The organism is Peribacillus sp. NPDC096540, from assembly GCF_050278525.1.
GTDB lineage: Bacteria > Bacillota > Bacilli > Bacillales > DSM-1321 > Peribacillus.
Genome location: NZ_JBNNTG010000011.1, coordinates 43,472 through 101,142 on the forward strand (window position 1 = coordinate 43,472; position 57,671 = coordinate 101,142).

The 57,671-nt window shown below is 37.2% G+C and carries 44 protein-coding genes and 8 pseudogenes; 14 read left to right on the plus strand and 38 right to left on the minus strand.

Annotated features, from left to right (window positions below; genetic code table 11):
- On the minus strand, positions 1-1,519 hold a 1,519-nt coding region (locus tag ACQKMR_RS11915; protein ID WP_427697491.1), incomplete at its 3' end, for a glycosyltransferase family 4 protein.
- A gap of 6 nt (positions 1,520-1,525) precedes the next feature.
- Positions 1,526-2,614 (minus strand): CotS family spore coat protein, encoded by a 1,089-nt coding sequence (locus ACQKMR_RS11920; protein WP_427697492.1) that lies wholly within the window; start codon positions 2,612-2,614, stop codon positions 1,526-1,528.
- A 219-nt stretch (positions 2,615-2,833) separates the two neighbouring features.
- On the opposite strand from ACQKMR_RS11920, the gene ACQKMR_RS11925 reads away from it, so the two are divergent.
- Positions 2,834-3,022: a hypothetical protein gene (locus ACQKMR_RS11925; RefSeq protein ID WP_427697493.1), complete on the plus strand. Its 189-nt coding sequence runs from the start codon at positions 2,834-2,836 to the stop codon at positions 3,020-3,022.
- A gap of 523 nt (positions 3,023-3,545) precedes the next feature.
- On the opposite strand, the pseudogene ACQKMR_RS11930 reads toward ACQKMR_RS11925, so the two are convergent.
- From ACQKMR_RS11930 to ACQKMR_RS11970, 9 genes and pseudogenes are all read right to left on the minus strand, one after another.
- A pseudogene (locus ACQKMR_RS11930) lies at positions 3,546-4,288 on the minus strand (amidohydrolase family protein).
- A 261-nt stretch (positions 4,289-4,549) separates the two neighbouring features.
- Positions 4,550-5,275, minus strand: a complete 726-nt coding sequence (locus ACQKMR_RS11935) for a YjjG family noncanonical pyrimidine nucleotidase (protein ID WP_427697494.1) — start codon at positions 5,273-5,275, stop codon at positions 4,550-4,552.
- Positions 5,276-5,615: 340 nt separating this feature from the next.
- Positions 5,616-5,873 (minus strand): DUF2533 family protein, encoded by a 258-nt coding sequence (locus tag ACQKMR_RS11940; protein ID WP_427697495.1) that lies wholly within the window; start codon positions 5,871-5,873, stop codon positions 5,616-5,618.
- 900 nt (positions 5,874-6,773) lie between these two features.
- On the minus strand, positions 6,774-7,199 hold the full coding sequence (locus ACQKMR_RS11945; protein ID WP_427697496.1) for an OsmC family protein: 426 nt from the start codon (positions 7,197-7,199) through the stop codon (positions 6,774-6,776).
- A gap of 278 nt (positions 7,200-7,477) precedes the next feature.
- Positions 7,478-7,629, minus strand: a pseudogene (locus tag ACQKMR_RS11950) (FMN-dependent NADH-azoreductase); the annotation flags it as partial.
- A 2-nt stretch (positions 7,630-7,631) separates the two neighbouring features.
- Positions 7,632-7,813 (minus strand): annotated as a pseudogene (locus ACQKMR_RS11955) (twin-arginine translocase TatA/TatE family subunit).
- A gap of 310 nt (positions 7,814-8,123) precedes the next feature.
- Positions 8,124-9,419 (minus strand): MFS transporter, encoded by a 1,296-nt coding sequence (locus ACQKMR_RS11960; RefSeq protein WP_427697497.1) that lies wholly within the window; start codon positions 9,417-9,419, stop codon positions 8,124-8,126.
- Positions 9,420-9,902: 483 nt separating this feature from the next.
- Positions 9,903-10,784 carry a mechanosensitive ion channel family protein gene (locus tag ACQKMR_RS11965; RefSeq protein ID WP_427697498.1) on the minus strand — a complete coding sequence of 294 codons (882 nt, stop codon included), beginning with the start codon at positions 10,782-10,784 and terminating at the stop codon, positions 9,903-9,905.
- 22 nt (positions 10,785-10,806) lie between these two features.
- Positions 10,807-11,199 carry a sporulation protein gene (locus tag ACQKMR_RS11970; protein WP_427697499.1) on the minus strand — a complete coding sequence of 131 codons (393 nt, stop codon included), beginning with the start codon at positions 11,197-11,199 and terminating at the stop codon, positions 10,807-10,809.
- Positions 11,200-11,850: 651 nt separating this feature from the next.
- Here ACQKMR_RS11970 and ACQKMR_RS11975 point away from each other — a divergent pair.
- The gene (locus tag ACQKMR_RS11975; RefSeq protein ID WP_427697500.1) at positions 11,851-12,183 is read left to right on the plus strand and encodes a YmaF family protein; all 333 of its coding nucleotides are present in this window, start codon (positions 11,851-11,853) and stop codon (positions 12,181-12,183) included.
- A 311-nt stretch (positions 12,184-12,494) separates the two neighbouring features.
- On the opposite strand, the gene ACQKMR_RS11980 is transcribed toward ACQKMR_RS11975, so the two are convergent.
- Complete coding sequence (locus tag ACQKMR_RS11980; RefSeq protein WP_098176179.1) at positions 12,495-12,644, minus strand: hypothetical protein; 150 nt, start codon at positions 12,642-12,644, stop codon at positions 12,495-12,497.
- Positions 12,645-14,048: 1,404 nt separating this feature from the next.
- On the opposite strand from ACQKMR_RS11980, the gene ACQKMR_RS11985 reads away from it, so the two are divergent.
- Positions 14,049-15,440, plus strand: coding sequence for a DUF4910 domain-containing protein (locus ACQKMR_RS11985; RefSeq protein WP_427697501.1), 1,392 nt, complete (start codon positions 14,049-14,051; stop codon positions 15,438-15,440).
- A gap of 151 nt (positions 15,441-15,591) precedes the next feature.
- Here ACQKMR_RS11985 and ACQKMR_RS11990 read toward each other — a convergent pair.
- Both ACQKMR_RS11990 and ACQKMR_RS11995 read right to left on the minus strand, forming a co-directional pair.
- Positions 15,592-15,739: pseudogene (locus ACQKMR_RS11990) on the minus strand (ferritin family protein); the annotation flags it as partial.
- A gap of 96 nt (positions 15,740-15,835) precedes the next feature.
- Positions 15,836-16,311, minus strand: a pseudogene (locus ACQKMR_RS11995) (2OG-Fe(II) oxygenase); the annotation flags it as partial.
- A 473-nt stretch (positions 16,312-16,784) separates the two neighbouring features.
- Between ACQKMR_RS11995 and ACQKMR_RS12000 the strand changes: the two are divergent.
- Positions 16,785-16,952: a hypothetical protein gene (locus tag ACQKMR_RS12000; RefSeq protein WP_427697502.1), complete on the plus strand. Its 168-nt coding sequence runs from the start codon at positions 16,785-16,787 to the stop codon at positions 16,950-16,952.
- 408 nt (positions 16,953-17,360) lie between these two features.
- Here the strand turns inward: ACQKMR_RS12000 and ACQKMR_RS12005 are convergent, their stop codons facing one another.
- The 3 genes from ACQKMR_RS12005 to ACQKMR_RS12015 all read right to left on the minus strand — a co-directional run bounded on the left by ACQKMR_RS12005 (position 17,361) and on the right by ACQKMR_RS12015 (position 21,347).
- Positions 17,361-18,953, minus strand: a complete 1,593-nt coding sequence (locus tag ACQKMR_RS12005; RefSeq protein ID WP_427697503.1) for a phosphodiester glycosidase family protein — start codon at positions 18,951-18,953, stop codon at positions 17,361-17,363.
- Between the two features lie 1,227 nt (positions 18,954-20,180).
- Positions 20,181-20,387, minus strand: coding sequence for a hypothetical protein (locus tag ACQKMR_RS12010; RefSeq protein ID WP_427697504.1), 207 nt, complete (start codon positions 20,385-20,387; stop codon positions 20,181-20,183).
- A gap of 81 nt (positions 20,388-20,468) precedes the next feature.
- Positions 20,469-21,347 (minus strand): LysR substrate-binding domain-containing protein, encoded by an 879-nt coding sequence (locus ACQKMR_RS12015; RefSeq protein WP_427697505.1) that lies wholly within the window; start codon positions 21,345-21,347, stop codon positions 20,469-20,471.
- A gap of 257 nt (positions 21,348-21,604) precedes the next feature.
- Here ACQKMR_RS12015 and ACQKMR_RS12020 point away from each other — a divergent pair, with 257 nt between their 5' ends.
- The 3 genes from ACQKMR_RS12020 to ACQKMR_RS12030 all read left to right on the plus strand — a co-directional run bounded on the left by ACQKMR_RS12020 (position 21,605) and on the right by ACQKMR_RS12030 (position 23,280).
- A complete protein-coding gene (locus ACQKMR_RS12020) occupies positions 21,605-22,234 on the plus strand; it encodes a chromate transporter (RefSeq protein ID WP_427697506.1) in 630 nt (209 codons plus the stop codon).
- An 86-nt stretch (positions 22,235-22,320) separates the two neighbouring features.
- Positions 22,321-22,863 carry a chromate transporter gene (locus tag ACQKMR_RS12025; RefSeq protein WP_427697562.1) on the plus strand — a complete coding sequence of 181 codons (543 nt, stop codon included), beginning with the start codon at positions 22,321-22,323 and terminating at the stop codon, positions 22,861-22,863.
- 306 nt (positions 22,864-23,169) lie between these two features.
- Positions 23,170-23,280, plus strand: a complete 111-nt coding sequence (locus tag ACQKMR_RS12030) for a transposase (protein ID WP_427697563.1) — start codon at positions 23,170-23,172, stop codon at positions 23,278-23,280.
- Positions 23,281-24,861: 1,581 nt separating this feature from the next.
- Here the strand turns inward: ACQKMR_RS12030 and ACQKMR_RS12035 are convergent.
- The 4 genes from ACQKMR_RS12035 to ACQKMR_RS12050 form a co-directional block, all read right to left on the minus strand.
- The gene (locus tag ACQKMR_RS12035; RefSeq protein ID WP_427697507.1) at positions 24,862-26,046 is read right to left on the minus strand and encodes a serine hydrolase domain-containing protein; all 1,185 of its coding nucleotides are present in this window, start codon (positions 26,044-26,046) and stop codon (positions 24,862-24,864) included.
- Positions 26,047-26,073: 27 nt separating this feature from the next.
- On the minus strand, positions 26,074-27,309 hold the full coding sequence (locus ACQKMR_RS12040) for an MFS transporter (protein ID WP_427697508.1): 1,236 nt from the start codon (positions 27,307-27,309) through the stop codon (positions 26,074-26,076).
- 185 nt (positions 27,310-27,494) lie between these two features.
- A complete protein-coding gene (locus tag ACQKMR_RS12045) occupies positions 27,495-29,072 on the minus strand; it encodes a class I adenylate-forming enzyme family protein (RefSeq protein ID WP_427697509.1) in 1,578 nt (525 codons plus the stop codon).
- Positions 29,073-29,181: 109 nt separating this feature from the next.
- A complete protein-coding gene (locus ACQKMR_RS12050; protein ID WP_427697510.1) occupies positions 29,182-30,360 on the minus strand; it encodes an acyl-CoA dehydrogenase family protein in 1,179 nt (392 codons plus the stop codon).
- Positions 30,361-30,527: 167 nt separating this feature from the next.
- Between ACQKMR_RS12050 and ACQKMR_RS12055 the strand changes: the two genes are divergently transcribed.
- From ACQKMR_RS12055 to ACQKMR_RS12065, 3 genes and pseudogenes are all read left to right on the plus strand, one after another.
- On the plus strand, positions 30,528-31,436 hold the full coding sequence (locus ACQKMR_RS12055; protein ID WP_427697511.1) for a LysR family transcriptional regulator: 909 nt from the start codon (positions 30,528-30,530) through the stop codon (positions 31,434-31,436).
- Positions 31,437-31,540: 104 nt separating this feature from the next.
- A pseudogene (locus ACQKMR_RS12060) lies at positions 31,541-31,765 on the plus strand (IS3 family transposase); the annotation flags it as partial.
- Positions 31,729-31,911, plus strand: coding sequence for an aspartyl-phosphate phosphatase Spo0E family protein (locus ACQKMR_RS12065; RefSeq protein ID WP_427697512.1), 183 nt, complete (start codon positions 31,729-31,731; stop codon positions 31,909-31,911). The pseudogene ACQKMR_RS12060 and the gene ACQKMR_RS12065, both read left to right, overlap by 37 nt.
- 203 nt (positions 31,912-32,114) lie before the next feature.
- Here ACQKMR_RS12065 and ACQKMR_RS12070 read toward each other — a convergent pair whose 3' ends face one another.
- The 4 genes from ACQKMR_RS12070 to ACQKMR_RS12085 form a co-directional block, all read right to left on the minus strand.
- Positions 32,115-33,698: a bifunctional metallophosphatase/5'-nucleotidase gene (locus ACQKMR_RS12070; RefSeq protein WP_427697513.1), complete on the minus strand. Its 1,584-nt coding sequence runs from the start codon at positions 33,696-33,698 to the stop codon at positions 32,115-32,117.
- Positions 33,699-34,378: 680 nt separating this feature from the next.
- Positions 34,379-35,305, minus strand: a complete 927-nt coding sequence (locus ACQKMR_RS12075; protein ID WP_427697514.1) for a DMT family transporter — start codon at positions 35,303-35,305, stop codon at positions 34,379-34,381.
- A 340-nt stretch (positions 35,306-35,645) separates the two neighbouring features.
- The gene (locus ACQKMR_RS12080; protein WP_427697515.1) at positions 35,646-35,825 is read right to left on the minus strand and encodes a twin-arginine translocase TatA/TatE family subunit; all 180 of its coding nucleotides are present in this window, start codon (positions 35,823-35,825) and stop codon (positions 35,646-35,648) included.
- Positions 35,826-35,900: 75 nt separating this feature from the next.
- Entirely contained in the window at positions 35,901-37,625 is a 1,725-nt protein-coding gene (locus ACQKMR_RS12085) for a metallophosphoesterase family protein (RefSeq protein ID WP_427697516.1), read from the minus strand.
- 584 nt (positions 37,626-38,209) lie between these two features.
- Between ACQKMR_RS12085 and ACQKMR_RS12090 the strand changes: the two are divergent.
- A pseudogene (locus tag ACQKMR_RS12090) lies at positions 38,210-38,660 on the plus strand (IS6 family transposase); the annotation flags it as partial.
- Between the two features lie 232 nt (positions 38,661-38,892).
- Here ACQKMR_RS12090 and ACQKMR_RS12095 read toward each other — a convergent pair.
- The 9 genes and pseudogenes from ACQKMR_RS12095 to ACQKMR_RS12135 form a co-directional block, all read right to left on the minus strand.
- On the minus strand, positions 38,893-39,195 hold the full coding sequence (locus tag ACQKMR_RS12095; RefSeq protein ID WP_427697517.1) for a reverse transcriptase domain-containing protein: 303 nt from the start codon (positions 39,193-39,195) through the stop codon (positions 38,893-38,895).
- A gap of 360 nt (positions 39,196-39,555) precedes the next feature.
- Complete coding sequence (locus tag ACQKMR_RS12100; RefSeq protein ID WP_427697518.1) at positions 39,556-41,046, minus strand: sodium:solute symporter family protein; 1,491 nt, start codon at positions 41,044-41,046, stop codon at positions 39,556-39,558.
- On the minus strand, positions 41,043-41,243 hold the full coding sequence (locus ACQKMR_RS12105) for a DUF3311 domain-containing protein (RefSeq protein ID WP_427697519.1): 201 nt from the start codon (positions 41,241-41,243) through the stop codon (positions 41,043-41,045). Before ACQKMR_RS12105 ends, ACQKMR_RS12100 begins: the two co-directional genes overlap by 4 nt.
- Positions 41,244-41,373: 130 nt before the next feature.
- Positions 41,374-42,999 carry an amidohydrolase gene (locus tag ACQKMR_RS12110; protein ID WP_427697520.1) on the minus strand — a complete coding sequence of 542 codons (1,626 nt, stop codon included), beginning with the start codon at positions 42,997-42,999 and terminating at the stop codon, positions 41,374-41,376.
- Positions 43,000-43,042: 43 nt separating this feature from the next.
- A pseudogene (locus ACQKMR_RS12115) lies at positions 43,043-43,381 on the minus strand (amidohydrolase family protein); the annotation flags it as partial.
- 183 nt (positions 43,382-43,564) lie between these two features.
- Positions 43,565-43,846: a cupin domain-containing protein gene (locus ACQKMR_RS12120; RefSeq protein ID WP_427697521.1), complete on the minus strand. Its 282-nt coding sequence runs from the start codon at positions 43,844-43,846 to the stop codon at positions 43,565-43,567.
- Positions 43,847-43,891: 45 nt separating this feature from the next.
- Positions 43,892-45,310, minus strand: coding sequence for an MATE family efflux transporter (locus tag ACQKMR_RS12125; RefSeq protein ID WP_427697522.1), 1,419 nt, complete (start codon positions 45,308-45,310; stop codon positions 43,892-43,894).
- A 45-nt stretch (positions 45,311-45,355) separates the two neighbouring features.
- Positions 45,356-46,828 carry an aldehyde dehydrogenase family protein gene (locus ACQKMR_RS12130; protein WP_427697523.1) on the minus strand — a complete coding sequence of 491 codons (1,473 nt, stop codon included), beginning with the start codon at positions 46,826-46,828 and terminating at the stop codon, positions 45,356-45,358.
- A 13-nt stretch (positions 46,829-46,841) separates the two neighbouring features.
- A complete protein-coding gene (locus tag ACQKMR_RS12135; RefSeq protein ID WP_427697524.1) occupies positions 46,842-48,128 on the minus strand; it encodes an NAD(P)/FAD-dependent oxidoreductase in 1,287 nt (428 codons plus the stop codon).
- A 186-nt stretch (positions 48,129-48,314) separates the two neighbouring features.
- On the opposite strand from ACQKMR_RS12135, the gene ACQKMR_RS12140 reads away from it, so the two are divergent.
- Complete coding sequence (locus ACQKMR_RS12140; RefSeq protein ID WP_427697525.1) at positions 48,315-49,547, plus strand: MerR family transcriptional regulator; 1,233 nt, start codon at positions 48,315-48,317, stop codon at positions 49,545-49,547.
- Positions 49,548-49,982: 435 nt separating this feature from the next.
- Here the strand turns inward: ACQKMR_RS12140 and ACQKMR_RS12145 are convergent, their stop codons facing one another.
- The 3 genes from ACQKMR_RS12145 to ACQKMR_RS12155 all read right to left on the minus strand — a co-directional run bounded on the left by ACQKMR_RS12145 (position 49,983) and on the right by ACQKMR_RS12155 (position 55,101).
- A complete protein-coding gene (locus ACQKMR_RS12145; protein WP_427697526.1) occupies positions 49,983-50,360 on the minus strand; it encodes an enoyl-CoA hydratase in 378 nt (125 codons plus the stop codon).
- A 1,180-nt stretch (positions 50,361-51,540) separates the two neighbouring features.
- The gene (gene cysI, locus ACQKMR_RS12150) at positions 51,541-53,259 is read right to left on the minus strand and encodes an assimilatory sulfite reductase (NADPH) hemoprotein subunit (RefSeq protein WP_427697527.1); all 1,719 of its coding nucleotides are present in this window, start codon (positions 53,257-53,259) and stop codon (positions 51,541-51,543) included.
- A 27-nt stretch (positions 53,260-53,286) separates the two neighbouring features.
- Complete coding sequence (locus tag ACQKMR_RS12155; protein ID WP_427697528.1) at positions 53,287-55,101, minus strand: assimilatory sulfite reductase (NADPH) flavoprotein subunit; 1,815 nt, start codon at positions 55,099-55,101, stop codon at positions 53,287-53,289.
- Positions 55,102-55,440: 339 nt separating this feature from the next.
- Here ACQKMR_RS12155 and ACQKMR_RS12160 point away from each other — a divergent pair, with 339 nt between their 5' ends.
- Complete coding sequence (locus ACQKMR_RS12160; RefSeq protein ID WP_427697529.1) at positions 55,441-56,346, plus strand: LysR family transcriptional regulator; 906 nt, start codon at positions 55,441-55,443, stop codon at positions 56,344-56,346.
- Positions 56,347-56,555: 209 nt separating this feature from the next.
- Here the strand turns inward: ACQKMR_RS12160 and ACQKMR_RS12165 are convergent, their stop codons facing one another.
- Complete coding sequence (locus tag ACQKMR_RS12165) at positions 56,556-57,197, minus strand: lysozyme family protein (protein ID WP_427697530.1); 642 nt, start codon at positions 57,195-57,197, stop codon at positions 56,556-56,558.
- Between the two features lie 219 nt (positions 57,198-57,416).
- Here ACQKMR_RS12165 and ACQKMR_RS12170 point away from each other — a divergent pair, with 219 nt between their 5' ends.
- Positions 57,417-57,572 carry a DUF4021 domain-containing protein gene (locus ACQKMR_RS12170; RefSeq protein WP_427697531.1) on the plus strand — a complete coding sequence of 52 codons (156 nt, stop codon included), beginning with the start codon at positions 57,417-57,419 and terminating at the stop codon, positions 57,570-57,572.
- Positions 57,573-57,671: the final 99 nt, after the last annotated feature.

Genomic DNA, 57,671 nt, shown 5'->3' on the forward strand with positions numbered 1-57,671 from the left:
TCTGTTTGTTCTTTTTCTTCTGTTTGTCTTTGTCACTCTGTTTGTCTTTGTCACTCTGTTTGTTCTTTTTCTTCTGTTTGTCCTTGTCACTCTGTTTGTTCTTTTTCTTCTGTTTGTCTTTGTCACTCTGTTTGTCTTTGTCACTCTGTTTGTTCTTTTTCTTCTGTTTGTCCTTGTCACTCTGTTTATTTTCTGCAACCACTTCTTGTGTGCCCTGATTTTCTAAGCTAGTTTCTACTTTATCAATTTCCACTTTCAATTCTATTTCTTTTTCTGCAACCACTTCTTGTGCTCCCTGATTATCTAAGCTAGTTTCTCCTTTATCAATTTCACCTTTTAATTCTATTTCTTTTTGAGGTATATTAGTGTTCGGCAATAGAATGGCTTGCTCCCAAACTTCCAAAATCTCAGCAGCTACTCTTTTCCATTCATAATTTGCGACTGCGAGTTCTCTCCCTCTTCCCCCCATTCTTTTCATCAGAGATTTATCAGACAGTATTGAAGTAATCTTTTCTGCGAAGTTGCTTGGATCTTCTGGGTTGTCTACTATCAGTCCGTTCTCTCCTGGGATAATTACTTCTGAGTTTCCTCCCCTTGCGGTAGTAACGATTGGAAGTCCTGATGCCATTGCTTCATAGTGAACGCGTGCTAGGGGCTCTTGCCAAAGGGATGTACATACAAATAAATCAGCAGCTGCAAACCAGTTTTGAATTTCATCTGGCGATACGAAACCCGTTGCCACAACAGGTATGGACTGCCTTTTTGCTAATGCTCTAATGTACGCGACATAATCTGTTACGTCATCTTGACTGAACCATTTACTTCCGACTACAACTAAAGCTAAATCTTTGAATTTATTTGAAAGCTGCGGTAATGCCCTAATTAACCTATCTACCCCTTTGTTTACCGAAAGCCTTCCGGCAAATAATATAACTGTTTTATTCTCTAGACCATGTTGTTTTCGAATTGCATTACGTATTTCTTTCATTTCCGGATGGCTTCCAGGTAAGAACCGCTTGGTATCTACACCAGAATAGATGGTGCGGATCTTAGATGATGCTTCAGGATAAAGAGTGCGAATGACATTTCCTACATAATCACTTACGGTTACAATATTGGAGACTTCCTCTAGAACTGTATTTGCTTCGACTGGATTAATTTTATCTATATTGAACATGTCATTATGCATGCTTAGGGTAATTTTTGATTGTTGTGCTACACTTCGGATGGGCATAACAAGTCGTGGACGATTAAAAATGTGGATAAGATCAAATTGATTTGCTTCAACAAATCGGACGACCCCTTCTCGATATATTTCAAATACTTTCCCTGGTACTCGAACATATTGAATTCCATCTTTGATCTCTTTATCAGGAAGAGATGGATCACTGATCCCCATAACTGTAATATCATGGAATACACCTAAGTGTGGGAGAGTACCGGAAATATACGTTTGTATAGCTCCACCTAATACCGGAGGGACAGGGAGTTTTTCTGTACATACCATTAATATTTTCATGTTTTCCTACTTTCTCCAGTCATTTTGAATTTCATTTAACGTCGGCCATTTTGATTGATCCGTGTCGATGATCGTATTAATTAATTGTGTTGTTGTTTCATTTAGAAATAGTTCCGGTTCATATAAGACCTCTTTTATATTTTTATAAAATTCATTAGGGAGGGAGAAATCGATCATTAATAGATCATATAGTTCAGGTGTTAGTGGACTTGCCTCATGGTAAGCCCTTATCATTTCTCGTACCCATGTCACATCCCATAGATATAAATCAGCCATCGTACCGGAAATCAGTTTCCTTAAATCACGAATTGGAAGATCGTAGGCGACACCATCTAGGTCAATAATCCACATACCGTTAGGCCCCATTTGGCCGTTTGACCAACCATAATCCTGGTGTACCAGCCCCCAATTCTCATTCCCTTTTTCCACCAATGTTAAATAACTCGATTGATTAAGATCTACTAGACTTTTTCTAGCCTGTTCTTGAAAGATATCTACCACATTCAATAACGATTGACTCGCTGGCATCTCCTCATAAGCTTTAGCAATGTTTCTGAACCAATCCATTTTCATGACGGTTTTTTCATAACTTTTTGGCCATTTTGCCAATCTTGAAGCAACTTCAGCTTGACTGGGTGGTATATACCCCTTGCTTAACTGGTGGAATTCACCTAGGGCATAACAAAGCTGTTTTGCTCCTTCCAAATCTTTTGTTACCGGTGCCAATGTTTCAATCCATTCGGCAACAAACCATAATTTTCCGCCTGCTTCAATAAACTCCTGTCCATTCTTCGTTTTGATGATAGCTGGAACTCGTGCTCCCTGAACTTCGACTAAGTATTTTTGAGCTCCAAGGCTAAACATACTTCTAGTCGGTCTGCGGTGTAACAGTTTTAAACTTTTTGGTCCTGAATTCGTTTCAATTTTCCATATTGCCCCACCTTTGTCTGGTTTAGTTGTAATGACCTGCCTACTGTTCACGTGAAGGTCGTAATTTGTCAAAACCTCATCAGCTAGCGTTTCAATATAATCAGGAACAAAAAATTCATGAGTAAGTTCATCCACATCCCATGGTACAATCGCAAAATTATCCATTATACCCCTCCTATAATTTCGAGCATTTTTAAAAATCAACATCTCTAGATCGGAATGAAATGCTATAGAAAGATGTCGTATTTCCCTTTGTAAAAACCTTATGACTTTATTAACATATGAATTTGTACAAGTTTAAGTGCCCCCTAAAGTAGATTTTCTTTTTATAAAATCTATAACATAGGCAATCAACAGCCTGTTGTATTAAATGATTTCATCCAAATGCTAGAAAAGCAAATAGGTAAAAAGTCGATATTAACATTATTACCATTGCAGCCTGGAGAAGTTCTGGAAACAAATGCGGATATCGATGAATTACAAAACGATATTAACTATAAACCATCGACACCTATTGAAGATGGAATCTCCAAGTTTGCCAAGTGGTTTAAAGATTATAATAATATATCGTAAAATCCTTTATGTGAAAAATTAGGCCCATAAACTTGGCCGACATGGATGCGGGCGAATCTTACTTCTAATAGTTGAATAACCATGAATCACATGCATGAAAACGAATTGAAAATGGGGAACTTCGAATGAAGTTCCCCACCTAACTTTCAATCCCATATTATCATTTACTTACGTTACGGTTCACCCTAACTAATTCTAAATGATTTCCCCGGAAACGTTTAATCGACTTATTCGTAGTTTTATTGATGTATACGGCAAATTTTTAGTCAAACAATACTCTTTACTTTTTAAATACCTTTAAACCAATTTAAAAATATCATAAACGGCTTCAAGTGCTTCTTCTAGTCATTATGTGATTTGTTTTCCGGATTTAAACCATGTGCTAAGTTGTTCCTAGTGGATTTGAGTCATTTTTTTGGACACAAAAAAGTTAAATCTTAAGCTATATTCCTAATTCGATTTTAAAGTGTCTAACCTTTTGGGTTCACTTCAGTAATGCATGCACCCGTTAGTTTATAGAATCTCATTTTAAATACCAATTAAGTGCGTTTTTATAAAGAACTTTTTTAGCTTCTTCTTCCTCAAGTATATTATTTATCAGTGCTATATCTGAATATCGAAAAGGCCTCTTCGCCCTTGTTGAGGGTAAATCTGTTCCGAACATCAATGCATCTGGGTTTGTAGAATATATAGTCCGGATTGCTTCTTCAGCATCAAAATCAATTCTTCCGAAACCTGTTGCTTTTACTCTTACACCTTTATCAACTAAAGATAAAAGATTCGTGAAGCCGCTTTTTGATAAACCAAGATGGTCTATCGAAACAGAAGGAAGTTTTTCTACTATTGTTGTTATCTCTGTTAAGGAGTTAGAATCAATGTATAGCTCTGTATGCCAATTTACTAATTCATAAACTCTTCTCGCAAAGTAATCCAAACATGATATATCCTCGGAACCTCCACGATTAACATTGAATCGAATGGCTTTCACACCAAGTTCATCAAGTTTAATGATTTCATCATCTGATGTATTGTAGGGCAATTGAGTTACACCTACGAAATTTTCACCAAGGGTTGTAACGCATCAACTAAATATGATTGGTCATAGCCTTGAAAAGATCCTGAGACAACTGCACCGCACAATAAATTTAAGTTATTTACGGAATGTAGGTAATCGGCACAGGTAAACGCATCAGGCAGAAATCCCTGATTTTCAATCAATGAAAATTTCGTATCGATAATATGTAAATGCGAATCAAAAATTTTCATATTTTTTCCTCCAGTCTAATTACCTTTCTACTAAATTTTATATCCTGAATTTCCATAATGAAATTTAATGATTTTTATAAATATCGATAGGTTTAACTTATTAGATGAATAATTTAGCCACCATTTTGATTTTCAATTAAACCTGCCTCTTTGGCTCCATAAGAAAAGAGCTGCATCAAAAGCCCTTTATTTAAACCCTTGCTGTAGCTTTAAAAAAGTTTGATATAAAATCTTCATTTGTTTTCAAAGATAATGCGATAGTCAGGAACAGAGCTGACTATCAGCTGTTGATTCTTTTTCTACGTTTAAAATGCGATACAGCTCATCAAGGTTTTGTATTTGATAGGTTGGAGCAATTTCAGTTTCATTAGGTTTCAGTTTAGGGTTAAGCCAACATGTATCTAGAGTAGCAAGCTGTCCGCCTTTAATATCCGCACTTAAGGAGTCTCCAATGATTAATGCTTTTTCCACCGAGAAATTAGGGATTCGCGCAAAGACATAATCGAAATATTCCTTCATAGGTTTTTGAAAACCAGTATCCTCTGAAACGAAAATATCCTTAAATAGCGGAAATAATCCCGAATCACGCAAGCGTTTATACTGGGTCTTGGAAACACCATTAGTAACAATATATAAGTCATATTTATTTTGCAGGTTAGCAATCAATTCAAAGGCCCCATTAACAAGCTGATGCCCTTCTTCTAAATAGCTACGATAGTTCTTTTCCATTAATACACCATCAACTTCTCGACCGTATTCCTTAAATAAACGTGAATGACGAGTATTCACTACAGTATCACGATCTATTATTCCTTTTTCAAAGGACTCCCAGAGACCTTGGTTTATTTTTTTATAATGTGCTTCGATTTCGGGAGTTAAGGGGATATTTTGATTTTCGAAAAGCAAGCGCAAAGCTAACTTTTCTGCTGCGCCAAAATCCAGTAGTGTATCATCTACATCAAATAATAAAGTCTGATATTTTTTCACAATTCCTTCTCCATTCCTACTTTTGTATCTATTATAAATCATCTTAGACATCCGAACTTTCCTATTAATTTAACTTTATGATGCCATAGTTTTTATTTTTTCATCATTCCTGATTTATTTCCATTCAAATACCCCATTTAGGGTGAATCCAACAGTATCTAATAACTCTACATCTACATTCTTAGTATCATTACAACTAAAAAATATTTGTATATGCCATTTATCGTTGGTAGTTTAATATGTGTCTATAAAAAAACACTCATATGTAATGAGTGTCAGGCTGTCTAGGGTTAGCACAGATGTTCGGCGCTTTTCTTACGTTTAAGATCAGTAATATATTTTACTTTAATGACTCCACATATGAACGAATCATTTCTGGGGTAACTAATTTACGAGTAGGTATTAACCTTTGGTTTGCAAGAACATTGATTTGCATAGTGATTTGATTAATCTTGTCTGTTGTAAAATCCTTTTCAGCTTTACATAATTCTATAGCACTTTGAATATAATCTTCACGTTGTTGGTCTAAAAGGGAAAATTCAGTAAAAAGTTGATTTTGTTTTTGGGCATGTAACGTAAGGGCTTTATGTACACTCATTGTTCTTCACTCCTATGATTTTTCTAATAGCTACTTCTATATTAACAAGATAATTTAGAAAACTAAAGAATTCTATTTTTCAATTTTTGAAAATTTCTATTAAATTAAACTTGGGGAACCATGACGTACTAAGCCAATTAACCTTAAGATTACCCTTTAGTCCCTTATAGATGAATATAAAGAATCATCTAAGCGTGTTTCTATTGAACGAGAATTTGTTACCGATCATCTATTTTTTCACTAGAATCAATACTGGTATACCACTAAATATCTCAAGTGTTATGCAAACCAAAAAGGATAATCGGTTGGCTTACTCCGTACACCATAACAAATGTTCACCCAATCAATGACCTAAATAAACCCCATAAAGCCTTAATAATGGTTTCCACGTTTATTCCCTTAGAATATAAATTCCTTCTTAATATTAGAATTTCCAACTTGCTTCTTCAGAGGAATTCCCGAACGAACATCTCAGCTGATTATCATATCAATTGAATTAATTTACTTTCTTAAAATTTGGTATATTTACTTTGTTCTATTAGATCATCTATCTAGAATGTAACTAATGAACCTCTAGTCTTATAAATAGATTGTAAAAGGGGCAATTTGTTTAAGGTTTTATATGTACTTTAAAGAATATTTATAATTTTCGCAACTAATATCCATGACCTATTTGTTTGCATTTTAGTAAACGCTCACACTCTAATTGAATAGTATTATCAATGAAAGAAGGTGCTTTTTTGTACGGAGGTCAATGTATTAAAAATAAGCGAGCGAAAAGTCGAGTCTTTTTAATCTTTTTAACAATATAAAAATCAATAAATCAGATGTACTTTAAATTTCCCCCTCAATATGTCGAGAATAAAAATTTAATATAGTGGAAATAACTCTTAAATCAAATTATAATTTTTGATTTCCTTCGACACCATTAATTGAATAGCCCACTACAATGTTTGCATTTAATGAGTGATATATTGAACAATACGTATCATTCGATAAGCGAATAGCACGGACCACTTTATCTTCTGGCAGTTCCCCTTCTAGTAGATAATGGATATGATAATCGGTAAATCGTTTTGGATGATTTTCTGCCCGCAATCCTTCTATTTCAATGTGAAAAGTAATTGGTTCAAATCGCATTTTTTTCAAGATCATTACAATATCAATTCCTGTGCAACCGGCTAGGGAATGTAATAGTAACTCTGTGGGCCTCGCTCCACTATTTTGTCCTCCTACTTCTTTGGCGGCATCCATTTTTATTTCATGTCCTGAAGGAGTAGTTCCAGAAAAAGCCATTTCCCCCATCCATTTAATCATTGTCTTCAATAGTATCAACCCTTCTTTGCTGTTTTTCTGTCCTTTGAATCGCTCTTAACCTTGTTTGTTCTTTATATTATGTAATTTAGCTATAAAATATCTAATCAAATTTTCACCACTGTCATGAAATTAAAACGGTTCTTTTTAAAAATTCAAGATAAAGATTGAACACTTTTAACATTCTAGCCTGGATGTTGGCTTTTTTTATGTAGAGTTATACTAAAAGCTATCAGACCTTTAATGATCAGGTGCTTTAGTTGAAGAAGACACTAAACAAAATGCAGCAAATGTCCTTCAACGAATAAACCTTCAAATGAAGGAAATCCGAAGAATTGCAACATGATATTTGATATTGGTGACCCATTTCCACTTCGGCTGCTGGTCCTACGGAATAAATACCACCACGAGCTTGAATATGTAACGCTTCCTTATCAGTTAAAGTTATTGGGATTGTGTCTTTTCTTCTTTCTCATCTGACGAAATCAAATCTTTAGTAGAGCTTTTAAACTCTCTTAATGTGCTGCCAAAAGCACGTCCAATTTCGGGCAACTTTGATGGTCCAAATATAATGTGGTCAATGATTAAATCAATATCAATCCAGGTATCCTAATATTTTGAAGAATAGTGTTTCCTCTTTAAAGATTTAAATCCTTTTTTCTTAGGTATTAAACGTAACATGCTCTCGGTTTCTACATTGGCTATCGCACTTAAAATACTTAACCAGAAGTTACAGCTGCAAGGGCTGTAGCACCTGTTCCCAAGTATGTAAAAACGTAGGTCGATTTAACGTATACAAGAATAAATTAGTGAATGCAGTACAAAGATTTAGTACCCAGTTTCACTCTTAAAGTAAAACAAATAAGTTGAAAATAAGTTGAAATCTTTTAGATTCAAGTCATTCAAAAAAGCAGAGAGCATGCTCTCTGCTTCAACTTACATGTCATTTTTCACCACTTCACTGACTTTACCTTTATCTTGCGGATGAGTATCCAAGGATTTCGTTTCCATCTTTTGATTGTACAATGGCAAAATGAAAAACATCCCAAGAATAAAAAAGAATGCCGCCGTTTCAAATATAGCTACCAATGAAAATTGCTCTTTCAACATCCCTGCTGCACTCATCGTCAACACCATCGAACCAGTGAACAATGGGCTTAGGATTCCATTGACTCTTCCGATGAACTCTCCTTCGGTCCTCTGCAAAATCATCGTATTAATTCCTATTTGAATGCAAGGGAGCATTAGCCCGTTAAAGAACTCGGCAGTAAGGGTAACCCAAAGGTTAGTTGACAACCCCATTACCGCTAATCCAATGGCATTCACAAGCATGCCAAAGGCTAATAATCTCTGTGGGGCCACCTTTTTGGCAAAGATCATTACCCCTGCTCCCCCTAAAATCATTCCAATGCCATTCACCATAAATAACCACTGGAGATTTTCCTTTGGTAGACCTAGTTGTTCGGTAACCAAGAAAATCGAGAGCGGCTGAATGAAACCCAGTCCTAATCCGGCTGCCAGAAAACATAATCCCAATAGGCTTAGTTCTTTCTTTTGCAACACGTAGCTTACTCCACTCTTCATTTCCTGCCATAATGTTGTTTTTCTCGTTTCTCCTTCCAGTTTGCGATCTTTTGGAAGGAAAGCAAGTGCACCAGCTGAAAGTAAAAACGCTAGACCAGTAATCGCAATCGAGATGTTGATGCCGAAGGATTGGAAGGCAAAAGTACCAAGGATGGGGCCTAAAACCATAAATACAGCGAATACAGTCTGATATACCGACATCCCTGTTTGAATTTGATCTTCTGGCAAATGCATTTTAAATAGCTTCATGCCGGATGGCTGAGAGAATTGCGAAAGTATCGCTGAAATCAAGGTTGCAAAAAATACCACTTTCCAACTTCCGAAGATAAGGGTGATCAGCACAGCAAATACGGATATTGCACTTAAAACATCACACCAAACCATCGTTTTTTTTGGACTCCAGCGGTCTGCAAACGTCCCACCAATAAAAGAAAAAATAAAAATGGGTGCGAATTCCGCTACCGAAATCATTGAAATCGCAAAGGCGTTTCCGTTTGTCTGTTCCATTACAAATAACAAAACTGCAAAGTTCCGTACCCATATCCCTATTTGCAAAAACAAGCCTGAAAAGATAATGGCCTGAAATACACGATTTGTAAATAAGTTAGGTTCCTTATTGCTTAACGTTGCAGGTGCTTTTTTTTCCAATACAAAAACCTCCTGTCAAATATCTGGACAGGAGGCAGTACAGTACAATACAAATTAAAAAAGGAATAATATCCCTAACGGAAGGAACACAATGATCTTTTTGTTTGTATTTTAATGTACAGACTAATCCTATCCAGAAAAAAGATCGTATTTAAAACGCATTTTTCCTCATAGAATAGGATTAAATGATCATTGTTTAAAGGTCACCCTTCCATTTTGTGTTAATTTTATAGTAAGGGAATCAATTTGATTTATCAAGAGTAAATTTCAATAAAAGTATATTTTTTTTGGCAATACATGTTCAAGTTATGAAAATAAAAAAACGAACTTTCTTTAAAAGAAAGCCCGTTTATATACTTCAGCTTTATGCACAGTTGCTGAGTAATACTTTTCTGCCCTTTATTTTTCATCATCCTATTAATCCTATTATTCATAACCACTTACCGAAATAGCCCCAACAAAAATCCAAGAAGATGCTTTTTTTTAGCTCTCCATCAAACCTCCATGATTCGGATTTGTCTGAACAAGTAAATTGGAAGATGGCATTTGAATTTGATGCTCATGTAAAGCAGACATCATCTCAAACCTCACATTTCTTGATGTTTCAAAATAATCTTCAGGTTTTACTAGCCCAGTTAGGCATAGCTCATATCCAACATATTTAAGATTCGGATTTAAATCCGTAATGCCAAGATATCTAAAATCTTCTTCAGGTGTACCGTCCTCAAGCCTTAGAAGGCTTTCACCAAACTTCTCATTACAGGTAAGGCATATATCTTCCAACAGCCGCTTTACCACATCTGGATTTTCTTGGTAACTCACTGTAATTCGTTCAATGATTCGCATTCTCCCTTTATTAAAATTTTGAATCGTCCTGATTTCACTGTGTGGGATGGTCAACAGTTTTCCTGACCATTCCCGAATCTGCATGAACCGGATGCCAATTTCCTCAACGGTCCCGGAACTTGTCCCATTAAAAGTAACAAAGTTCCCCACTCGGAATTCATTATCTGAAAACCTTACAAATCCCAATAAAATATCCTTAAGCATTTGCTGAGCGGCAAATCCAATTACGATCCCTACAATCCCAGCTCCAGCCAGAATCCCCTTTATGTCTATAAACTGCCCAATCAGATAAATGAGGAAAAGCGCGGAAATGCCGTACCTAAGAGCAGAACGAGTTACACCCTGTATCGTTTTTTCAACTTCTTCCTCAAAAAAATTAGACCTTCTAAAGAACCATTCAACCATTTTATTCAATATATAATAACCAACCAATAACAGTAGAGCTATTATAAAAAGCCTCAATAATAAGAATTCTTTCAAATAATCCAAAACACGCTCAGTAAAATTCAAGATATCCATGTTCCCACCTCTATTTTGACGCTTATTCAGACTCGATTAAAATCCAGTCATCATCCTTGCCTATTATCCCTTTATCAAGAATAAGTCTCGTTTTTAGGCGATAGGAAACCCCTCGCTTATAAGTCTCCTTCAATGTAGGCAGACAAAAGTTAAAAGGAATTTCATTACTCTCCCCTGAATTTATCTCTCTTGAAGACAAAATGGTGCTCGTTTTAAGGATATCTTCCATTCCGGTAGAATGAGTATCCATAATTAAATCACATTCGATCCTCCTTATTCTTTGCTCAAGGGTACCACCCTTAATCAAGAAATACCCATTTATGCATTCACCAGATTTATACGTATTTTTCGGAAGGATTAAATCTATCTGTGCAGAACCTATTCCTAAAAGTAACAAAGATTTTCTCAGTATCAAAGAATACACTCCATTTATATTTATTTTTTTTCATCCAACAATTTCTTGAAGGGCTTAATAGTACAGACCCAAAAAAACCTTTACCAAAATTGGTAAAGGTTTACTAATAGAAAATAGACCTTTACCACTAGGTAAGGTCTGGCTAACAACGGTATGTTGCCAACAACACCGAGAGCATAGAACTCCGTAATGACGACATTGTTGTAAAAGCTACTCCCCTTAGGAGAATTTATTTTAGTATATTATTTATCATACGTTAAGATTAGAAAGTTTGTCAAACCATTTTAAGTTTTATGGAATTCCATGCATTAACCCCGGAAATCACTTTCCTTATCCATTATTAAAATAGGAGTATTCTTTTTGGATAAGCATGGTGTGAAAAATAGCTTTTCTTAATCAAATCTTAGGGTGTAAACATATTTCCTTGAATTTAGGGGAATGTCAACTGCCAAACGGAAATACAATAAAACAAGGCGCAGTATTAGCGTTTAAACCAAACATGCCAGACTCTATCATCTTGCCAACTAAGTATTACTTGAAGCAATCGCATGATTTAGGTATTGGAAGAAGAATTTATTGAGAAAAAATGGGTGAACTATTAAAAAATAGAGACCTATATTTATTAGAAAAGTAATAGTGAGGAGTGTTAGGATGGTTGGAAAGGATGATTTTGTTCAGGGATTTGTGCCAAACCATAATCATGGGTCTGTTGACTATACATCTGTTGATGATGGCCATGTTCATCTGTGTTTAGATGTAACTTCACCTCCTATTATGATTAAGGATGATAACCACGTGCATTACACCGAGGGTTATGTTGTCTTTGAAGATGGGCATACTCATTATTACCAGGCATATTCGGGTCCTGCTATTCCTGTAGGAAATGGAATGCATGTTCATTATTATGATTTTTATACAACTGAAGCAAACGGACATCGCCATAAGGTAAAGGGTGTTGACCAGCCAGCCCCTGGAAATAAGTAAAGTTATCCACCCGATCCAATAATCATACATTTTTATTAAAGATTGCCTTTATAATAACATGTGTAAAAGCAGTTAGATTTCAAATACGAATCTTACTGCTTATATTTATTTATATGTTTTTTATTCCTTAGGCCTACCTATTAAGTCTATTCCGAAAATAGTTAAATACCCAATTTGTATGATTTACCTCCAATTACAAGGGATAAATCAATAAAGAGAACTGATATATAGATATCAGTTCCCTAGTGAATATTCTTCTATAATAATGAGGGATATGGGAGGGAATTTATACTGAAAACGAAAAAGATCCCCTATTGAACCTTCCCTTTATACTTGCTTCCATCATTATGCTCTTGGTTATTCTTTTCTGACATTCGTCTTTGATATGCTTTCGTTTCCGCATTCACATGGTTTGCATCATTTGGCTCATTCTTTTTAGAACGTCCTGCTCCATTACTCATATTTATTCACCTCCCACAACAGCTTTTCATACGTTTGTAGCTTACTCTTGTCCCCCAATTTTATACGCACGTTTGAATATAGTACTAGTAACTGTTTTATCAGGATGCTGAACATGAAATTTCTAAAGAACATACAGAAACGAGGCAAATTCATTCAATGGCACTTTAAATAGAGAAACCATCATAAAAAAGCTTGCCTCTAAAGAAGAGCTGAGTATTCACCTCGACTCATTTCTAAAACACTATTACCGGCTATCTATTTTGATACATTTATTAAGTAAATGTGATTTCAGTAACACCCAAGTAAAATTTTTATTTTACTGATATACAAGAATTACTTATCATGAAAAGAAAACAACAGCTACAAGTAACTTTTTGCTTTTTCAAATCAATATTCTTCTAAATTTAGGCTCTTAAGCTTGTGAATAAATGTTTCCTGACCGTTTTAAAGCAACGCTTACCTTATCCTAACCGCAATAAGAAGGTCCATTTATGTTTTGGAACTTCTTTTTTTAGTAATGTAATTTAATCATTTAGAACATATTTTTATAAGAACAAGCTGACAAATTAAAAACTGATGTTACATTTCGATAACTGTACATGCCCGAAGAAGGAACCGTGTTAAGTTTAGACGTAGTGACTTTATGATTTTTATCCTTTTCATAGAAATCTTTTTCTTATACTGTATTTTTAAGAGAGTCTCACTAAATGGAGAACTCTAATTTATTTACTTCATTTTTTCCATCTTTATTTCAATCCAAAGAGGGCCAATATCATAATTATCATAGGGATTAATTGCATTTCCAATAAATACACTCTCAAATTGTTAAGAGCTTTGTCTATGAGCATGTTGAAAAATTCAACTGGTTGATCCATTTCCCACTTTTAGTTGTTACTATTAATTGATTTTCAGTGTCTCTGTCCAGTGTGCTGTAATGTATGTAATGAGGTTCAAACTCGTAATCAAATAATTGTGAAGCTCCTTTTGACCTTGCTTCATGAAATTAACTGTTACGCAATTTCCAAAGTAACTTGGTTTTATCTAATAAATGAATTAATTGTTGTAAACTTATTCGTTCAGCATATTCCCATTCACAGAACTCAATTATAAACTTTTTAAACATGGTTGTTCTATTTCCACCGTCCTAATTCTGAATCCTTACCCAAAACCATCATTTTCCTCAATTAAAACTCTACAAGCATGATACTTCTTCCCTCATCACAAGAAATGTTCTTTATAGAAATTTGGGCTCAAACAATCGAAAACGCTTATATGCTGTCAAACTTCTTTATTTTTTGTTACAATATGTATTTTTTTAAAAACATTACAAAAGTCTCGTTGATAGCGCTTACATACTAGCCATATACTAAACTAGTATTCTATTTTTTGGGAGGCGAAGGAGTTTGAAAAAAGGAACGAAGATTTTAGGAGCTTCTTTATTGGTAGGGAGTTTCCTGTTTTCATCACATTCTGTCATGGCAATACAGGGTGAAAACCCGTCCGAGCATGCATTTGACAATAAAGTGATCAAACGAATCGATGTTGAAAAAATCTACCAGAATCTTTCACATTTAGCTGTGAATATTGGACCACGGGTAGCAGGAACACAAAGTGAACAAACGACTGTAGATTACATAACTGATAAATTTAGGGAGTACGGACTTAACGAAGTAGAGGTCCAGCCTTTTCAATTTATTAAGGACTATAAACACCCAAGCTCTGTTTCCTTTAAAGTAAATGGGCGTAATTATGAAACGGCCGCCTTTCGCTTTTCCAATAACACACCTTCCGGCGGAGTGTCAGCAGAGTTTGTGTACGCAGGTTTAGGAACGACGGCAGAGGTAGCTCATGCTTCGGTAGAAGGAAAAATCGCCTTAATTAAAAGAGGCACGATCCCATTTACAGAAAAAATGGATAATGCAAAAAAAGCCGGAGCGATCGGAGTCGTGTTCATTAATACAGATAATTCCACGCCGCTATTTAGCTTGCCGGCAAATGAGAGTAATCTACCTGTACTATTTATGAAAAAGAGCGATGGTGATGAGTTAATTTCTTCCCTGCAAGGCAATAACCTGACAGCAAATATGTCTGTTGAAGGAGCAGAGTTTGTAAAAGCCACTTCTCACAATGTGATTGCCACGAAAAAACCGATGAAAAATAAGGATACGAATCAAATTATTATAGTTGGCGCCCATCATGACTCTGTCTCTGTTTCATCAGGAGCCAGTGATAATGCATCAGGTACATCCATTGTGCTGGAACTGGCAAGAGTCCTGGAAAATGCACCTTCTGATACAGAAATCAGGTTTATTACCTTTGGCGCAGAGGAGAACGGATTATTAGGCTCCAAGGATTATGCACAAAGCCTTACCAAAGATGAGATTAACAGAACAGTAGCGATGTTTAATATGGATATGGTGGGCAGCAAAAATGCCGGCGAATTTGCCATGTTTACGTACGATGGAAAACCAAATACAGTCACGACATTAGGAAATTCAGCAGGAACAAGGCTTTATGATGCCATTCCTTATAATCAAATTGGAAGAAGTGACCACCAGCCATTCACAGAAGTGGGTATTCCTGCCGCGGTGTTTACGTATGCTCCATTGGAGCCGGAATACCATACGGCAAAGGATACAATTGAGCTGATCAGTAAGGAAAAATTGTTAAAGACGGCTCAAGTGCTCGGTGCAGCAATCTATCAAGCAGCCCGTCCGGACACACCGGCACTGGAAAGGTCCAATGTAGCCCCTATACCGGTTGAGGCAGAATATGATGAGGATTTACATTTATAATTCTGTTTTCTAATTAACTAGAACCACAGGATAGAATAGTTTTCCTAATAAAAAAGACAAGAGACATCCATATTAAACGATGTCTCTTGTCCTTCTATTTAGCTGCTTTTTTAATTTACTGGACCCTATAGTCAATCTCAAATCACTTTAGCTATTTCGCTTTAACAGGATAATATAAGAACCAAACGGCATGATTTTGTTCATCTGCTGCCGCTTGGCGAAAGGCCTCTTTAAAACTTGGGTTCGTTGCTTCATCTGCAATTCCCAAATAAAAAATCAACTGTTTCCTGTTCATCTTTTAAAACGAATTCCAATCCGTCGATATACTGTTCTAGACACTCTTCACTAGCTTTTGGTTTGGGCTGACGCCCTGTTAAATCGGCATAAATCTGTCCAAATGTTTCTTCACCATGCTCTACATCATTTAAGTACATGACGAGTTTACTAATTCTAGTATTGCTGACTTATTTTATTTGCTGATAAAAAAAATCAAAATGAGCTTTATACTCTTGACCAATTTTATAATTAAGAACTCGAAGACCTTCTCCATGTTCCACAGGTATATACATGATAATATTCTTTTTTCAATTCTAGTAACAATGTCCATTTCGCCTTCTTGAAAAAACATGCTGCTACTCGTTCTGAGTTCATTTACTTTACGTGCATCTCCAATTTTTGAACGCTGAAGTCTATCTTTTGACAGCCTAATTAGCTCATCACATTCCTCATCACTTAAGATATTTCCTTAAATTACTATTAGTGGTTCTTCTAATCTAGCAATAATGTTAATTTCTCTATCTTCTGTATTAATTTTATTTCCAATGTGATTAAAAATAGTTTGTTCTTTAATAGCTAATTCTTTAGCATCCATTGTCAACTTCCATCAACCTTCTATCAGTGGGGGTCTTCATCCCCCACTGATAGAAGGTGAACCAATCGGGCTTTTACGGGCAGTGGATCCCCACCTAACCTTCTTCGATTTCCCTCGGGCTTTGAGATAGAGGTCTTACTACCCGTTAATGCGGATAAATTGGACAATCTTTTTGATGCTGAAACAATCGTGTGACCATTCTGTAACCAATAAGGTCAAATAACGGATTTACTGCCTTATAAAGCCCGTTATATCAACGTCTACATTAAAACGCCCAATTTCCATTTCTACAATTGGGTATTTGGATTAACTGGAATAAAGGTTGCCAGCTATTAAATGGTGCCTCATAAAATTTAAGTAATTGAATATTATGAATATTTGAGGTGTAACGATGCATATAGTATTTATTGAATCAGATGTAAATATGCTATTGGATAACTATAACGATATTTGCCAAGAAAAGAGGAGTAGTTATGGACAGACTAAAGAGCCTTGATGAAATTTACATTATGAACCGACCAGAAAAGGACAAACTGTTTATAGAAATTCAAGCACATCTTCAGGCGAAATATCCAGAAAAGAAAATGACCGTAACAAAAACTTTGCAATACCTTCTTGCTGATAGTTTTGCTTCCGGGTAATTACATAATGTGGAAGCTCGTCAACTAAAAGTAACATTATGAATCTATTCCTACAGGAAATAGGTACGAATTACACTTGGCTTACTACTTCATTTATCAAGTTCCGCAAAATTTCACACCTTTCAAAAAGCGGTTAAATTAATTCAGAGCAATCCAAATAGGTCAAATAATTGTCGGAGGTACCAGGGGCAAATAATCCATTTGATCAGAGAAGGTAGACATCGCCAATGAGCTTGGAGTTCACCTTGGTGAGAGGAAAACGTTCTGTCGGCGGAGAAATAACGAAAGTAATGATTGCAATGGCAGAACAGCTACCTAAGTAGTCAACAAATGGCAATAACGTTGTTTATAGACAAAGAGACCCAATTTCGGGTCTCTTGTTTTAGCGAATCACTTTTTTCTCATCCTTTATTTAGGTAAAATAACAATCGCATCACCAATAGGACGTTCACCTGCCGCATCGGATGTACGATTCACCAATTTGGAGCCTAATGTCATGGTCGTAGAACCCCCACCATCTAGGTTTACTGCATCAACCGCCCCGAGAGATTTCATGAGACGAGCACTCTCTTTAAAATTGGCTCCAACACTATAAAATGGCTGACGTCCGTCAATTGTAACCAAGAGAATTTCCCCTTCATCGGTGATCCCTGCAAGAGTTCGTGGATTTCTACGCTCTCCAAATTTATAGTAGAATTCTGGATTTTCGCTCCAATGGAACCCTTCCTCTAATGCATTTATCTTTTCTTTACCGTCACGTAGCAATCGCGGCCCACCATTGACAATACTAATTTTCGACACCGCCTTCAACGGTTGTTTATCCGCGAGAATTCGGGTATTCATTTTCAGTTTTGCACCTAGCTTCGCATGAGCCAAAAGCCAATTAGCGGCATCGCCTGTACCTGCTAGGACGGATCCTTTAAGCGGAATGAGGCTGCCTCTGCTTTTCCGTACTTCTGTAACTTCACCCTTTGAATTTAAATTAACTTCCACTCCATCCCCTGGATCAGTTGTAACTCCAAAGGAAGATGTGAATTGAATAAGTTCCCCAGAATCCGTACATGTGAAATCATGCTTTGCAAAGTCAAAATTATCACCAATCCCTCCACAACCACGGATCAAGCCAGGTTTACGGTTTAGGCCATCCAATTCTCTCTTTGCAGCGTCAGATGCCGTAACTGAAAGTTTAGTTTCTACTGAAGCTATCTGTGCCTTATTTCCGGATAAAACGAGGCTTGTCCTGCCATTTACTGCTTCACTAATGAGCTTGCCACCAATCATGGAAGCGCCGGCAAGATCACCTTCTGTACCATCACTCGGACCCATTACAAAATATCCACCGTTTACAGTTGCTATCGCACCAGTACGGGCTGAAATGCTAGTTAATTTTTCCTTCCCGGGTACTATCTTATTTCCCAGTTCAGGTAAAACTTTTCCTTTAAATTTCTTAGGATCGATTTCTAAAATATTCACAACCCAAGGACCCGTAGATTCCCCTCCATCTTCGGCTGAAAAAACAACGCGTGATTTACCATATCCTTTTCCTTTTAATTCATCTCTTAATTTGTTGGCATCTCTCTCTGATTGAAATGAGCCAACACGAACAAGGTACCCAAGCGGACCTTGTTCATGATCGTCGGCAGGCCGTTCTGAAATTTTCTTAACTTTGGACTCGTAACCTTGTGAATCCAGTTGAATTTTCACCTTTTTAGCTTCTTCCTTGGTTTCGTAAAATCCCACATCAATGATAAAGACATCTTTTTCCGAACTGGCCCCACGGATGATATGCGTATGGGTTAAGCCCTGCGTAATCTTTGTTTGATCCCGGGTTTCCGTTAGATTAGAATTCCCTAGAGGAAGAGCTTGTTCCTTCACAGGAGATGCTTGTACAACACTTGATGGTGAACCTAACGTAATTACGGATACAGCTGTTATTGCCATCGCGGAAAATAAACCTTTACTGAAAAGCCTTTGATAAATGTTCATTGAACTTTTCTTCATTTTTGCTACTCCTCCCCCTAATAAACACCTTGTGTTCCGTCGAGTTCATTATCCTAATCTAATGTGTAGAACTTGCTACAGACCAATGAATTTATTGTAAAGAAATGGTATGAAATAATTAAAGTTTTAGTCCACCAATTATCCACATGCTTGATGTCTTCGCCAAATTCATCTCCTCCTATTTCAAATAAATCCATAATCGGTATAAAGTCATCACGTTACCATTTCCCTTCCACTCTGACACTAATTTGCGCCATACGGTTTCCGAAATGATGATTTTCCTTACCTCTCATTAGATTGCTTGGATTTACGCCTAGTCCAGATTGCAATATTCGTAATAGGATAACCAATAGGTTGCGCTCTCAAACACACTTCCCCCTATTGCATTTCCCTAGAAACACAGGAATAAAATTTGAAAGAATGTCATCCCAGCTATATTAATAGAAACAGACATATATTTCCGATAGCAGCTCCCCAACAGCAATGATAATTAATGATTAATAAGGACTAATGGAAAAAAACATCCCCAAAAAATGTGCCGAAGATCCCCCATTCTTTCGGTTTCGGCTATCACTCTAATATCCAAAAGATAGCCCAATGATATATGCCCCTGCAAAAAAACAAGAATAAATATACTGCGAAGGGGGCGCCGAAGAGGCTCCCGGACCGCCCGCGGAAAGCGAGTGCCCTACGTTCCAATCAAAGTTCAAATTTTACAAATTCTCAAAAAAACTGTAGACACACTCAATTATTTATTGAGTGTGTCTACAGTTTTTTTGAGGCTGATCTAGTAAGATCAGCCCTGCGTCTATGAACATTAGTTTGTAGGCAAAATATTGCTTAATTCTGTTCTAGGTCAATAGGTAAAACTGGCGGTAAAAGTGATGCCCGTTATTGCAAAGGTATACCCCATCTGGTTATCAACTAGGACGGGCAAACATCCCCTTATACCCAACAAGGCCTATTGGCAGTTAAATAAGGCTACGGAAATCGCTGGAGTGTCACATGTCGGAAACCATACCTAATTTGCATATCAGCACATTTAATCCAGATAAAACGATACTGGCTTGAAGATTATTTGGTGAAACACGAAGATAATATAGTTACTCCCTTGTTTTGAAAAAACTATAGAGCATACTCATGTAAATTCCTCCCTAACCAGCTCCAGTTTTTCACCCTTGGTTATGTATTGTATTATTAGAAAACCATATATTTTAGGTACTTTACCTAAATAGAACCTGGTACTTCAGTTTCAATGATTTTCACATCGTATATTCCTGCTTCCGGTCTTCCGAGTGACATACGACAGGCAATTTCATCTTCCAGCATATCAATTAACAATTCAAGCATCTTTTTTGTACCTTCTGGCCCAACATTCGTCTGTTCACGTCGTCTTTCAACCCAGCCACTAATTAAAAAATTGGCATATCCCAAATAGTCTACATAAAAGGATAGAAAATCTCTTTAAAGTGAATAAGAAGTGAAGTAATGAAAAATCAAGGTATGCTTCATTCTCTATTGAAGAAATTTCACAAAATTAGATACCCCTATTTTATTAAAACGCTTGTTTTTTCTGACTAGCCATAGATTTCTTGTTATATCTATTCTGGAAATACCCACTTCCCGCAAAAAACCTTGATCCAATTCCCTGGCCACTGTTAACCTTGGCAGAATACTGATTCCAAGTCCAGATTCAACCGCACTTTTTATCGCTTGTGTACTCCCAATCTCCATGTAGCTTTCTATTTTTTCTAAAACCCCGTGCTCTCTTAACATGTTTTCTACGATAAGTCGTGTCCCTGAAATGGATTCACGCCAGATCATCCTTTCATTTCCCAATTCCTCTACCTGGATTTCTTTTCTGTCTTTCCATGGGTGGTCTGATGGACAAACCAATATCAATTCGTCATCGGCGAACTTCTCCACAATAAAATCGGTATTTTCTACAAGTCCTTCCACCAAGGCCAAATCAATGACATCGTTTGATAAATCCTCTAGAACTCGGGGGGTATTTTTTATCGTTAATGTTACTTTTACTTCAGGCTGTTGTTTTTTAAATTTCCCAAGCAAGCTCGGCAACAAATACTCGCCGATAGTCAAGGATGCACCTACTATAAGGTTTGTATTGTACGCGCCCGTTGATTGCTGAATCACTTCCTTTGAATGGTTGAAGTCATTCACAATGGCTTTTGCAAAAGGGTATAACAACTTTCCTGCTTCTGTCACTCTCAGCCTCCCTTCCTCACGGTCGAATAACAAAGTGCTATAAAAATTTTCCAATTGGTGAATCTGTCTTGTTACCGCGGGTTGTGATAAGAAGCTTAACCTCGCTGCCTGGCTTATACTTCCTTCATCCACTACTAAACAAAACATTCTTAGATTTTCTAGTTTCAAGAAACCGACCTCCATGTCATTAAATAGTTTAATAAAATGATAGCATCATATAGGTAAATGGTGAAATGGAAAAACAGCGCTATATTTCCTGAACAGGTGCGCCTATTCAATTATTGGTGAAATTCTATATAAAACGGATAAATCTTCTGGGTATAACGTTTTGTTATACCCAATGATTTAGTTGCAATTTACCCATTCCTTTTTCTTTGATATGTTAATTATAAGATTTATATAAAGCAGCAAAAGGGGAGTGACTGATGACAATGACTGGACAATGGAAAACACTGTTCCAATTATTTTGGACCTTTTTTAAAATAGCACCTGTCACATTCGGAGGCGGGTTCGCGATGATCCCTTTAATCGAAAAAGAGGTAGTGGAGAAGAGAAAATGGCTGAAAAGCGAAGAAGTTACAGATGTTTTTGCGTTATCTCAGTCCGTACCGGGAGCTGTCGCTATTAACTCCGCCACCTTTATCGGCCATCGAATTGCCGGAATGAAGGGCGCAATGGCAGCCATGATTGGTGTATCATTTCCTACCTTTATAATTGTTCTACTCCTCGGCATTTTGTATTTTTTCATTCAGGATAATCCAAAGATAGAATCCGCATTTATCTCGATTAGAGCTTCCATAGTAGCCATCATCGCCTATGCGGCTATCAAGATAGGAAAAACAGCTATTGTTGACAAATCAACATTCGGCATATTTATAGTAGGGATTCCAGTCCTTTTCTTCATTCACCCGGTTTTAGCTATATTATCAGGAGCGATAGCAGGCATTGTGACCATCTCTGTTAAGAGGAAATTAGGTTACAAAATCAACATGGACCGAAAAGAAAAGAAAGAAGAAGAAAATGATTTCGAATATTTCATGGGTGAAGGCATATAGGTCCATGAAAGGTGGACGATATTTCCCTGAAATGTATCGGTATAAACTGTTAAACTAATTTTCAAGAAAGCGTGGGATATAGAATGATGGAATTATGGGAGTTGTTTAGCACCTTCTTTATTATCGGCTTTGTATCATTCGGAGGGGGATACGCCATGATTCCCGTAATAGGATCTGAAGTCTCACAGCATGGATGGATGACGACGCAACAATTTACCGATGTAATCGCTATTGCCGGCATGTCCCCAGGTCCTATCACCATCAATAGTGCCATTCTCGTTGGCTATTCGACTGCTGGATTAGCAGGATCCATATCATCCGCTCTCGGAATCTTGCTTCCTGCTATTATACTCGTAATCGTTATAGCCACCTTCTTCAACAAATTAAATCATTATCAAGTTGTTCAATCGATGTTTTATGGATTAAGACCCATTGTCACTAGTTTAATCCTCTTTGCAGCAATCAGTTTTGCCATTTCCAATCATATGATTGCTCTATACTTTTCGTGGCATTCGATAAGCTTATTACTCGTCTTTGGGTTATCGTTATTCTCCCTGTTGAAATTACGCTGGCATCCAGCCTATGTCATTATTCTTTCTGGTTTAGTTGGTGTTGTCCTCTATTCCTAACTACTCATTCTATTTCTATAAGACTTGTACCAAAATCTAACCTTTGTAAATCCGCATTTTCCTGACGCAACTCGGGTCCAATCAGGAAAATGGTTTATCTGAACTATAAGAATCAGGTGTATTAAAAGTAATCTAAGAAAAAAAAGTAAAATGGAATTTATGAATTTGGACGATTTTGTTCCTTCTACTCACATTCTTCGTCTAATTACTGAAAACTAAAAAATCAACCAATTTCTCTTTTATATATGAGAAAATGGAAAAATATTATTCGCATCGCGGACGCAAATCTTAAGACCAGATTCTTTCATTGGTTATTTATTAAATGTTCAGTCTGAACGTGAACTTGAACAGAAAGTGATTTTAAATATTGTTAATCGTTGGTTTCTGGGACTAGATCTATCTGAATTGTATACCTGACCACTCGACTTTTAGCAAAAAACCGACGCAGAAGGTTTAAGGAAAGTAATCTATTTCAAGAGATCATCGATCAATATTATTACACTTTGTATAGAGAAAGGATTAGTCACTGGGGAGATCATTATATTCCTGTTGCAGTATGCACGGTTGTTTTTGACTGTTACTTTTTTATTTGGGCATCATTATTTTAGAATTAATTGTCGTTTAACGCTTTAAAATTAAACACTTTATTATCAGAGGTCCCAGGCAAAGGTATGGTTAAATAACGTTTATTTTGTAATATCAGAGGTTAAATTCCCCAGCATTCCCCTCTTTATTATCACACGAAATATCTGATACAACTTCTATCTTAAAGTATGACTCACCATCTGGTTCTCTGAAGTCGGTCAGACTTGATATTACAAGCACATCGTCTTCAAGGTTGTTGATAAACCCTTGCACATTATCATCTTCAAAAAGTACGACTTTAATAACAAAGTTATTTTTTGTGCAAACTTAAGAAAACCTAAAAGCATGTCTTTATTTTCACATCGAATGTAATGTGACTTTGCTTTTATACATCACTATTGGTGAAACATTAGCAAACACCACTTGCTGATCTGAACCTTAAGAACTTTAGCGACAGCAAATACAGATAAGTCATCTAAGGTGTATAACTCAATCAATTTTAGTGTTTTTCCATCAACTTTTGCAACTGACTTTTCATAAAACCCCTCTTTCTTTAAAAGATAATATAATAGAAAATAAACTCAGGGTAAATCTGTCCGTTCGCATGACCGCCCATTAGACGACCAAGATAAAAAGAGGTAAAATATATTCTACCCCCAGATTTATACAAAATTTAATTTTTATTTTGGTTATTTTTAAACATCGTATTTACAAAGCTTATATTATAAATACTTATCCCCTTTAGATCCCTCAAATAATGGACTTAATAATGTTTTGTCTATAATATCCCTTATATTTAACGAATTGCTTATATTATTTAAAGTTCTATATAATTTACTTAGTGGGGGATTTTTACATATAATTCTTTACCACTTTATTTCTTATCACTTTTATTTCTGCAAATTTAATTTAGTTAAGACACGTTTTTTTAAAATAACTCTTTTTGTTATTAACCTATATAAATAACAAGAAGGATACATAAAAATTATGAAGATTAAGATGGAATACAGGGAAGGAATAAAGAAAATACCACGATTAGAAAGATTAAATATACCATCCTGGATTTCTTTCCTTTACCTTGAATATTGAAGAGTAGCCAGTACTCCTATTATTAAACTACGATACGGGCAAAATGCCGAGGAATATCGCTACGTTATGAATATTATGATTCGAGTTAATTTTAATCGTAAAATGCAAAAACGTGGTCAAAACCCTACTCCGACAATAGATACACTAGTCCGTATCCACGCTAAATGCCGCTGTGCAAATTTTACACTATCACCTGCTCCTTCTTACATTTATTTAATGCTTCTATAAATGGTAACCCTTCCCCTATTCTTTTCTTGAAAGTCTCGTATTCTGTGAACGTAACTGTTAAGTGCCTTTAAAACAATAAATTCTCCCGGCTTGATGTTATTGGTTTACTAAATACTCTATTATCGCTTGAAATGCGTCTATTCCCTCTGGATTAGGAGAATGATTGGAAGATAATTTTACAATCACTGTACCACCCTTTGGGGCAATGTGTATTTGCTGATCGAACTTCCCTCGAGCTGAATATCCTCCATATCGATCATGGCTAACCCACCATTTATTATAATAAGAAAATCCTGAAAGAAAATGATGGCTGCTTTCCGCAAGATATTTTTGATTCCCACCTTTTTGAATATCCCTAATCAAATGTTCCGGAATGATTTGTTGGCCATTGTAGTAGCCATTGTTGCGCATCATTTCGCCAAATCGTGCCAAATCACGCAATGTAGCCCGCATACCGCCGCTGGCTATATCCGTACCGATTTGATCCAAGTGCATCAAGGCGTTTTCTTCTACCCCCAATTTAGACCAGATGAATTCTTGTATTAATTCTGCTAAGTTTTTCCCTGTCAAACGTTTGACAATCCATCCCAATGTTTCTGTTTGTCCGTTTTCATACTTAAATACAGTACCAGGTAGTTTATCTTTTTTACTCGATATCATAAATTCGTATAGGTTTTCCGGCCCATTATAGTTATCAGGTTTTGGCATTGAACCGGATGCAATGAAAATCGGTGTCCCCCGGCCTATCCCCATTGGCGTGTCAGCTTCCATATATTTCACAGGAACTTGCATATCTAGCAATTGCTGAATAGTTCCCTCACCAAGTCCTGTTCCTTCTAACTCGGGAATGTAGAATGAAGCTTTTTTATTTAAATCCAATACTCCTTCATCAGAAAGCAAACTAACAATCAAGCCGACAAATGATTTTGTCGCGGAGTTCAATGCATGCGGCTGATATGATTTATATCCATTAAAATAGTTCTCGTATAAAACTTCTCCTTTATGCATCACTAAAAAAGCATCTGTGTTCGTTCGCTCAAGATACGCTAAAACACTTTCAGCATTGGTAACGTTTATCTTTGCTAAATCTAATGAATCTTTAGCATATGATAACGGGATGGGCATATGGTTTCCTCTCCAGATAATACGGCTGGAGCTCAGTTCACCGCTATGACAATACCCTTGCAAATTTTTTTTTGAAGTAAACCAATTATCCTTCGTCACGATATCGTCTGAATTTGGTGGAAAAACTTTCATTTCATTCGTTGTAATGGACTGCATGACAATCCCTCCTGCTTTTTTATTTCGTTAAAAAGAATGCTCTATAAGCACATCTTCTTTTGTTTCTTTGTCTTTATTTTTAATCGTTAGTGATGGAATTGCCCCTGCCACTGCAGCAGTGATTAAAAACCAGGAAGCCGCATCGTATGAACCGTTGAGAAGAGTAAGAACAAACCCAATGACAACGGGAGAAATCCCTCCTGCAATTTGCCCGCCAAAACTGACAAGCCCTGTCACAGAGCCAGTTAATTCCTTTGGTGAGTATTTAATGACCATCGTGTAAAGGGATGTTCCGATAAACGCGATTGAAATCGCATTAAAGGTCATATAAACAATCACAAGGGTAACAGACGTTGCATTAAACATCATATAAAGAAAGACACCCGAAGATAAGGATCCTGCTACTGCCAGGTATTTTTCTCTTCCAGTCATATATTTATCTAAAATCCAGCCGTTCACATTAAACATAAGAAAAGAAGCTAGATAAGGAATGGACATCAAGGCACTTACTGACAACAAGTCTAACCCTTTACTTACCAAATAAGAAGGCATCCAGGAAATCATACCCCAATTCACGATATTGGAAAAAAATTTAGTAAAGAAGATCTTCCAAAAATTATTTGTTTTAAATACCTTTTTATAAGAAACCTTCTTTTGATTCTGCTTTTCGTTATTGCTTTGTACATCTGCCGGAGATTTTAGATAGACCCAAAATGCCCATGCGATTAAAACACCTATAATCCCAATGCTGACAAACATCGATCTCCATCCAAGGGAAACCACTAAAACCCCTATCGCAACGGAACCAATCGCACCACCGAACGTTTGTGCAGATAGAAAGAATGAACTTGCTCTCCCTCTTTCATTTTCGGGAAAGTTATCGGAAATCGATCGTATACTGGCAGGAAAAACACTACCTTCCCCGATACCAAACAGGAAACGAAACAAAAGTAGTGATGCAAATGACCAAGCAAAACTCGTAAAAGTAGTAAAAAGCGAAAAAGCTAAGATGGAAAGGACTAACACTTTTCTTGAACCGTACTTATCTGTAAGCCACCCTCCTAATAGGTGCATGAAGGCGAAGCTGAAAAAGAAAATACTTAATACCAAACCTGATTCAAAAGAGTTAAGCTGTAGTTCTTTCTGAATTGGAATGATGGCTACGTTAATCGACGCTTTATCAATGTAACTTAATGTCATTCCGATAAATAGAAGAATGATAATAATAGTTTTACGCTTTTTATTGGTCGCATATGCATGCATTCCATTCGCCCCCTTTCGCAGTATGAATCAACACTGTTAGCAGTAATCATTACTATACTTAACCAATATTAAAAACATGAAATGGAAGGGCTTTCATTTTATTGTAAAATATCTTATTAAAAAAATACTGATAGAAGTCTTGGCAAGGGACATATTTGGTATGTCCTTTGCCTGTTGATGTCTTACTAATTTACCAGACGTTCTGTCCCTTCCCAGAAAGGTTTTTTCAGCTCTTTCTTGTCTATCTTCCCTACCATTGTTAGAGGTAATGACGTCTCAAAATAGATTTCTTTTGGAAGCATATAGACAGAAGTTCGTTCTTTACAGAACTCCATTAACTCTTCCTTAGAGCAGTTTTCACCCTCACGAAGCACCGCAAATATACAGACCGCTTCTCCCCATTCATTATGTGGTATGCCAATGCATGCGCTCATCGCAACTGCAGGGTGCTGATTGATAAGCCTCTCCACTTCAGCGGGATATACATTGAAACCGCCAGAAATGATCATATCCTTTTTCCGTTCGATAATATGAAGAAAACCATGCTTATCCAGTTTCCCGATATCTCCCGTATAAAACCAACCATCACGATATGCCGCTTCGATAAGATCGGGTCTTTTGTAATAACCGACAGAGACAGAAGGGGTTTTGACAGCAATTTCCCCTGGATGCAGTGGTTCTACGTCATGTCCATTATCGTCAATCAAGCGAATTTGGGTTAGCATACACGGTTTTCCGCAGCTCTTTAACACGTCTGGATTGTTCTCGTACGCCCAGAGATGATCACTTTTTGTGAGTCTGGCAATTAAAATACTGCATTCTGTCATTCCATACTGCTGCCTTAGAATAGGTCCAAAAATCGTAAATGCTTCTTTTAGACGTTCTGTAGAGATGGGGGATGAACCATAATTCATATTACGCAATGAGCTCACGTTGTAGGTTTTTTTCTTTGCCTCATCAATCAAGCGGTAAATAATGGTTGGAACAACAAAAGTACTTGTAATCCGCGCTGCTTGTACGGTCTGCAAAAACACTTCTGGATGAAACGCCTTCATGATATAGACATGGCAGCCGGATACTAATGACCGCTGCAGCAGTACACCTGCAGCATGAATAAGCGGCGTACAAAGCAGTACCTTGTCTTGATCATCGTACGGATATTCCATGCATGAAGCCATGAGTGAGGCTCCAAAGCCTTGTTGAGAATGCATCACCCCTTTTGGTGTGCCTGTTGTACCACCGGTGTACGATATGGTTGCTAAATCATCCAATGAGGCAACAGGGAATGTCAAGCTGCCTTTTTTAACATCCAAATCAACAGAATAGAATTCTTCTGGGTATTCAACACCAAAGCCTGTAAGACCAATAACCGTTACACTGTTTTTATCTGCCTCTTTTTGATAGTCAAGTACAGACTCTACATGTTTCTGGGTTGCCATAATAACCATTTGGGGCTCGGCATCTCTCAAGATAAACTCGATTTCTCTAACGCCCAGCTTATCATTTAACGGGATGACTGTTGCCCCGCATCGACTTACAGCAAGATTATATACAACATTTTCAATACTATTTGGGATCAGTATCGCAACATGGGTTCCGATTTGTACGCCATGCCGAATTAACTGGTTCGCTGCCGTCTCCGCCTTATCCAGTAATTCCCTGTAAGTGATGGTTTCATTTGTATCTATACAAGTAAGGGCCGGCTGGTAATCAAATTTGTTCATACTATTGAACAGAAAAGCCTGATAGGTTAAAGTATCCATGAATAATTCCTCTCCCTAGTAAAATACGAAAGTTAGTGTAAAATATAGTTCTTTTCAATTTGAAACTTCGAATTTTTCCAAATGTATAGTTGACACAATAATCCTTTTTTCATAATTTCTTCAGCAGTTCTTTGGCAATCATGTTTTTCTGAATTTCAGATGTACCAGTCAGAATTCTAAACAGCCGTACGTCCCTGTACATTTTCTCGACAGGGTGTCCTTTCATTAACCCTTGCCCGCCAAAGATTTGAACAGCCTTGTCGGCAACTCGATTAGCAACCTCAGAGGAATACAGTTTAACCATGGATGAAGCTCCTCTCACCTCTTCACCATGATCAATCTTTTCGATGACATCGTAGAGCATGCAACGTGCGGCGTATATTTCAGTCGCCATTTCCGCTAACATATGTTGAATCGCTTGAAAATCTCCAATTGGTCTACCGAACTGGACCCGCTGTTTGGCATGATCGATAGATAAGTCTAATAGCCGTTGGGCAACGCCAAGGTAGGTAGCCCCCCAAGAAGCCCGATTTTCATTTATTCTGCTGAGTCCCAGCATCAACCCTTTGCCCGGTTGACCGAGAATATTGGTAGATGGGACTCGGCATTGATTAAAGATTAGCTCGGCCGTGCTCCGTTCACCGGAAATTGGAACTTGAATGTTTCCTAATTCAAAACCTGACCTCCCCTCTGATTGTTTCTCTACAATAAAAGCAGTAACTCTTTCACCATCTGCCTCCACAATCTCTTTCGCCATCACAATGGCCCAATCTGCATAAGGGGCAGCGCTAATAAAATGCTTTTTACCATGTAAAATGTAGTCATCACCTTCGCGTACTGCCGTAGTTTGAATGGCATGGGCATCTGATCCCGCCCCGGGTTCTGACAATGCAAAACAACATCCCGCTTCTGCATTAATTACCGGCATTACATACCTTGTTATTTGATCCGGAGTAAAAATTTTTAACATCTGGCCAATCCTTAATGGTCCACCTATTTCCCCTAATACGTGCCCCCATAAAGCCGCCCCTGATTTTGCTAGTTCCTCCTTTAAGACACATAGCCCTTTCAGGCTAAGTGCTTGCCCGCCTGCCTCTTTTGGAAGGCTGATGCCGTAAAACCCGAGCTCCTTCGCTCGCTTTCTTACCCATTTGATCTGTTCCATCGGAATCTCTTTTTCTGAGTCAATTTCGTGTTCTCTTTCAAACGGTAACAACTCATTGTGAATGAAATGAAGCAGCCTATCCCTTAAATGTTCTATATTCTCGATTTGTACTGTTTCCTGCATACTTTACTCCTTTCCAATCCCTGCTTTTAAAAGTGATTTCAATTATTCTCATGGTTATTCGAATAGTTTTAATATTCATAATTTTATTTTATATATGGTTGACAATAAAGTAAAATAGCTATATATCATATATACTTGAACCAAATTCATATAAAGGAGGGAATGTTGTGCATCTAGAACAATTAAAATATATTGTTGAAGTAGCTAAAACACGTTCTATTTCCATTGCTGCACAAAATCTTCACGTTTCACAATCTACCATTAGTAAGGCGATTACCAATTTAGAACAGGAATTAAGCATACATTTGTTTACACGTTCACGGTTAGGCGCCCAGCCGACAACTGAGGGTAAAAACATCATTAAAAAAGCCTATGAAATTGTCGTGAAGATTGAAGAAATACAAGAAGAAGCGCAAGAGCAAACATCCTTAATAAACGGAGAATTAAATATATCGGCCAGCCCCAGCTTATTCATGCCGATTTTACTCAAAGCGTTAGCAAACTTTAAAAAGGACTATCCTAACTTCCGTATAGTCATGACCGAAAAAAAGTCACCAAATATTATTGAAGATGTTTCCCAAGGGAAGATTGACATTGGATTAGCCATGCTTGATGAAATAGATTGGAATGCACATGAAGAGCTGGTTTTTGAATCCTTATTAGAAGGGAAAATCATGGTGTGTGTCAGCAAACATTCTCCATTCGCATTCAGTGATCATATAACTCCTGAGGAGCTAATTAATGAAACAGTAGTGATGTATGATGGGGTAATATGGAAAGATTCCATCTCTATATTTATGAATAGATACGGGCCGATGAATATTTTATTTGCTTCTAACAATACCGAAGTCATCAAAAAAGCGGTTTCAGAAGGATTAGCGATAAGTTTTTTGATGGATATAGCACTAAAAGATGACCATTATGTAAAAAGTGGAGAAATTATCCCAATATCATTAATAAACTTCGAATCCAACCACCGATCCTTCGGATGGGTACGGTCAAAGAAAAAACATTTTTCTTTAGCAGCCAGAGAGTTTTTAAAATACCTCAAATTACATATCTCCAAATTAGAATGAGGTTTACCATTACTTCGGCAATTCTATCTAGAAATTGAATGAAAGTTTCAAGAACAATACGCTACTAAGGACTATTGATGATTATTTAATAACATATATCACTTTGGAAAATTGCCTTTGAAACAGAAGGATTTGATACCCTACAATTAAAGAAAAAGGGACGTCAATCTATGAAAAATGACAATCAAAAAACATCGGAAAAACAAGTGCCAGCTGAAGGGTCCATTGAAGCACTCCCAAACGGAATTAGAACGTTTACGGATGGAGAATGCATATTATTTAAAAAAGCTTAATGTCTAATTTCAAAACAAGGAACAATCACAAGACAAAGCATAAAGAATTAAATATAAATATACTAAGAAAAAAACTTGTAGAAACTGTCATTAAGAAGGGGCTAAATCATCAGGAAAAACTGAAACATAGTTTAAGGCTAGACAAGTTGATTTTTAAGCAATCACTAATAAGCACGCAATAAATATAGATTTACCAAACCCAGCAATCATTGAAAAATCTTCACTATCGAACGATTTATCATTTTTTCCGTACCCTTTATGACCAGTAGGTGACGACGGGGGAATGACAATGCCCAGTGGATTCTATGACATCTTACGTTAGTGAAAAGGCGTTCCTGCTTATTACAGAAACGCACCCGTTATACAAGTCCTTGTATTTTCCCCTTCATTCTTTCAATGAATGGAGAACAATTTCGTGGGGATACTTCTGTTTGATATAGCGTATAAGTGCAGTGACAACTTGTGGACCGGATTCTACGAGTCTACCTTGTTCAAATGCAGTGAAGTTATCTCCGCCTGAAGCTAAATAATTACTAACCGCTACTTCATATTCATTGTTTGGCTGAATCTCTTGACCCTTCATGTCTTTCAGCGCAACAATGCGGCTGCCAATTGGAGCATTGGGGTCCCAACTATACGTTAAACCAACCGTTTGTAACCTATTTTCATAATCTTTCGTCCACTGCTGTTCTAAAGCAAGTTTTATTTGGTCTCCTGTTAAGATTAACTTACTGACACTATGACCAAAAGGCAAGGCTGTATAAAGGTCTTCTACAGTGATATCCCCTTTTTTAAAATTTTTCCGCATTTCGCCTTGATGGACAAAAGCTATACCTACCCCCATGGCTTCCCGCTCAGATTCTGCAATCATTCGCGCTAATGGGGATTCACCGTTTGCATCTTGATTTCGTGTGATTTCTTCAGGCATTTCTCCTACAATCTGATTAAAATAGCTCCCCAATCTTTTTCGATATTTATTTAGAAGAGCAACCGTTTCTTTATCTGGTTTTATATGATCATGTGAAGTGACAATAATCTTTGCTTGTTTTTTAACAATATTTTTAGTATGTGGGTCAATTTCAAGATTTACTTGAGAAAAAGCTTTCCCATTAGAATAAGCTTGAACGATCAGTTTACCGGCTACAACGGTATTGGCATATTCATGGCTGTGACCGGCAAAAATGACATCGACCTCATCATCGATTTTTGGAGCCATCTCCACTAAAGCTCCACTGGGATTTGCTCCTGTCTGATCTGATTTAGCTGAATCATGTGCCAGTACAACAATTACTTTGATCCCTTTTTCCTTTAAAAGCTTAACGGTTCGGTTAATAACTGAAACTTCATCCGTAATTTCTACTTCTTTTCGATTTTCAGGGGTCACATACAGGTTGGTCTCTTTTGTGACCACACCGATAAATCCAATATTAATTCCGTCAATTTGTTTAATAACATGCGGTGGTAACAAGGGAGTACCCGACTTTCTATCGATGATATTTGCAGAACTGTAAGAAGTATTGGCACCTTGAAAATAACCTGTTTTTTTATTGAATCCTCCATAAATAAGACGTTTCATTTCATTTACGCCTTGGTCTAATTCATGATTTCCAGGTGTCCCGACATCAAAGTGCAGGAGGTTTAAAAATTCAATCGTGGGTTCGTCTTGAAATTGAGAAGAGATTGGAGGACTTCCGCCTACCATATCACCAGCATGAACAAGTAGTGTATTTGGGTTTTCTTGTATATATTTTTTTAAATAGGCAGCCAGGTATTCAGCACCCCCTGCTATGGTTCCTGAAACCCTTTGATACTTGTTTAGTTGGCCGTGAAAATCATTAACGCCTAACAATTGTACTTGAATGTAGTGGTTGGATGTGGAATGATTGGGTGAGAATGCTGTGTTTACATAAGTTACGAATAAGATAAATACCAAGATGAACAAAGAAGATATGACCTGAAATTTTGACAACTTCTGATCCCTCCCTCTAGATGTAAATTTAGGATAACTCTAGAGTTTTATATCCGTATAAAGGGATCGTAATTTTTTGTTATATTTTATATAATAATTGTTAAATTAACCCAGTACATGCATATCTTTTTAAAAAACTCATACGGCTTAACATTTAGAAATATGTTAAGATTTTGACTAGCTTAATTGAAAATAAAAGACAATTCTATTTAAAAAAGCTCCCATATTTCTTCCATTAACCCGCTAGTGAAAAAACGTTGCTGCTAATTACAGAAACGCACCCGTTAGCCATCCATAAAGCAAAAAACCGGCGCTTCACCACAGAGAATGAAATTAGGATTTCTGTGTCCATTCTGATAATGGTTACAGCTAGACACTGCAAAAAAATGAAAAAGGCAGTGTCTAGTTTAATATTGCCATTTTTAGGTTTTCACCTGTTTAACTTTCATGGTAGTACAATAAGAAAAAACGAACCTTCGTTATTAGAGATTCATCTATATCGGATTTATTTTAAGATATAAATCTTATAAATACAAAAAAACAGATGTCGCGGCAAAGACGATCAATCACTACTTTTGCAAATTTGAACTAGAATTAAGTAAAACTATTAATCTGTTTCAATACGGAAGCCCCCAGGAAAAGACAAAACCTTTTCATGGGGGCTATTTCGTTTTGGTCTCTTATTTTACGTGACGAAATTCCTCTGGTTTTCGGGATAAAGAGTTTGTGCCATCATTTTCCCCTTTTGACTTCTTGGAAGAAAGATAAACTCCAGCGAAAATAATCAGCAGGCCAATAATTACATTAGGAGTAATCGCTTCTCCAAGCAAGACATAGCCCCAAACCATAGCGGTTGCAGGAATAAGGTATGTAACCGTTGCCGCTAACTCTGGGCTGCCATTTTTATTGATGTAGAAATAGATCAGCTGGCCAAGCCCTGAACCAAAGCATCCAAGACCGACGATGGCGAAAATCGTCAGCGGTTCCATCAACATCGCTGGCTTAATCGGCTCCGTTATTAGCATCCCGATCAAACCGATAACGGCACCCGTGAGCAGCGTAAACGTCGTAATGACCAAAACGCCGGTACCGGAAAGAAATCTTTTCGTAAATTGGCCGGCAAATCCGTAACAGGTGGACGCTAACAGCATTGTTCCAATCCCGATGAATTCTTTGCCGAAAAGCTGACCGACTTGAAAATCCATTAATACTAGAATTCCGAAAAAACCGATAAGAATGCCCATCCATTGGCGGGCGGTTAGAACATATGAAAAAATAATAAATCCGATGATCCCCGTCCAGATCGGAGTGGTTGCATTAAGAATCGATGCCGTGCTGCTGTTGATCTCTGTTTCACTTAAAGGAATCAATCCCCATGCCAATCCGCAATTGAAGATTCCGACAACGACCAGTGCTTTCCACGGCAATTTCCAGTTGATTTCCCTGCGCTTCCACCATAAAACGGGAAGCAGAATAGCAGCACCCGCCAAACAGCGGAGAAATACAATCCCCCAAATGCCCGCTGGCGGGAGCAGCCACTTCATAAAAACAAACGATAAACCCCATATCAAACTAAGGCCGATTAAAGCCCCGTATAATCGAAGCATGATGTTCCCCCTTCCTACTTTCTCATTATGGCAAACTTTGATAGGGATTTCATATAAAATCTTGCTATATAAGTTGAACTTGTAATTTTATTTTCTGACAAAATGAGTATTAAACAAACAAAACATATTATTTTTTCCAGACATAGTAAAATCCCCTCCAAGTATGAGTGTATCATCTACAGATAATCTGTAGCCTTTTTACACTGTCTACTTAGAGGGGATAATATCAATTTTCCGGCTATTGGATGCCCCTTTTCATGTTCAAGAATGCAGATATATCAACATTCTTGATTTTTAATTTCAATGGATTTGCCCTTTTAGGACAGCCCCTCCGTTTAATTTACTTAGCTTTCTCCTTTTCTTCGTTTTCGTCTGCCATTAAATCCTTAGCAGAGTGTTTAAATTCTCTAAGTGTGTTACCGAAAGCACGTCCAATTTCAGGCAACTTAGATGGACCGAATACGATTAAAGCAATGATAAGAATGAATATTAATCCTGGTACGCCGATGTTTTGAAACATACTGTCTCCTCCTTAATAAATGATTCTATTTTTATCAACAGCAAAATGTTATAGGATCTTCATTCATTTCTAGTTTTATTTACTACCAACGGTGAATGTTGTTGATGCAACAGCTTCATATCCACTACCATAGAAATAAACCAATTTATACGTTGAACCTTCCTTGTATCTTCCTGGATACATATTGTTCTTTGGATTGTATGTAAACTTACAGGTTCCATCTGTTACTTGAGTGTACATCCACCATATTGCCGCGATTGGTCCCGGTTTATCATTTATTTCATATAAACCTATCCAATCACTTTTTGGAATTCTAGCATTTTCTACCGTAACTTCTACCGTATCTTCTATTCCCTTTAAAACATTTTTGGATAAGCTAATTGTTACTTCTTTTACTACACCGTCCAGCGTTTTCCCTAATACTTTTAAAGAGTTATTACTTATATTTCCGTATGCATCAAGAGCGTGCACTTCAATCCCATATGTTGTGTTTGGCTTCAATTCATCAATTTGCAATTTTAATGGATTTGGTACAGGATCTTTATAGAACTCTGAGAAAGCAAGAAATTCTTTAGCTACTTCATTTGTTTCTACATTTTTTGCTACCACTTTATAGTCATGTACAAGAAGCTTGTCTTTAGCTTGAGTAAACATTATGGCTAAACTGGTAGCAGTCGTTTTTTCATTAACAATGGAAAGCATCGCATCATTTGTAAAGAAAGGTGCCTTTTTGTCTCTATCATCTGTGTATTTAAAATTATGCTTATTAGCAGGATAGCTGATTTCGAATGGCTCACCTGTCCAGTCATTGTTATGAATATCACGGCGTTTAATTATTAGTTTGTTATTATAAACCTCTACAATCAGAGCTTGATTAAGGAAATTGGCCCCTTCTGGTACTTCCCCTTGGATTCTTCCGCTATCAAGCCACAAATAGGCACCCGTTGAAGTCCCAATAGTAGTAAAATCTTTTTGGTGTATGATTCTAGGGTCATCTAACGGATAGTGGGTATGACCAGAAAACGTGACGACTTGGGGATACTCTTTCAAAGTATCGTAAAAAAGATCTCTATTTTGAGAGAAGCCCCATTCGCTTCCATAGATGGTCCCTTTAATAGGCTGATGGTGGAAGACAAAGATCGGTTTTTTCGGATCATCATCATTTGCTATCTTTAATTGGTCACCCATCCATTCAATTTGCTTCACTGAGAAGGTCCCAGATGTGTTGCCATCTTCCGTACCAAGAACAATGAAATGGTAACCTTTGATTACCTTATGATAGAAATGCGATTCCATCCCTGTTTTCTCACAGAACAGTTTTTGAGAATCAGCTGCTGATAAACCATTCCAGTAGTCATGGTTTCCAATAGCAAACATAGAAACTGCTTGAGATTGTTTTCGTGGATTATAAGCTGACATAAACTTATCATATTCCAATTCTGTTCCCAAATCTGTTAAATCTCCAACAACTACAAAAGCATCTTGCTTAGGAGCAACTTTATTTAACTGTTCTAATGTAGTAACAAACTTTTTTAAAAAATCATCGCTCTGACGTTGAATATGAATATCGCTTATAACAGGAAATATTAAATCTGGTTTTTCTCCAAGTGAATGAAAAACGGAAGAGCTAGATGCTGCACTTACAGGTAAACCATTTAACGAGTTTACTATAGTTAAACCTAAAGCCATTCCGGCAATTTTAGTTGTCCCCTCCAAAAATGTCCGTCGATCCATATCCTTTTTAAAAAGATGATCGTTTAACGATTTTCCTTCTTCATGGTTCAATTTATTGTTTTTCATTAATATTACTCCTCTCAAATGATAGATTAGTTAATTTCAATTTCAAGAAACAGAGCACTTAATGATGTAGTATTAAATTGTAATAAAGTACCATCTTTATCAAACAAAGTACCTTTAATCCCACAAAATTAAATCTTTTTACTGACGGACTGTAATTTTTTCCAAATTAGAACGGTTGTTTCCCTACATTAATTAGAAATAAACAACAATTGATTCACACCACCAAACAGCACAAAATATAACATTTTCACATAAATAACCTCTTAAACAAATTAATAATACTCAAAAATTATTGATTTACTGTGATTAACGTGTAAATTATTGTTGTTTTTACCATGAATAGCACGAAATTAAATAATTATACAATTTGCTCTTATGGTAAATTTTGAATGATTTTCAAAAATATTAATAAATCTATTTTTCTACTTGAAATTGAGGGGAAATGGAGAATAAAGGTGATCAGTATATGTATACGAAAAGCAGACGGTCACTTTTCCTGGTTCTGGTGCGAAAGCCTAATTGCAAGTAATCTCTTAATCATGGACATACTGATACTATTACCCTAAAAAAGGTGCGTGCTCAATATGGAAAAGCGAAATTTATGCAAGTGGAAACATTATCATCATGATATAATTTTGCAAACAGGAAGATGGTATCTACGGTACAACTTGAGCTTTCGTGATTTGGTGGAAATGATGGAGGAACGAGGCTTATCCGTTGCTCATACAACGATTATGCGTTGGGTTCATCAGTATGGTCCTGAATTAGATAAACGAATCCGTCATCATCTAAGGCAAACCAATAAACTCTTGGAGAGTCGATGAAACATATATAAAAGTAAAAAGTCAATGGATGTACCTGTATCGTACTGTCGATTCGAAAGGAAATACCATCGATTTTCACCTAAGCAAAACAAGAAACCACAAGGCTGCAAAGCGATTCTTCAAGAAATCTTTGCAGTCTTTTCATATTTCTGAGCCTCGTGTCGTGACACTCGATAAGAATCCAGCTTATCCTATAGCAGTTGAAGAATTGTGAAAAGAAATAAAGTAGGGAAACCACTCTCGTGGCTTCCCCCTTATCAAACCGTACGTGCCCTATTAAGGCATACGGCTTACCTATATGTTATTAATGTTTATCATGAGGATGCGTTCCAGGCATTTTGCATCTTTTGGAGTCGGTGAGGAGTATATTTGATAAGTCTATGAGCTCTTTATCTGCCTTTAATTGTAGTTTCCAATCTCTCACTTTTTGCCGGATTGATTTCTTAAAATTTATTACTGATGGCGGGTGTGAAATTCACAAAAAGTTTTCCCCACCTATTTTTCGACAGCCTTGGTCTGAACGTGTATCCTAGAAAATCAAACGCTATGTTTTCATGGTTTTCTTTTCTATCTGCATCCTTACAATATACAATTTTCGTTTTTGCTGGATGTAGTTCAAGTTTACATTCTTTCATTCTCTTGTTAAGCGATTCAAGCAAATTCTTCGCTTCTTCCTCTGTCTTGCAGTGGATGACTGCGTCATCTGCATATCTAGCGAACGGATTGTTTGGATGATAAATAGCCATCCATTTATCGAACGTGTAATGTAGAAATAAATTTGCTAATACAGGGCTTATGACACCACCTTAAAATTGCTCTGTCTTCTAATTCATATGAAAGTTGCTGCAAGTGTTCATTCATGAAGGCATCCCCTTTTTCATTTTCAAAAATGAGCACGCAAACAATAGATGGACGCAATTCATCTAAGGAATTGCTAACGCTTTTTATCATTTGTTCCTTTATCAACACTTCGGTCATTTTGGTCAGTAAAAACCCTAATGACTTACATTCTTTTGGATCTTCGGATATGCCGATAAAGTGCGGTACATATTAGTCATGTACAATATGTACCGCACTTCATTTTAAAAGTTTTTTCAGTTTTGGTCTTAATAACGTATACTTTCTGCGTTTTGTTGGTCGGACCCCTTTTTAATCGGTATATTTTTTGAAGCTAAACTTACAATAATGGTTATTACAATATTTATAAATAATGCTATTGCTCCTGTACTAATGTCGTTAATAGTGTGTGGGACTGTTGGAAAAAAGGTTGCGATTTTTATATTGAAAATCGTAGCATACAATACAATGAGCACTCCTGTAATAATTCCTGTCATTGCGCCATATTTATTAATATAATTTTTTGGGGAAAAGCTAAGGAATAATGCAGGTGCCAATTGTGCGATAAGACTGTATGACATGATGTTTAACAGTGCAAGTGCTGCCCCGCCAGATACGGTGAAGATTAAAGCAGTCAAAGAAAGGATAATGATGAATATTTTTGAGGCTACTAATTGTTGTTTTTCGGTAGATTTTGGAAAAATGACATTGTAAACACCTTTTGTTAAGCCAACAGATGCAGACAATAACATAACAGATGCTGGTACTAAAGCCGTTAGTAAACCAGCTGCTCCAACTATTCCAATGACCCAAGGATCAAATGTTTGAATAGATAATCTTAAAAGAGAAAGATCTCCATCAGCTCCTTGTAAACCAGGGATTTTTACGATAGCTGAAAAGCCAATAAAAAAAACAAACAGTAATAATATGGTATATAAAGGTAGGGTAATTGCATTTTTGCGAAGTGATTTTTCACCATTTGCTGAGAAAACCACTGAGAAAGAAGTCGGTAATAAATAAAAAGATATTGCATTTAAAAGGATGGTAGAGATAAACCACGGTATACTTAGTCCCTGATTGGCTAACGTTAACAATTCAGGTTTAACATCCTGAACAGACTTAAACATTTGCTGAATTCCGCCAAAATAGTGGAAAGGGATGTATATACCTAAAAAAATAACTACTCCCAAAATCATAATATCTTTAAGCACAGCTGTCCAAGCTGAGCCATGAATACCAGAGAATATTACATATGTTGTAATAACTATTGCACCTATAACACTTGCAACTACAGGTGAAATAGCTCCGTAAGAAGCTTCTGAAACAATGATCCCTAACCCTTTCATTTGTATACAAATATATGGTACAATCGCTAAACTTCCCACAATAGCTACTATAATCCCCATTGCACGACTATCGTATTTAGATGCAAAATAGTCAGGTTGTGAAAGAATTCCATGTTCTTTACCGTATCTCCAAATCTTAGGTGCAATCCAATAAGATATGATATATGCTAGAAATATATACGTTGGCACATAATATGCAGCAGCACCTTTGGAATACGTCCAGCCACTTGCGCCTAAAAAAGTAAAAGTCGTATAAACCTCTCCAGCTATTAATAGAAATAAGAACAAGCTTCCAAATCCTCTGCCACCTACTGAAAATTGCTGCAAATTCATATCTTTTCCTCTTCTTGCTGCTATCCCTATATAAAGAGCTAGGATTAAGAAAATGAAAATAATAAATAATGATATATTCATTCTGTCTCACTCCCTTGATTATCAGGATCAAGCATATAAACAATGGTTAAAATAATCGAGGAAAGTACCATCCAAAATACAATCCAAAATAAAAGAAAAGGCATTCCTAACACGTAAGGCTCAATTTTATTTGCAAAGGGCAAGAATCCTATACACCCTATAAAAGGGATTAAGAGTAAGAGTTTAATATATTTCAAAACCTGCTCGACCTCCTATTTCATAGTTTGAATTTTTATGGATTAAGAGCAAATATCATAAAAGGATTTGTTAATAGAATAATGGAATTGTATTGAAACTCCTTTTATTAACAAATCCTTTTGCTTAGATCTAATTTTTCTTTATTAAATCACTCTCCTTTTGATAGACAATTTCTCCATCAATAATCGCTGTCTCCACTTTCAAATCCTTAATACGGTCTGGTTCAGCTTTTAAAATACTGTCATTTAATATAACTAAATCAGCTAATTTCCCTACCTCTAGGCTACCTTTTATATCTTCTTCAAAGCTTGCATAAGCCCCATTCCATGTGTAAAGTTTAATAGCTTCTAGTACACTAATGGATTGATTAGTGCCAATTTCGGCTCCAAATTGGCTTTTTCTATTAACTGCAGTATGAATTCCTAATAAAGGGTTATAATCAGTAACCGGTGCATCTGAACTACCCGCTGCAACAATATCTTTATCTATATAATCACGAGCAGCGTACATATAATTAACACGTTCGCCATAATTGTGAACATATATCTCGCCATATTCATATGGAAATGGTGGGTTTGGAATAGGGATGACTTCAAGTTGTTTCATTCTTTCTTGTAAATCTGGGGTTGAAATCCCTGCATGCTCGATTCGATGACGGTGATTTTTCCTTGGAGCTTCTTTTAACGCTCTTTCTACGCAATTTAAATACATTTCAATGGCTTTATCACCTTGAGCGTGTACGGTAATTTGATAGCCTTTTTTATGTGCTTCACCTAGAACTTTGTATATTTCTTCCTCACTATAATAAAGAATCCCGGAATTGTTAGGATCGCTGGAGTAGGGTTCTCGAGTTGCAATCGTTGGACCAGAGCTACTTCCATCTAAAAATATTTTAGCCGGCCCGACTCTAAATTTCTCATCCCCTGTACCGGTTAATATCCCTGCATTCATCATTTTATTTACAAATTTATCGGATTCATTTATGGTACCAATTATTGCATATACCCGAACACGGATTTCTTTATTTTTTATAGCTGTTTGTAACAAACGATAACTATTAGAATCAAAAGTACCTGCTTCATGAATACTAGTGATACCCCCTGAAATGAAATGATCCGACGCGATTTTAACAGCTTTCATAAGTTCATCATCCGTATAGCTCGCTACATCATTCATCTTCATATTTGCAGCTTCAAATAATTTTCCTGTAAGTTCCCCCTTCTTATTTTTTTCAATTACTCCACCTTGAGGATTCGGTGTTTTCTCGTCAAATCCAGCCTCCTCCAAAGCTGCTGTGTTTACGATACAGATATGTCCACATGTACGAGTAATGATGATTGGATGATCAGTTGAAATGGCATCTAGCTCAGCAATCGTTGGATACCGCTTTTCCTTTACTGTGGTTTCATTAAACCCCCAAGCTCTTATCCATTCACCTTTTGGGGTTTCCAACGATTTTTTCTTAAGCTCATTCAGCAAAGCTGCAACAGAGTCGATGTGACTTTCTTTACAACTGATATTCAACTGAAAAACCCCATATAAAACCAGGTGTGTGTGAGAATCAATAAATCCAGGAAGAAGGGATTTGCCTGCTAAGTCAATAACTTCAGTCTTCTCCCCAATGAATTCCTTCATTTCTAAATTTGAACCGACCCCAATTATTCGATTATCCTTTATTGCTACAGATTCTACTATTGAGTTTTGTCTGTCTGATGTAATAACTTCACCATTGATAAATACTAGATTTGCATTCATAAATACACCATCCTTTTTTCATTTTTATGCAAACTATGATATATTAAATTTTCATTGATTGTTCTTCTTGATAGATAATTTCACCATCAATAATAGTTGTTTCTACTTTTAAATCTTTAATTTGGTTTGGGTTGACACTTAAAATGCTGTCATTTAATATAACTAAATCCGCCAACTTTCCGACCTCTATGCTTCCTTTTATCTCTTCTTCAAAACTCGCATAAGCGCCATTCCAGGTGTATAGTTTAATAGCTTCCATTACGCTTATAGATTGATTAGCACCAAACTCCATTCCAGACTGGCTTTTTCTATTGACAGCAACATGAATTCCTAATAAAGGATTATAGTCAGTAACTGGCGCGTCCGATCCACCTGCTGCCATGGTGAAACCTCCTATTTTTAGATAACCGTCCTATGTATTTATTGAATCTGCAAAAGTAAGCGCATTCATATGACGGTATGTAAACTTATTTGCATAAATTTCACTACATTTCATCAACATCTAGTATAAATATTGACAACAGGAGCAGTTATCTGCTTAGAATTTTCCACTACTCATTTCACATTATTTCAGATTGATCATATGGTTCATTTTATAATTCTTTTTCAAAAATACTGGACAATCCCATTCACAGACAAGGTCCTTAGCCAAGGAAACGACCCAGTCCTTTGTAATATGATACTTTTCTCCATCAACAGTAATAAACACCTCACCGTCTGTCACATAGAAAACTTCCTGTTCTTCTAGATGCCACGGTCCTTTATCTGGTTCGCCTACCCATGGTTCCCACGTGTCAACACCTAGTTGTTGTGCTTCTTCTGCTGTAATTTTTTTTGCAAAAAACATGATGATCCTCTCACTTTCTTATAGGTAATTTTGAAGGAATAGGTTCTATAAACTTACTGTCTTAACATTTGTATCTTTTAAACGTTTGAACTCTTTTTTCATAAAGTATATGGCAATGAGAACGCCTGGAATTTCTGCAGCAGGACCTGCGTACCATATACCTTCTACACCCCAGAATTTCGGAAAAATAAATAAAAACGGGAACAAGAACAACAGCATTTTGCTAACACTAATAAACGTTGCGGACCAGTTTCTCTCTTGTGCTTCGAAATAACCGGAGATAAGCAAGTTGACTGCATTTAGCGTAAACAAAGAATTGAATACAACTGTCGTCCAAATACCCAGTTTTTGTAATTCAGGGTTACCACCGGAAAAAAATGACATAATTGGATCTGCAAAAATGATTAGTATGGCTGTCACAATCACAAAGAGGGCAACCGTAAAAATGAGTCCTATCTTAATTGCTTGTTTAACACGATCAAGGTTGCCCGCACCGTAATTATAACTAATGATTGGTTGAATTCCTGTCATCCCACCGAGCGCTACTAAGGAGAGCATATTTGTAATGTAACCGTTTTGAATTGTGAAAGCGGCAACGTGCAGCCCACCACCGTAGCTTTGCAGCATATTATTGAAGAAAATAATGGCAAAAAACATCATAAACAGACCCGAGAAAGATGCAAAGCCCGTCCAAGCCACTTCACCGATAGTCTTGAGATTAATCATCATATCTTTCATTTTTGGCTTAAGTTTTGTTTTACCAAACCAGAAATAAAAGATCAGGAAAATAGGGATTGATTGTGAAATCGTATTGGCCCATGAGGAACCCATCATACCCATGTCATACTTCGTTACCATTATCCATTCTGTAATCCCACCAAGAACTGCTGCAACTAACCAACTGGACATTGATAATACAGGTTTTTCATCGATATTGGTTAAAACACTTAATACAACGGCCAATATCGTTAATGGCAATGAAATCCATAGCAGTCGGCTGTATTTCACCGCATATGGAAGCGCTTCATCACTTGCTCCGAATAAGGTCATAATTTGATTTTCAAAGACCACTCCAATTACAGCTAGCAAAATGGAGAAGAAAAGAGTAAACCATAAGGTTTGTCCCATAATACCTCTAGCTTCTTTGATTTTCCCTTTTCCAAGTCGAAGTGAAATAACCGCTCCGGCTCCCACACCCAAAAGAACGCCAAGCATACGGGTAATAACCATGACCGTAAAACCAATTCCAATCCCTACGACTTCCAGCTCCTGAAAGCCACTGACGAAATAGCCATCGACAACCGCTGCAATTCCTAGAGTCACGTTAGCCAAAATTCCTGCCAAAGCAAATCGTAAATATAGTAACGGAATACTTTTAGTTCCCAGCACTGAATCATACGCTGGCTTATTCATTACTTCTACTTGCTCTTTCTTCGATGACGGACGGTTGTCTGCTATTTCCATGAGCATATCCCCCTATAAATAATTGATGAAGTAAGTTAAGCTCAATTAATTCGCATACCAACCTACAGGCTTGGCATGCTGGTGGATATTGATTTGCTTCGTTTCCATAAAGTGCTCCAGCCCTGCAGCACCTAACGCTCTGCCGATTCCACTTTGCTTATAACCTCCCCATGGACCTTCAACATAAGCGAGATGATAACTATTTATCCAAGTAATTCCCGCACGCAATTTACTAATGACACGTTTTGCTCGATCCATATCTTCAGTAAAAACAGCACCAGCTAATCCATAAATGGAATCATTCGCTTTTTGGATGGCATCTTCCTCATCTTTAAATTTCTGTACAACCAGGACTGGACCAAAAATCTCTTCCTTAACAATACGCATATTCTCATTTACATCAGCAAAGATTGTTGGCGCAATAAAAAATCCTCGATCAAGCCCATTTTCTGTTAAGCGCTTACCACCACAAACTAATTTTGCACCTTCTTCGATTCCGCTCTTGATGTAATGTAAAACTTCATTCATATGAGGCTCGTTTGTGAGGGCTCCCATTTCAATGTTTTCGCTTTCCCCGTTGCCAACTACAATTTTGCTTGCACGCTCGGCCAATCTTTCAACAAACTTATCGTAAATGGTCTCTTGTACAAGCAAACGAGATGCAGCTGAACAAACTTGCCCAGCATTGTGGAAAATGCCAAACATCGCATTCTCAACTGCAGTTTCAAAATCCACATCGTCGAACACAATAAGTGGAGATTTACCACCAAGTTCAAGTGTGATTTTTTTCATATTGCCCGCAGCCGCACGCATAATGCTTTGGCCTGTTTTTGTTCCTCCGGTAAAGGCAATCTTGTCAACATCATGGCTCTCGGCAAGCTCATTCCCAACTTTTGATCCAGGTCCCAATACCAAGTTTGCCACTCCGGCCGGAAGTCCAATCTCTTCGATAATTTCAAATAATTTGAATACGCTTACAGGAGTGACCTCAGCAGGCTTAAGTACAATTGTATTCCCTGCGGCGAGTGCAGGAGCAATTTGCCAAACAGCTAACATAAGCGGGAAGTTCCAAGGTACAATAAGTCCACAAACACCAATCGGTTCATGAATAATCATTGTTTCCGAAGAATCAGCACGAGAGTAAGATTCTTTTTTCATGCCTTTGATCAAGTCAGCATAATAGCGGAAGCATTGAATCGATACCGGAATATCCACATAGCTGGTTGCGCGAATAACCTTACCGTTATTTGCCGTTTCCAAACGTGCAATTTCAGCTGCCTTCTCTTCAAGACGGTCTGCAATCTTATAGAGATAGTCAGCTCTTTCATCAGCCGATAAATTCGACCAGATCCTACTGTCAAACGCTTTACGAGCCGCCTTGATTGCTATCTTCGCATCGTCTGCTGATCCATCAGCAGACGTTGTAATCACCTCTCCGGTTGCAGGATTGATAATGTTTCTTCTAGCACCGGATAACGCTTCTACCCATTTCCCGTCAATGAACATGTTAATTTTCATAAACAACTCTCCTTTACGCAATAATATCGAGCAATTTGAAACCAATATGTGCTAGATTTACCAGCATCGTTTTCTGATTATAGAACGGGAATGATTTGAGGCGTTCCTTTTCAAATCGATATCCACCTGCACTCCCCGTAACGATCCATTGTGCCAATAACTTACCGAACAATGTCGAGAGAGAAGCGCCGTGGCCCGTATAACCCGTTGCGAAATATGCTCCTTCTTTGGATCTGCCGATAACCGGGAACGTATCAATTGTAACCCCGATAAATCCACCCCAACGGTATTCAATTTTGCTTCCAGCTAGTTTTGGCATTATATTAACCATGGCATCGTAAACACTTTGATAAACGGCATCGCCTAAGTTTGGACGAATATCGCCACCGCCAAATACGATCCGATTATCTGGTGTACGTCGGAAATAGTAAAGGAAATTGCTTGTATCAAAAACCATACGATCTTTAGGAATGACGGTACTTACCAGTGATTCTGGAAGCTGTTCAGTAGCAATAATACGTGCCGAAATTGGCAGTACGCCTTTGTTCAGTTCATTCATGATTTTTCCGGAGTAACCATCTGTAGCGACAATAATGTCTTTCGCAGTAACAGTACCTTTTTCTGTTACAACTTTTACACTGTTTTGACCGTACTCAATAGATAGTGCTTTAGAATGCTCAAAGATTTTTGCACCAATCGATTTAGCTGCTTCTCCCAAACCAATTGCATAGTTCAGTGGCTGGAACGAGTAACTCGAGTTGTCGACTAAGCAGCCACAATAAAGTGGGGAATCGATCTCTTGGTGCAACTGACTTCGATCAAGCACGCTTGATTCGTACCCGAAATTTTTGTTTAAGTATTCGCTTTCATGTTTCAATCCTTCAAAATGCTTGGCTTTGTAAGCCGCCACAATGTGACCTGTCTTTCTAAAGTTACAGTTGATTTGATGCTCGTCTATGATTTTTTTAACCAGTTCAACACTAAACAGGGAGAGATCGTTAAGCTGTCTCGCCTCGTCGACACCATACTTTTTGGCAAGCTCCTGCACCGTTGGCTTATAGCCTGGCAATACCATCCCGCCGTTACGACCGCTCGCGCCATATCCGATCGTTTCTTGCTCAAGGACAATGACACTCTTCCCTAATTTTTGCAAATGATAAGCAGAAGAAAGACCTGTGAAACCTGCGCCAATAATGACAACATCCGCCTCTTCATTTCCTTCAAGAAGCTTTTCTTTTTCATAGCTGTTTGCAGTCGCTGCCCACAGTGAGTGAGTATCCATTCGATCCATCTTATCCATAGCTAGTTCTTCTCCTTCTGTGACATGTATGCTATAATACAGTCAAAATTTATTCGCAATATTCACACTTCTTGAGTCCATCATATGACTTGGAGTTTCCTCCATGTCAATAGCCATTTGAGAGTTTTTTGAATTCATTTTCGTAAAAAAGTGGAGTTACTCCACTTTCTTCATTGGGGGGCATCTATGAAAATTGGTACATTTGCAAAGCTTTTTCATGTTACGACCGATACCGTTCGTTATTACATTGAACAGGGATTATTAATACCAGACAAAAAAAACACCCAGTATCAAATGAACCAATTGTGTCTCGACGACATGGCTTTTATTACTGAGCTGAAAAAATTTCATTTTTCACTGCTAGAAATTCAACAAATTTTATCGTATCGGCGTGTCACAAACTTCTCGGACCATGAGGATATCGACTACTACAACAACTTGCTCATTGATAAAAAGAACCAGCTGACCAAGAAAAAAGAAGACATATCAAAAGCTATCAAATTGATTGAAAAAACGGTTCAAACCAATTCGCCTTCATCCAAAGAAGAGAGTTTTACAGGGATCCCACTTTCCTTTGTAAATCTGCTCTATTGTCCGAAGTGCCACATTCCACTTGAAATGAAAGATATAACGATTAAAAAAGTCTACATTCAAACGGGGAGTTTAAATTGTACCTGTGGATACAAGGCAGCTATCGAGGAAGGTATTATCATTACCGCGAACTTGTACGAGACGTCTCCTTATCCATCTTATTTTTACGATAAAGAAACGATTATAGAGATCAATCCCAAAATGATTAACTTATTTGAAAAAAGTAATTTTTGGTTTCAAAAAGTTCTACAAAATGTAGATTTGAAAAACAAGTTAATCGTGGAAACAAACGTTGACGCTGTTGTGTCACTACCCAAATATATCGATGTTCTTGAAACGAGCGCATCCTATGTATTCAGTGGCTATTCGCTTCCGATGCTCAAGAAGGTTAGAAAAAGAATTGAGCGTTTGAATCCGAAGCCAAATGTCCTTTATATTTTGAATTCTGATTTAAATCTGCCATTGAAACCGCTTAGCATCGATGTTTTTGTAGATAGTTTTACAGCAAATGATTTTTCACTGCTCAATCCGCAATTCCCAATTCATGTTCTAAAAAACTATTTTCATAGCAGTTCAACAATTGTCGGCGGGTACTCCTATTATGATAGCTCGGCCAAATCCTTGAAAAATATTTCAGCCTTATATCCAAATTCCCACGAGCATATTTTATATCCAAAATACATAGAAGAAAATATATCAGTTAACGGATTTCAAATTACGCAAAGTGAAAATATCGGTTTCTGTACAGATCCAGGACCTTTTTTTGATTATCATGTAATAGACGAAAAATTCCACATGCTAATGTATTTAGCTAGTACGAAAAAATAGCACACAAAGGGAGACTATGGGTATCCGGTTTTTTTGTTATCGTTCAATCCTAAGTCTTAAAGGGAAAGGCGTAGTCCTAGAATCAAATGAATAACTTGATAAAAAAAGAAGGATAGATCAGGTGAATGATCTATCCTTCTTTTTGCTAATAAAACTGATGATTAAATGGAGTTTTCGATTAATTATAAACAAAGTGATCGGCCATCTGCAGAATTATTTCGAACCTATGTAATAGAAATGTTTTAGTTTTTTCAATTTATTAAGTTCGTCTTCTCCAATACAAAGCTGTGTAACTTACAAACTGTACATCCTTCCTATTCCATTCAAGGGACAGGGTTAACCCTGCTTTGTGCCTTTAGGCATATGTAACTTAGAAATAAAATTTGATTGTTCTTCATACTTCTTAATGAACTAATTGAAGAAAGTTTAAAGAAATTAAAGTATTACGCCTGAAACATCCCCATTCAATACTTCTTTTTCATTCTGATTTTTACATAAAAAGGATGCAATAAAAGCTGTTCTATTATTTTCTTGCCTTTCGTATTTTTCAATTTTAACTTCACAAATTATTGTATCTCCCGTAAACACAGGTCTTAAAAACTCAAAATTCGTACTACGAGCCAGTACGTTATTATCTCCAGCAACTTTTGTTGGCAGAGTTGCCGTTAATAACCCTTGAATTACAAGTCTTCCCTGTTCATCTGGGGTTATATGATGAATCCCTTCATCACCTGAAATCTCAGTAAATAATTCAACATCCCTTACTGTAAAAGTCCGTTCAAACGTAATTATATCTCCTACTTTTAATGCCATATAAATCTCCCCCTGAATGTTTTATACTGTATGGTTAATAACAATTTGAATATTACAACAATTATTAAACTACCCTGTCCTGTTAGTAAAAAAGAGGCTGAACTAATTGAACAATCATCCCCGATACATCAATATTATTTATTTAATATAGATGCATAATAGTTCATACCCTCTGTAAACATCTTGAATGATAAAAAAAACCATAGAAACTAGCTTATGAAAACAATTCTTCTAAATACTTACACATTCATATTTAACTTTTTTAGGTAATCTTCTATACGAATTTAAAAAAATCCTTCTTTCACTAACCTGCCCAGACCGTATTATCCAATTTTTATATCGATATATGATAACGGTAGCCGGGGTAGAACGTACCTGCCCGTGGGGCTTAGAACCCGTCAGCTAAACCTAAACTAGTAGCTTGCTATTTTCTTCAACTAAAGGTGCTAAGGTGGTGGAACAAGGGTTTTTTTGAGGCTTTGTTTAATGTATGATTTTAGTAATTTCCGTGCATAAAAAGGCAGTAAGATCATCGCCTTCACTTTAAATTTCTACATCTTTAAGTTGAACCATATCATTTCGAAGAAACTTTGGCTTGAACTTCAATTTTAACATCTGATTTTTTCAATAGATTACCGACATCGTAGTGCTTTTTTAGTGTTGAATAAACGGACCTTAAATAAAAAAAAATATGATAATAAGAAATTTAAGATTAAAGGATTATTTATATATTCTATCGAGGTAAATGGTGCAATATTTCGTTTGAAATATTTTTTATGGCTCCAATTATCATATCCTACGCTTCTTAAATAGATGTCCTGGTACCTTCTCCTATATTTCTGAAAACCGTGGTTTTTCCGTTCTTTACTTGTTACTTTGTAACAGTATATATTTCTTTTTAACACCCCTTCGTTTATTTCCTATTCCTGTTGAACTACTTCAAAACAGCATTCGAGATATCGTAGAGCATTGAATCGGTGATGAAAAAAAGGGAGAGGTGAAGTCTATCCCGTTCCCTTCTGTACAGATGACAATAAATATGTCATTGTCGCCCCTAATAATGGCATGATACACAGTTTTTTGTTCCTATCTGAATAGTAGTTTCTATACAATACAGTCATTTCAAACAGGACCAAATAAAAAAAGATAGGAATGCTTTCCTGTCTCTGATGCTTCTTCATCAATCATGAAAATTTGTGCCGTCTGTCACTGCTTTGATGACGCCTGCGCGGATAGCAAAGTCACCGAAGTGCTCTTCTTCCTGCCGTTCTTTCGCGTAGCGGGAAAGAAGCACATGCAGCTCTCTCAAAATTTCTTCTTCACCGATGTTTTCACGGTACATTTTACTTAGGCGGCTACCGTCAAAAGCTGCACCGAGATACATGTTGTATTTGCCGGGCGCTTTGCCGATAAAACCAATTTCTCCGAGTGCATGGCGGGCACATCCGTTCGGGCAACCAGTCATGCGAATCGTAATTTCTTCATTCCTTAAACCATTTTCATCGACAATTGTCTCAATCTTATCCAATAAAACCGGCAAATAACGTTCAGCTTCCGCCATCGCCAACCCGCATGTCGGAAGGGAAACACACGCCATTGAACTACGGCGGAGGGCTGTATAGTGACCGCCATCCGTCAAACCGTATTGTACGATCAGTTCGCTGATTTTTTTCTTTTTCTGGCTTGATACATTGGCAATGATCAGGTTTTGGTTTGCAGTCAGACGGAAATCACCGGTATGGATTTTGGCGATCTCGCGTATACCAGCCATCAGCTTGTAATCCCCAATATCAGCAATACGGCCTCCTTCTACAAACAGAGTAAAATGCCATTTTCCTTCAATGCCTTTTACCCAGCCATAACGGTCACCGTTATTGTCAAAATGATACTTCTTCGCTTCTTCCAGGCTCCAGCCAAGACGGTTTTCCAGTTCAGCCTTGACCGTCTCTAACCCCAGTCGGTCAACCGTGTACTTAAATCGTGCATTTTTGCGGAGGGAACGGTTTCCGTAATCACGCTGTATCGTAATGACTTTTTCCGCTACATCAAGAATTTGGTCCGGCGGACAGAAGCCGATTACTTTGGCAAGCTGCGGATAGGTTGCTTTGTCGCCGTGGGACATACCCATGCCCCCGCCTATCGCCACATTAAAACCGACAAGCTTGCCATCTTCAACAATCGCAATGAATCCAAGATCCTGTGAAAAGACATCAATATCATTCGATGGCGGAACAGCGATACCAATTTTAAATTTCCTCGGTAAATAAAGCTTTCCATACATTGGTTCGACTTCTTCCATTTCTGGCGTGCCAACCACTTTTTCTTCATCCAGCCAAATTTCGTGATATGCTCTGGTGCATGGTAATAAGTAATCACTCAATTTTGTTGACCATTCATATACTTCGGAGTGGATTTCCGATTGAAACGGATTCGAGTTGCACATGACGTTTCGGTTAACATCGCCGCACGCCGCAATTGTATCCAACATAGACGCGTGGATTTCCTGAATCGTTTTTTTCATGTTCCATTTTAAAATGCCATGCATTTGAAACGTCTGGCGTGTTGTCAGTTTTAAGGTACCATTGCCATATTTTTGGGCCAGTGCGTCCATAACAAGCCATTGAGAAGGTTGTGCAACCCCACCTGGCATGCGGACACGCAACATGAACTGATAAGCAGGCTCAAGTTTTTGTTTTTGGCGCTCATTGCGAAGATCCCGGTCATCCTGCAAATAGCTGCCGTGGTGTTTCATTAATCGATTGTCATCATCTGGAATGCCGGCGCTGATCCGATCCAGCATCACTTCTCCCAGCGTACCTCGCAAATAATTGCTTTTTTCTTTTATTTGCTCAACATCACTAGGCGGGCCTTCTGGTGCTTTTAATAGTGGGTTCACCATGTTGTTATCTCCTTTTTATCCTTATTATTAGTACACATCACGTTGATAGCGTTTATTCTGTTGCATATCGTCAATGTAAGCTTGCGCATCAGCATTGCTCATTTGACCTTCTTTTTCAATGATCTCAATTAGCGTATTATGGACGTCATGTGCCATGTTTTTCTTATCTCCGCAAATATATACAGCAGCTCCCTCTTGGAGCCATTCGTATAATTCCCTGCTATGTTCTTGCATCCGGTTTTGAACATACACTTTTTCATCCGTGTCTCGCGAAAAGGCAACATCCATTTTCGAAAGTACACCTGTTTTCAACCACTTTTGCCATTCAGTCTGATATAGGAAATCAGTCACGAAATGCTGATCGCCGAAAAAGAGCCATGTTTTCCCTTTCGCATTCATTTCTTCACGCTCCTGGATAAAGGATCTGAACGGAGCAATGCCTGTTCCCGGTCCAACCATGATGATTGGAGTGTCTGGGTTCTTCGGCTGCTTAAAGTTTTGGTTATGCTGAATGTAAACAGGCAGCAAGTCCCCTGGTTGTAAACGTTCCGCGCATAAAATAGAGCAGACACCTTTTCTTTCTCGTCCGTGACTATCATACCGGACAGCTCCGATTGTCAGATGCACTTCATCTGGATACGCGGATAAGCTGTTCGCAATCGAATATAGACGGGCTGGCATTTTCCGAAGGATGGAGACGAATTCTTGCGCCGATTCACCCCATGAGCCAAAATCACGGACAAAATCAAGCAAATCACGGCCTTCACGATATTCTTTTAGTTTTTCTTCATTTCCAGGTGATAAAAGTGCCTTTAAATCCTCGTTGCCTGAAAGCTGGGCAGCTTGCTCAAGGAGTGATTTTGTTAATACAGTTATTTCAAAATCGGTGATGAGCGATTCCCTAAGTGTACGAAGGTCTCCTTGCTTGTTAACCTTCACGATCTCTTCTGGATCCCTATTGAGTTCCTTAAGGAGCAAATCCACTAAAACCGAATCATTTTGCGGATAAATACCAAGGCTGTCACCAGGTTCAAATGTAAGTCCAGATCCTTCAAGTGATAATTCGAGATGGTGTGTCTCTTTATTGGAGCCACGGCCGTTCAAGTTTATATTTTCCAGCACTTCCGCTTTAAAAGGATTTGTCCTGGAATACGTTTGTTCACTTACTGGAGCTATTGTTGATGGAACGGCAGAAACAATACTTCCTTGTTCCTCACTTAAGTTAGAAATGACTCCTTCCAGCCATACTGCAGCCGGCTCATCATAATCAAGGTCACAGTCCATCCGCGGAAAAAGCCGCGTCCCGCCAAGTTCTTCCAAGCGCTTATCGAATTGTTTTCCCGTTTCACAGAAAAACTCATATGAGCTGTCCCCCAGCGCCAATACGGAAAAGCAGAGATCTTCAAATCTTGGTGCTCTTCTGCCATGAAGAAACTCATGGAAGGACAACGTATTATCCGGTGGATCACCTTCTCCGTGTGTGCTAACCGCAATAAGAAGATTCTGAACTTTTTTCAAATTGTTCACTTTATAGTCACTCATGGATGAAATGGTAACCTGAAAGCCATTACTCTCAAGCTTTCTCTGAGCATTCTCTGCCAATCCTTGAGCATTTCCCGTCTGTGAACCGTAAAGGATGGTAACTTCTTTTGAGATTGCCTTCCCGCTGGGTTGAGCATCCATCACCGGTACGTCGGCTGTGCCAGTATTGGAAATTGACAAAGACGCAGTCAGAAATCCGTTCAGCCAAACTTTTTGTGTTTCTGTCAAGCTAGGCAGTAGATTGTTAAGAAGCTCTGCCTGTTCATGATTAAAAGGACTGTTACTTACCTGAAGTTGCACGTTTTTCCACCTCACAAAGGAATATAAACTTATCTTAGTTGATTCTTATACGAGTGGGTTTAGACATTTTTTAGAACTATGAAATTAACTTGTTTACTCCTATAGATAAAGTCGGTTTTAACTATAAAAAAAATTAGAAGTTCAGTTTATACAGGGAGGGAACACTTTTTCATAGCTCACTATTAATAAAAAATAACATTATAAAGGACGATAGCCTTCCCCAGCCTAGACTCTTCCTAAAATAAGTTTCTAATTAACTTTACCGGAAGGCACATCATTAGTAAAATATATATAATTTATTGTAACTATTAAGAATATTAATAATAAGGTGGGATTCCTATGTACTATGATGCTTTAAAAACATTTGTTACCCTTGTAGAAGTCAAAAATTTTACAAAAACAGCAGAAATGCTTCTTATGTCACAACCAAGTGTTAGTTTGCACATAAAAAAATTAGAGGAAGAGTTCCAAACCAAATTATTTCTCCGCTCTCCTAAATTCTTAAAAGTCACTTTAACAGGAGAAATTCTTTATGATAGGGCAAAGCAAATGATCACAATCTATGAACAGACCAGACAAGACATTCAGGAACATGATAACTCCATAAAAGGAGAATTAAAAATAGGTGCAAGTTTTACAATCGGCGAGTATATATTGCCTTCTTTACTTATTGACCTTCAAAAAGACTATCCGGAACTTGAACTTCAAGTTGTAATTGGAAACACGGAAGAAATCGTACAATCAGTCAGGTTATATCAAGTAGATATAGGTTTAATAGAAGGTCAAACAAATGAAAAAGAACTTTCCGTACACGCTTTTTTGCAGGATGAGTTATTTATTGTTTCTTCAAACAATCATAAACTCGCTTGTAAAGATGAAGTTAAGATTGCTGACCTTCAGAATCAAGCATGGATAACCAGAGAAGTTGGATCAGGTACACGAGAATATCTTAACCACGTCCTTCGTTCAAATGGTTTGAAAGTTAAATCGCTTCTTACCATAAGCAGTAATCAAGGAATTAAAGAAACACTTATAAAAAATAGTATGGGGCTAACTCTCTTATCCCGTAGTGTCATTGAAAGAGACATTCTGCATAAGACTCTTTCAATTATACAGTTGAAAAATGAGTCCTTTAACAGAACGCTTTCCTACGTGTATTCCCCCATTATGGTAGATAAAAAGAACGTGAAGACATTTATAAATGCATTAAACAAAAAATGGCCTAACAAAATCAAATCAATATAATAATTATAACTACTTGCCATTTTGTAATTTACCTTTTCATATCATTTGAATTCTTAATGATATGCGAATAATATAGACCTGATAAATTACTATAGGATTGGAATACACATGAAAGAAATTGTCCAACATGTGAGAATTAAAGCAGGAGGAATTTTCACTGGTAAATTATTAGGAAAATACAGGAGAGGCAGTTAAGAAGCTTCACCTATTTATTCTCCATGAGTAGGTACACTATCTGCAAGTTCATCAATGTTCTTTGCTATCTTTGCACTATATGAAAAGTCACCGTAGCAATATGGATATCGGAAATTTCCTTTGTCGCCACCGCAATTATAGAGCGTAGGATTCTTTTTAACTTGGAGCATCGAGAACTGCTTCGCTAGCTCTTCAGTATGCTTCCCTCCTGCATTTGCAATATAATCAATATAACCAATTCCCATATTATAAGATTGAATGATTGTAGAGAAATCCACATTTTTTTCATTCCCATATTTGAAAATTCGTTGGAAATGTTTTACTCCATACCTAATGCTTTCGGTAGGATCGGTAATTGTATTTGGATCGAGCCCCGCCGATTCCGACGCCTGCATTGGATCACCACCCCGCCCACGACTTTCCTGCTGCATTAGGGCTATCAATGTCGATGTGTGCTCCTCAAGCCCATATTTTGCTAACTCATCGTGCAGAATGTTGCTATACTTTTTCACATTCGCAAACGAATCAGGTGGATTCACTGGTGTGAAGACATTTCCCGCAATTGAAATTTCCATGACCTGCTTCATGAGCAAAAATACAAAAAGTAGGATAAAGATTACGAAAATAGCGTTTGATTTCTTCCGTTTCTGTTTCACATTCTCTCCCCGTTATCTCTAGTTTATATATTTATATTTTAACAAATAGTAAGAGTAATAACTATTTAGAATACCAAAATCTATTAAAAGTATAATCACTAATAAAAAAACGATATAGCATCCATATAAAATTGATACACTTACTCCTTTATGTACCTGAGTCTACGATAGTATATTTACTATGGTAATTAGACACCCTAATAGTTGGAGGTGAGATGTATGAATAAGAAAAATAATAAAGAAGAAATTCTTGATAATAATAGCAACAAAATTGATAACGACTTTGGGGCAGATCCAGATGAACAAGAGATGAATGGCATGTATGGTATGTTAGAAACTGAATATGAAGATAAACTTCACGATAAAGAAAATTAACGGTTCCAGTATCTTAAATATTTTGTTAAGCGCCTTAATTGGCGTTTTTCTTTATAATAAAAATCAATCTCACCTTCTAAAATGTTATTTGACAGAAAT

Coding starts and splice junctions, on each gene's coding strand:
- ACQKMR_RS11920 (WP_427697492.1), bottom strand. CDS start 2,614: ATGGATAATTTTGCGATTGTACCATGGGATGTGGATGAACTTACTCAT.
- ACQKMR_RS11925 (WP_427697493.1), top strand. CDS start 2,834: ATGCTAGAAAAGCAAATAGGTAAAAAGTCGATATTAACATTATTACCA.
- ACQKMR_RS11940 (WP_427697495.1), bottom strand. CDS start 5,873: ATGAGTGTACATAAAGCCCTTACGTTACATGCCCAAAAACAAAATCAA.
- ACQKMR_RS11965 (WP_427697498.1), bottom strand. CDS start 10,784: ATGGATATCTTGAATTTTACTGAGCGTGTTTTGGATTATTTGAAAGAA.
- ACQKMR_RS11975 (WP_427697500.1), top strand. CDS start 11,851: ATGGTTGGAAAGGATGATTTTGTTCAGGGATTTGTGCCAAACCATAAT.
- ACQKMR_RS11980 (WP_098176179.1), bottom strand. CDS start 12,644: ATGAGTAATGGAGCAGGACGTTCTAAAAAGAATGAGCCAAATGATGCA.
- ACQKMR_RS12000 (WP_427697502.1), top strand. CDS start 16,785: ATGGACAGACTAAAGAGCCTTGATGAAATTTACATTATGAACCGACCA.
- ACQKMR_RS12005 (WP_427697503.1), bottom strand. CDS start 18,953: ATGAAGAAAAGTTCAATGAACATTTATCAAAGGCTTTTCAGTAAAGGT.
- ACQKMR_RS12020 (WP_427697506.1), top strand. CDS start 21,605: ATGACAATGACTGGACAATGGAAAACACTGTTCCAATTATTTTGGACC.
- ACQKMR_RS12025 (WP_427697562.1), top strand. CDS start 22,321: ATGGAATTATGGGAGTTGTTTAGCACCTTCTTTATTATCGGCTTTGTA.
- ACQKMR_RS12035 (WP_427697507.1), bottom strand. CDS start 26,046: ATGCAGTCCATTACAACGAATGAAATGAAAGTTTTTCCACCAAATTCA.
- ACQKMR_RS12040 (WP_427697508.1), bottom strand. CDS start 27,309: ATGCATGCATATGCGACCAATAAAAAGCGTAAAACTATTATTATCATT.
- ACQKMR_RS12045 (WP_427697509.1), bottom strand. CDS start 29,072: ATGGATACTTTAACCTATCAGGCTTTTCTGTTCAATAGTATGAACAAA.
- ACQKMR_RS12050 (WP_427697510.1), bottom strand. CDS start 30,360: ATGCAGGAAACAGTACAAATCGAGAATATAGAACATTTAAGGGATAGG.
- ACQKMR_RS12065 (WP_427697512.1), top strand. CDS start 31,729: ATGTCTAATTTCAAAACAAGGAACAATCACAAGACAAAGCATAAAGAA.
- ACQKMR_RS12075 (WP_427697514.1), bottom strand. CDS start 35,305: ATGCTTCGATTATACGGGGCTTTAATCGGCCTTAGTTTGATATGGGGT.
- ACQKMR_RS12080 (WP_427697515.1), bottom strand. CDS start 35,825: ATGTTTCAAAACATCGGCGTACCAGGATTAATATTCATTCTTATCATT.
- ACQKMR_RS12085 (WP_427697516.1), bottom strand. CDS start 37,625: ATGAAAAACAATAAATTGAACCATGAAGAAGGAAAATCGTTAAACGAT.
- ACQKMR_RS12095 (WP_427697517.1), bottom strand. CDS start 39,195: ATGGCTATTTATCATCCAAACAATCCGTTCGCTAGATATGCAGATGAC.
- ACQKMR_RS12100 (WP_427697518.1), bottom strand. CDS start 41,046: ATGAATATATCATTATTTATTATTTTCATTTTCTTAATCCTAGCTCTT.
- ACQKMR_RS12110 (WP_427697520.1), bottom strand. CDS start 42,999: ATGAATGCAAATCTAGTATTTATCAATGGTGAAGTTATTACATCAGAC.
- ACQKMR_RS12120 (WP_427697521.1), bottom strand. CDS start 43,846: ATGTTTTTTGCAAAAAAAATTACAGCAGAAGAAGCACAACAACTAGGT.
- ACQKMR_RS12125 (WP_427697522.1), bottom strand. CDS start 45,310: ATGGAAATAGCAGACAACCGTCCGTCATCGAAGAAAGAGCAAGTAGAA.
- ACQKMR_RS12130 (WP_427697523.1), bottom strand. CDS start 46,828: ATGAAAATTAACATGTTCATTGACGGGAAATGGGTAGAAGCGTTATCC.
- ACQKMR_RS12135 (WP_427697524.1), bottom strand. CDS start 48,128: ATGGATAAGATGGATCGAATGGATACTCACTCACTGTGGGCAGCGACT.
- ACQKMR_RS12140 (WP_427697525.1), top strand. CDS start 48,315: ATGAAAATTGGTACATTTGCAAAGCTTTTTCATGTTACGACCGATACC.
- ACQKMR_RS12145 (WP_427697526.1), bottom strand. CDS start 50,360: ATGGCATTAAAAGTAGGAGATATAATTACGTTTGAACGGACTTTTACA.
- cysI (WP_427697527.1), bottom strand. CDS start 53,259: ATGGTGAACCCACTATTAAAAGCACCAGAAGGCCCGCCTAGTGATGTT.
- ACQKMR_RS12160 (WP_427697529.1), top strand. CDS start 55,441: ATGTACTATGATGCTTTAAAAACATTTGTTACCCTTGTAGAAGTCAAA.
- ACQKMR_RS12170 (WP_427697531.1), top strand. CDS start 57,417: ATGAATAAGAAAAATAATAAAGAAGAAATTCTTGATAATAATAGCAAC.